Source organism: Thiocystis violacea (genome assembly GCF_016583565.1).
Taxonomy (GTDB): domain Bacteria; phylum Pseudomonadota; class Gammaproteobacteria; order Chromatiales; family Chromatiaceae; genus Thiorhodococcus; species Thiorhodococcus violaceus_A.
Map to the genome: position 1 here is coordinate 57,672 of NZ_NRRF01000003.1, position 56,298 is coordinate 113,969.

54 protein-coding genes (2 of these 54 running past the window's edge) are annotated in these 56,298 nt (G+C 65.6%); 19 read left to right on the forward strand and 35 right to left on the reverse strand.

Features of this window, described 5'->3' with window-relative positions; genetic code table 11:
- Positions 1-998 carry the 3' end of a mechanosensitive ion channel domain-containing protein gene (locus tag CKO23_RS01885; RefSeq protein WP_242482153.1) on the forward strand. 2,605 nt of this gene lie to the left of the window's left edge, so 998 of the gene's 3,603 nt are visible here — the last part of the coding sequence; its start codon lies off the left edge, out of view; it ends in the stop codon at positions 996-998.
- 134 nt (positions 999-1,132) lie between these two features.
- Here the strand turns inward: CKO23_RS01885 and CKO23_RS01890 are convergent, their stop codons facing one another.
- Positions 1,133-1,312 (reverse strand): PA3496 family putative envelope integrity protein, encoded by a 180-nt coding sequence (locus tag CKO23_RS01890; protein WP_200328049.1) that lies wholly within the window; start codon positions 1,310-1,312, stop codon positions 1,133-1,135.
- Between the two features lie 564 nt (positions 1,313-1,876).
- Between CKO23_RS01890 and CKO23_RS01895 the strand changes: the two genes are divergently transcribed.
- The 8 genes from CKO23_RS01895 (at position 1,877) to CKO23_RS01930 (ending at position 10,047) form a co-directional block, all read left to right on the forward strand.
- Positions 1,877-2,530, forward strand: coding sequence for a hypothetical protein (locus CKO23_RS01895; protein ID WP_200328050.1), 654 nt, complete (start codon positions 1,877-1,879; stop codon positions 2,528-2,530).
- Between the two features lie 124 nt (positions 2,531-2,654).
- Positions 2,655-3,401 carry a hypothetical protein gene (locus tag CKO23_RS01900; RefSeq protein ID WP_200328051.1) on the forward strand — a complete coding sequence of 249 codons (747 nt, stop codon included), beginning with the start codon at positions 2,655-2,657 and terminating at the stop codon, positions 3,399-3,401.
- Between the two features lie 97 nt (positions 3,402-3,498).
- Complete coding sequence (locus CKO23_RS01905; protein ID WP_200328052.1) at positions 3,499-4,959, forward strand: FG-GAP repeat domain-containing protein; 1,461 nt, start codon at positions 3,499-3,501, stop codon at positions 4,957-4,959.
- Positions 4,960-5,285: 326 nt separating this feature from the next.
- Entirely contained in the window at positions 5,286-7,100 is a 1,815-nt protein-coding gene (locus tag CKO23_RS01910; protein ID WP_200328053.1) for a DUF1538 domain-containing protein, read from the forward strand.
- Positions 7,097-7,489: a P-II family nitrogen regulator gene (locus CKO23_RS01915; RefSeq protein WP_200328054.1), complete on the forward strand. Its 393-nt coding sequence runs from the start codon at positions 7,097-7,099 to the stop codon at positions 7,487-7,489. Before CKO23_RS01910 ends, CKO23_RS01915 begins: the two co-directional genes overlap by 4 nt.
- A 6-nt stretch (positions 7,490-7,495) precedes the next feature.
- Positions 7,496-7,837: a hypothetical protein gene (locus CKO23_RS01920; RefSeq protein ID WP_200328055.1), complete on the forward strand. Its 342-nt coding sequence runs from the start codon at positions 7,496-7,498 to the stop codon at positions 7,835-7,837.
- An 84-nt stretch (positions 7,838-7,921) separates the two neighbouring features.
- Positions 7,922-9,442 carry an exopolyphosphatase gene (gene ppx / locus CKO23_RS01925; RefSeq protein WP_200328056.1) on the forward strand — a complete coding sequence of 507 codons (1,521 nt, stop codon included), beginning with the start codon at positions 7,922-7,924 and terminating at the stop codon, positions 9,440-9,442.
- Positions 9,443-9,627: 185 nt separating this feature from the next.
- On the forward strand, positions 9,628-10,047 hold the full coding sequence (locus tag CKO23_RS01930) for an SCP2 sterol-binding domain-containing protein (RefSeq protein WP_200328057.1): 420 nt from the start codon (positions 9,628-9,630) through the stop codon (positions 10,045-10,047).
- Positions 10,048-10,172: 125 nt separating this feature from the next.
- Here the strand turns inward: CKO23_RS01930 and CKO23_RS01935 are convergent, their stop codons facing one another.
- The 9 genes from CKO23_RS01935 to CKO23_RS01975 all read right to left on the reverse strand — a co-directional run bounded on the left by CKO23_RS01935 (position 10,173) and on the right by CKO23_RS01975 (position 16,908).
- The gene (locus CKO23_RS01935; RefSeq protein WP_200328058.1) at positions 10,173-10,934 is read right to left on the reverse strand and encodes an SDR family NAD(P)-dependent oxidoreductase; all 762 of its coding nucleotides are present in this window, start codon (positions 10,932-10,934) and stop codon (positions 10,173-10,175) included.
- Positions 10,931-11,632: an SDR family NAD(P)-dependent oxidoreductase gene (locus tag CKO23_RS01940; RefSeq protein ID WP_200328059.1), complete on the reverse strand. Its 702-nt coding sequence runs from the start codon at positions 11,630-11,632 to the stop codon at positions 10,931-10,933. Before CKO23_RS01940 ends, CKO23_RS01935 begins: the two co-directional genes overlap by 4 nt.
- The gene (locus CKO23_RS01945) at positions 11,629-12,123 is read right to left on the reverse strand and encodes a 6-pyruvoyl trahydropterin synthase family protein (protein ID WP_200328060.1); all 495 of its coding nucleotides are present in this window, start codon (positions 12,121-12,123) and stop codon (positions 11,629-11,631) included. The genes CKO23_RS01940 and CKO23_RS01945 overlap by 4 nt, the downstream gene beginning before the upstream one ends.
- Positions 12,124-12,326: 203 nt before the next feature.
- Positions 12,327-13,451, reverse strand: coding sequence for a calcium/sodium antiporter (locus CKO23_RS01950; RefSeq protein WP_200328061.1), 1,125 nt, complete (start codon positions 13,449-13,451; stop codon positions 12,327-12,329).
- Positions 13,452-13,501: 50 nt separating this feature from the next.
- Positions 13,502-14,077 carry a DUF3299 domain-containing protein gene (locus CKO23_RS01955; RefSeq protein WP_200328062.1) on the reverse strand — a complete coding sequence of 192 codons (576 nt, stop codon included), beginning with the start codon at positions 14,075-14,077 and terminating at the stop codon, positions 13,502-13,504.
- A 75-nt stretch (positions 14,078-14,152) separates the two neighbouring features.
- A complete protein-coding gene (locus CKO23_RS01960) occupies positions 14,153-14,704 on the reverse strand; it encodes a ZrgA family zinc uptake protein (RefSeq protein WP_200328063.1) in 552 nt (183 codons plus the stop codon).
- Positions 14,705-14,749: 45 nt separating this feature from the next.
- Complete coding sequence (locus CKO23_RS01965; RefSeq protein WP_200328064.1) at positions 14,750-15,202, reverse strand: Fur family transcriptional regulator; 453 nt, start codon at positions 15,200-15,202, stop codon at positions 14,750-14,752.
- Positions 15,203-15,219: 17 nt separating this feature from the next.
- On the reverse strand, positions 15,220-16,068 hold the full coding sequence (locus tag CKO23_RS01970) for a metal ABC transporter permease (protein ID WP_200328065.1): 849 nt from the start codon (positions 16,066-16,068) through the stop codon (positions 15,220-15,222).
- Positions 16,069-16,179: 111 nt separating this feature from the next.
- Positions 16,180-16,908 (reverse strand): metal ABC transporter ATP-binding protein, encoded by a 729-nt coding sequence (locus CKO23_RS01975; RefSeq protein ID WP_200328066.1) that lies wholly within the window; start codon positions 16,906-16,908, stop codon positions 16,180-16,182.
- 462 nt (positions 16,909-17,370) lie between these two features.
- Between CKO23_RS01975 and CKO23_RS01980 the strand changes: the two genes are divergently transcribed.
- Complete coding sequence (locus CKO23_RS01980; protein WP_200328067.1) at positions 17,371-18,054, forward strand: hypothetical protein; 684 nt, start codon at positions 17,371-17,373, stop codon at positions 18,052-18,054.
- 78 nt (positions 18,055-18,132) lie between these two features.
- Here CKO23_RS01980 and hybE read toward each other — a convergent pair whose 3' ends face one another.
- The 7 genes from hybE to CKO23_RS02015 all read right to left on the reverse strand — a co-directional run bounded on the left by hybE (position 18,133) and on the right by CKO23_RS02015 (position 24,259).
- Entirely contained in the window at positions 18,133-18,633 is a 501-nt protein-coding gene (gene hybE, locus CKO23_RS01985; protein ID WP_200328068.1) for a [NiFe]-hydrogenase assembly chaperone HybE, read from the reverse strand.
- Between the two features lie 18 nt (positions 18,634-18,651).
- Positions 18,652-19,509 (reverse strand): hydrogenase expression/formation protein, encoded by an 858-nt coding sequence (locus CKO23_RS01990; protein WP_200328069.1) that lies wholly within the window; start codon positions 19,507-19,509, stop codon positions 18,652-18,654.
- 96 nt (positions 19,510-19,605) lie between these two features.
- The gene (locus CKO23_RS01995; protein WP_200328070.1) at positions 19,606-19,899 is read right to left on the reverse strand and encodes a HypC/HybG/HupF family hydrogenase formation chaperone; all 294 of its coding nucleotides are present in this window, start codon (positions 19,897-19,899) and stop codon (positions 19,606-19,608) included.
- Positions 19,899-20,534: a HyaD/HybD family hydrogenase maturation endopeptidase gene (locus tag CKO23_RS02000; RefSeq protein WP_346014545.1), complete on the reverse strand. Its 636-nt coding sequence runs from the start codon at positions 20,532-20,534 to the stop codon at positions 19,899-19,901. Before CKO23_RS02000 ends, CKO23_RS01995 begins: the two co-directional genes overlap by 1 nt.
- Positions 20,531-21,223, reverse strand: a complete 693-nt coding sequence (gene cybH, locus CKO23_RS02005) for a Ni/Fe-hydrogenase, b-type cytochrome subunit (protein WP_200328071.1) — start codon at positions 21,221-21,223, stop codon at positions 20,531-20,533. The genes CKO23_RS02000 and cybH overlap by 4 nt, the downstream gene beginning before the upstream one ends.
- A gap of 151 nt (positions 21,224-21,374) precedes the next feature.
- On the reverse strand, positions 21,375-23,165 hold the full coding sequence (locus CKO23_RS02010; protein WP_200328072.1) for a nickel-dependent hydrogenase large subunit: 1,791 nt from the start codon (positions 23,163-23,165) through the stop codon (positions 21,375-21,377).
- Positions 23,162-24,259, reverse strand: a complete 1,098-nt coding sequence (locus CKO23_RS02015; RefSeq protein WP_200328073.1) for a hydrogenase small subunit — start codon at positions 24,257-24,259, stop codon at positions 23,162-23,164. The genes CKO23_RS02010 and CKO23_RS02015 overlap by 4 nt, the downstream gene beginning before the upstream one ends.
- A 659-nt stretch (positions 24,260-24,918) precedes the next feature.
- On the opposite strand from CKO23_RS02015, the gene CKO23_RS02020 reads away from it, so the two are divergent.
- From CKO23_RS02020 to CKO23_RS02040, 5 genes are all read left to right on the forward strand, one after another.
- Positions 24,919-25,467, forward strand: a complete 549-nt coding sequence (locus CKO23_RS02020) for a hypothetical protein (RefSeq protein WP_200328074.1) — start codon at positions 24,919-24,921, stop codon at positions 25,465-25,467.
- Between the two features lie 208 nt (positions 25,468-25,675).
- Positions 25,676-27,016, forward strand: coding sequence for an MFS transporter (locus CKO23_RS02025; RefSeq protein WP_200328075.1), 1,341 nt, complete (start codon positions 25,676-25,678; stop codon positions 27,014-27,016).
- 313 nt (positions 27,017-27,329) lie between these two features.
- On the forward strand, positions 27,330-27,866 hold the full coding sequence (locus CKO23_RS02030; protein ID WP_200328076.1) for a V4R domain-containing protein: 537 nt from the start codon (positions 27,330-27,332) through the stop codon (positions 27,864-27,866).
- Positions 27,863-28,750 (forward strand): GGDEF domain-containing protein, encoded by an 888-nt coding sequence (locus CKO23_RS02035; RefSeq protein ID WP_200328077.1) that lies wholly within the window; start codon positions 27,863-27,865, stop codon positions 28,748-28,750. The genes CKO23_RS02030 and CKO23_RS02035 overlap by 4 nt, the downstream gene beginning before the upstream one ends.
- A 336-nt stretch (positions 28,751-29,086) precedes the next feature.
- Positions 29,087-32,836 (forward strand): EAL domain-containing protein, encoded by a 3,750-nt coding sequence (locus CKO23_RS02040; protein ID WP_200328078.1) that lies wholly within the window; start codon positions 29,087-29,089, stop codon positions 32,834-32,836.
- Positions 32,837-32,969: 133 nt separating this feature from the next.
- Here CKO23_RS02040 and oadA read toward each other — a convergent pair whose 3' ends face one another.
- The 4 genes from oadA to CKO23_RS02060 all read right to left on the reverse strand — a co-directional run bounded on the left by oadA (position 32,970) and on the right by CKO23_RS02060 (position 40,234).
- Positions 32,970-34,793: a sodium-extruding oxaloacetate decarboxylase subunit alpha gene (gene oadA / locus CKO23_RS02045; protein ID WP_200328079.1), complete on the reverse strand. Its 1,824-nt coding sequence runs from the start codon at positions 34,791-34,793 to the stop codon at positions 32,970-32,972.
- Positions 34,794-34,941: 148 nt separating this feature from the next.
- Complete coding sequence (locus CKO23_RS02050) at positions 34,942-36,360, reverse strand: acetyl-CoA carboxylase biotin carboxylase subunit (protein WP_200328080.1); 1,419 nt, start codon at positions 36,358-36,360, stop codon at positions 34,942-34,944.
- A 136-nt stretch (positions 36,361-36,496) separates the two neighbouring features.
- Complete coding sequence (locus CKO23_RS02055) at positions 36,497-37,828, reverse strand: four-carbon acid sugar kinase family protein (protein WP_200328081.1); 1,332 nt, start codon at positions 37,826-37,828, stop codon at positions 36,497-36,499.
- A 156-nt stretch (positions 37,829-37,984) separates the two neighbouring features.
- Positions 37,985-40,234 carry a phosphoketolase gene (locus CKO23_RS02060; protein WP_200328082.1) on the reverse strand — a complete coding sequence of 750 codons (2,250 nt, stop codon included), beginning with the start codon at positions 40,232-40,234 and terminating at the stop codon, positions 37,985-37,987.
- A gap of 231 nt (positions 40,235-40,465) precedes the next feature.
- Between CKO23_RS02060 and CKO23_RS02065 the strand changes: the two genes are divergently transcribed.
- Complete coding sequence (locus CKO23_RS02065) at positions 40,466-41,251, forward strand: IclR family transcriptional regulator (RefSeq protein ID WP_200328083.1); 786 nt, start codon at positions 40,466-40,468, stop codon at positions 41,249-41,251.
- A gap of 266 nt (positions 41,252-41,517) precedes the next feature.
- On the forward strand, positions 41,518-42,123 hold the full coding sequence (locus CKO23_RS02070) for a glutathione S-transferase N-terminal domain-containing protein (RefSeq protein ID WP_200328084.1): 606 nt from the start codon (positions 41,518-41,520) through the stop codon (positions 42,121-42,123).
- 44 nt (positions 42,124-42,167) lie between these two features.
- On the opposite strand, the gene CKO23_RS02075 is transcribed toward CKO23_RS02070, so the two are convergent.
- The 13 genes from CKO23_RS02075 to CKO23_RS02135 form a co-directional block, all read right to left on the reverse strand.
- Complete coding sequence (locus tag CKO23_RS02075; protein ID WP_200328085.1) at positions 42,168-42,641, reverse strand: Na+/H+ antiporter subunit E; 474 nt, start codon at positions 42,639-42,641, stop codon at positions 42,168-42,170.
- Between the two features lie 45 nt (positions 42,642-42,686).
- Positions 42,687-43,085: a 4Fe-4S dicluster domain-containing protein gene (locus CKO23_RS02080; RefSeq protein ID WP_200328086.1), complete on the reverse strand. Its 399-nt coding sequence runs from the start codon at positions 43,083-43,085 to the stop codon at positions 42,687-42,689.
- A gap of 136 nt (positions 43,086-43,221) precedes the next feature.
- Positions 43,222-44,322, reverse strand: a complete 1,101-nt coding sequence (locus CKO23_RS02085; RefSeq protein WP_200328087.1) for an NADH-quinone oxidoreductase subunit D — start codon at positions 44,320-44,322, stop codon at positions 43,222-43,224.
- On the reverse strand, positions 44,319-44,918 hold the full coding sequence (locus CKO23_RS02090; protein WP_200328088.1) for an NADH-quinone oxidoreductase subunit C: 600 nt from the start codon (positions 44,916-44,918) through the stop codon (positions 44,319-44,321). Before CKO23_RS02090 ends, CKO23_RS02085 begins: the two co-directional genes overlap by 4 nt.
- A complete protein-coding gene (locus CKO23_RS02095; protein WP_200328089.1) occupies positions 44,918-45,565 on the reverse strand; it encodes a NuoB/complex I 20 kDa subunit family protein in 648 nt (215 codons plus the stop codon). Before CKO23_RS02095 ends, CKO23_RS02090 begins: the two co-directional genes overlap by 1 nt.
- Positions 45,565-46,476, reverse strand: coding sequence for a respiratory chain complex I subunit 1 family protein (locus CKO23_RS02100; protein ID WP_200328090.1), 912 nt, complete (start codon positions 46,474-46,476; stop codon positions 45,565-45,567). The genes CKO23_RS02095 and CKO23_RS02100 overlap by 1 nt, the downstream gene beginning before the upstream one ends.
- A complete protein-coding gene (locus CKO23_RS02105; RefSeq protein WP_200328091.1) occupies positions 46,476-48,251 on the reverse strand; it encodes a proton-conducting transporter transmembrane domain-containing protein in 1,776 nt (591 codons plus the stop codon). The genes CKO23_RS02100 and CKO23_RS02105 overlap by 1 nt, the downstream gene beginning before the upstream one ends.
- Positions 48,248-49,723 carry a complex I subunit 5 family protein gene (locus CKO23_RS02110; protein WP_200328092.1) on the reverse strand — a complete coding sequence of 492 codons (1,476 nt, stop codon included), beginning with the start codon at positions 49,721-49,723 and terminating at the stop codon, positions 48,248-48,250. The genes CKO23_RS02105 and CKO23_RS02110 overlap by 4 nt, the downstream gene beginning before the upstream one ends.
- Entirely contained in the window at positions 49,723-50,103 is a 381-nt protein-coding gene (locus tag CKO23_RS02115; protein ID WP_200328093.1) for a sodium:proton antiporter, read from the reverse strand. The genes CKO23_RS02110 and CKO23_RS02115 overlap by 1 nt, the downstream gene beginning before the upstream one ends.
- 131 nt (positions 50,104-50,234) lie before the next feature.
- The gene (mbhE, locus tag CKO23_RS02120; protein WP_200328094.1) at positions 50,235-50,999 is read right to left on the reverse strand and encodes a hydrogen gas-evolving membrane-bound hydrogenase subunit E; all 765 of its coding nucleotides are present in this window, start codon (positions 50,997-50,999) and stop codon (positions 50,235-50,237) included.
- Positions 50,996-51,250 (reverse strand): Na(+)/H(+) antiporter subunit B, encoded by a 255-nt coding sequence (locus CKO23_RS02125; RefSeq protein WP_200328095.1) that lies wholly within the window; start codon positions 51,248-51,250, stop codon positions 50,996-50,998. The genes mbhE and CKO23_RS02125 overlap by 4 nt, the downstream gene beginning before the upstream one ends.
- Positions 51,247-51,609: a monovalent cation/H(+) antiporter subunit G gene (mnhG, locus tag CKO23_RS02130; RefSeq protein WP_200328096.1), complete on the reverse strand. Its 363-nt coding sequence runs from the start codon at positions 51,607-51,609 to the stop codon at positions 51,247-51,249. Before mnhG ends, CKO23_RS02125 begins: the two co-directional genes overlap by 4 nt.
- Entirely contained in the window at positions 51,610-51,858 is a 249-nt protein-coding gene (locus tag CKO23_RS02135) for a monovalent cation/H+ antiporter complex subunit F (protein WP_200328097.1), read from the reverse strand.
- A gap of 761 nt (positions 51,859-52,619) precedes the next feature.
- Here CKO23_RS02135 and CKO23_RS02140 point away from each other — a divergent pair.
- The gene (locus CKO23_RS02140; RefSeq protein ID WP_242482154.1) at positions 52,620-53,531 is read left to right on the forward strand and encodes a SphA family protein; all 912 of its coding nucleotides are present in this window, start codon (positions 52,620-52,622) and stop codon (positions 53,529-53,531) included.
- Between the two features lie 3 nt (positions 53,532-53,534).
- On the opposite strand, the gene alr is transcribed toward CKO23_RS02140, so the two are convergent.
- Positions 53,535-54,626, reverse strand: coding sequence for an alanine racemase (gene alr / locus CKO23_RS02145; RefSeq protein WP_200328099.1), 1,092 nt, complete (start codon positions 54,624-54,626; stop codon positions 53,535-53,537).
- A gap of 422 nt (positions 54,627-55,048) precedes the next feature.
- On the opposite strand from alr, the gene CKO23_RS02150 reads away from it, so the two are divergent.
- Positions 55,049-56,298, forward strand: partial view of a bifunctional alpha/beta hydrolase/OsmC family protein gene (locus CKO23_RS02150; protein ID WP_200328100.1) — the 5' portion only. It continues 1 nt past the right edge of the window; 1,250 of the gene's 1,251 nt are visible here — the first part of the coding sequence; it begins with the start codon at positions 55,049-55,051; its stop codon straddles the right edge of the window (only 2 of its three bases are visible, at positions 56,297-56,298).

A 56,298-nucleotide genomic window follows, 5' to 3' on the forward strand; every position in this document is an offset into this window, starting at 1 on the left:
TGATCAACGCCTCCGTCTTCATCGGCGGCATCGTCGGCCTCTGGCTCACCTGGTCGGACGTACTCCCGGCCTTCACCTTCTTCGAGCGCTTCGCGCTCTGGCACTACACGGGGACCGTCGACGGCACCGAGCAGATGATCCCTGTCACCGCCGCGGACGTGGGTCTGGTGCTCGTCATCGTCTTCGTCGGGACCATCGTGGCGAAGAACCTGCCAGCCTTGCTGGAGATCGTGCTGCTGCAGAGCGCCTCCGTCTCGGCCGGCGCACGCTACGCCATCAAGACGCTCGTGAGCTATCTCATCACGGCGGTGGCCGCGCTCCTGGCGTTCAGCACCCTGGGGTTGAGCTGGGGGCAGGTTCAGTGGCTGGTCGCCGCCCTGGGCGTGGGCATCGGTTTCGGTCTGCAAGAGATCGTCGCCAACTTCATCAGCGGCATCATCATTCTTTTCGAGCGGCCGGTGCGCGTCGGCGACATCGTGACCATCGGCGACACCACGGGCGTGGTGAGCAACATCAGCATTCGCGCCACGACCATCCGCAACTGGGACAAGCAGGAGCTGCTGGTGCCGAACAAGGAGTTCATCACCGGGCGGCTACTCAACTGGACGCTGACCGACCAGCAGAACCGCCTCACCATCCCGGTCGGCATCGAGTACGGGAGCGACACCAAGAAGGCCCTGGCACTGCTCGCGCAGGTGGCGGAGCGGCACCCGCGCGTCCTCAAAGATCCGGCCCCGCTCATGAGCTTCGAGTCCTTCGGCGACAACGCCCTCACCCTGGTTCTGCGGTGTTATCTGGATTCGCTCGACGGGCGGATCGGGGTCATCACGGATCTCCACCAGGCTATCTACGACATTTACAAGGAGCACGGCATCGCGATTGCCTTCCCGCAGCGTGACGTTCGGCTCTTCACGAACCAACCGCTGGATCTGCGGCTGCACCGCGTCCAGAAGGATGCGAGCGCGATGGGCGCGGGTGCCCCAATCACGGAGGGCTGATGCAGGTGGCCGAGGTCTCAGTGACGGGAATTCGCACTCGCAGAGACGACCTCTGCGGCGACGGGACGGGGCGGACTCTTGCGAGAGGCGGGGCGGAGCGGGCGCTCCGCCGATGAGCGTGGTGCTAGCCGGGCCTAGCCCAGCTCATTGAAATCGGGATCATCGAGCAGTTCGCGCAGCCGTTTCAGCTCGCGGATTTGCTCGATGCGACGGCGAATGTCTAGGCTCGCGGCCTGGCCACGCGACTCCTGGGCCATCATGGGCGGAACACGCTCGATGCCTTCCTCGCCATAGCTCATATCGGGATCCAACATCTCCTCTTACCTCGGGGTTGAACAGGACAACGAATCGTCAAAGGACCGTCGTATATCCAAATGCAAGGCCGAGATAAAGCGATCTTTTTCGATCTTGACGATCGAATTTCGAGATCAATGACCCGGAAAGGGAGCCGAGCCGACCGCCCACCGCCTGGGCAAGACCGAGGGGGAGGGGATTGAGCGTGGCACAGGCGAGCAAAACCACGCGTCGGAACTGTGAACGCCTTCTCGAATGCCGCCGAAGGCAATCGCCCAACCGGAAGGCCTTGCAAGCGGCGGCGCCCCATCGAGCCATAATGCAGGTGGCAACCAACAGGCGCAGATCGCGTGTCGATCCCTATACCTTGCCGTTGATGCTTGTTCCGCGGGATGCCGCCTTCTTGGTCGATGTTTCGGCCTCGGTTATCGGTTGGACCGGTAGGGTGGACGAGCGAGAGCGAAGTGCACCGAACCCCGCGCCGTTGTTGGTGGACTGCGCTGCGCTTGTCCACCCGACCGAAGAAGACTGGTCCGAAGGATGATCGACGCCGATGTTTCTGTCTTTGATTCGAGGGATATTTGATGATCAAGTCCGAGCAAGCGAGCCGAACAGCGCTGCAGCAAACCGCCGAGGTCAAACGAGCGCTCGGCGCGGTCGAGCATGCGTTGCTGGAGAAGAAACCAGCGTCCGTCCTTGTCACCAGCGCCAGCGCAGACGAAGGAAAAACCCTCTGCGCGTCCGCCATCGCAGCCGCGGCAGCCTCCAGCGGGGCCTGTCGAGTCATCGCGATGGACTTCAACTGGTATCGACCAGCGATGCACCATTGTTTCGGGGAGCCCCTTCAGCATGACGCGGAGAAGATCCTCCGGGCTGACTTGTCCGAACTCGTCAGCCGACCGGGCAATCTGGAGTTAGATGTGCTCTTCGCGCCTGTCGATCACGCGACTCATGGCAATCGCGAGCAAGTGGACTTTGGGGTTGTGGAGCGACTCTTGAAACAGGCAAAGGACAGCTATGACCTCGTGATCGTCGATAGCGGCGCGATCTTTCCAACCAACCGCACCATGATGGACCCGGTCATGCTCAGCCGGGGCGTCGACGGCGTCGTCTTGGTCGTGGCAAAGGGACTCTCGCGAAAGCCGAGCGTTCGACGAGCACAAACCACGTTGGAGATTGCTGGAGCGAACATCATCGGCATACTGACGAACCAACCCGACATGTCGAGGTCTCGGTAGCGATCAAAGAAGGCCATCGCGACAAGATCCCGCGGCAACAGTCTCTCTGGCTTTTTTAGAGTCCGATCCGGCATCAAGCGCAATCAATCGTTCTCTGAGGCAGGGAACACGAGGGGTAATTGGAATGGGATTTTTGATCAAACGCTACGCGCAATCCTTCAAACATTACTGGTGGCTGCTTCTTTTAGCGTTGCTGCCCCCAGCCTTCTATCTCATCAGTCAAATCTACTTAGATAGGATTTTCATCGTTTCCCAGGATGTCTCCTATTCAGGCCAGGTGCGGGTCGCGAAGAATCCGGTGGAGTCCCTGCCACTCGAGCAAATCCTCAAGGATCCAAACCTTTTGCTTCAGGAAGACTTCGCCCTGTCCCAACTCGGCAAGAATGTCAGACTCTTTCAGCTGCTCGAAAGCTCCAGTCTTTCCGATGTCGAGCTTCGACGGCTGATAGATTCGACTCTGTCACTCTCCGAGACAACGAACTCGACTATCCTGTTTTCATACCGAGGAAAAAACGAAGGGCTTGGAAACCTGCTTGTCGACTATTTCGTGACGCGACTCACACAACGCGCCGAGGCGGCAATTGTACGCTCGCGAAACCCGGCTGCCGAAGGTGCTAGCCTGGCGACAGTAGGCCCGCGGAGTATTGCCGTGCAGCGGGCGTTATGGGATGACAGTCGCTTAGGGCCGGCGACCATGATCCTGCTGGTGTCTCTGGTTCTCGGCTTCATTGCGATTGGCTTGGCGGAGGTCTTAGACCAATCCTTCAAGTCCGACCGGCAGATCGCGCGCTATATCGGGCTACCAATCCTCGGCAGCATCCCGAACGCCGAACCTTTGACCAAGCGCATCAAGGGCAGCGGCAAAGACTGAAACACTCACCCTCGAGCACCAGGGAAGGCGCTCGTAAAGACCGCATCAGGTTGCCGTTATGACATGTCAACGTCGCTCCCTCAGTCTCGCGCTCGTCTTGGTCGCCTGCGGGCTCTCCACCGCGACTCCGGCGAGCGAGCCCGGATCTTACAGACTCGAATGGGATCCGGTCACCGACGATCGGCTCACGGGCTATCGCCTCCACTACGGAACCAGCCCGAGGCAATACGACTTCACGATCGACGTGGATCTCGGCAGCTTGCCCGAGGCCGGCAAGCAGCCCAGCTACACCGTGACCAACCTGGATGCTGGCGAGATCTACTACTTCGCTGTGACGGCGGCCGGCGCCGGCGCCAACGAGTCGAGCTACTCCAATGAGATCACCACGGGTCACTTCCGTTATGTGTTTTCGGCGAGCGATATCGCACTCACGGACACCTGGCTCGAAGTTGGGAACATGAACCGTGAGTTCGAGCAGACCGTGGCCGTGGGATCAGCCGCATTGAGCACGCTGCCGTCCGAGGCGACACGAGGAGAATCCCACATCGCCTCCGGAGACATCGATGGTGACGGTCGGGACGAGCTCGTCATCGGCTATACACATGGCGATGGCTCGACAGGCTCGTTGGGCGGGCTGTTTCGGATCCTCGATGATGATTTCTCATTTCTGCGTTGGGGCCAGCTCTCGTGGCCGGACTACAACCAAGCCAACGGCGAAACCTACCCAGCGATCGGCGATCTAGACGGCGACGGACGGGCCGAGATCGTCATTGGCCTTGGAGCCGGCGGTGACGGTTTGATAGAGGTATTTAGCTACAACGACAACGCCCTCGCCTCGATCGGCTGGACGCACGTGGACTGGCCCGAGTACACGGCGGCACTCGGCAAGGTCTTCCCCGCGCTGGGTGACCTGAACGGAGACGGGCGCGACGAGTTGGTTGTCGGTCTGGCCGCGATTTCGGGCAGTAACGGTCTGCCAGGCGGCAGCTTCTTGGTCAAGAAAGATTTCATCCTGCCGACGGCCAATACCAACACGGATTCGCCATGGTCCGAGCCAGAGTACCCCATCGTTGAGATCGAAGCCGGCGAAAACGGCGTGAAAGGTCGCTTGTTAACCGAAACCGAATCTCTCACCGGCGACCTCACCTGGGGTGACTACGCCAATGCCGTCGGCGAAACACGTCCGGCACTGGGCGACGTCGATGGCGACGGGAAGGACGAGATCGTCATCGGCTTGGGTCACTCTGGCGGTGGTTTTGTTGAGGTCTTCGATTATGAGGACAGCGCTCTGCTATCGCGAGGCTACGTCGGCGTTGATATGCCCGAGTACAACGGCATGAACGGCGAGACGCGCCCGTCCGTCGGCGACATCGATAACGATGCCCGTAGCGAAATCCTCGTTGGGCTGGGAAAAGGCAGCTACGGCGTCTTGGAGCTGATCGATGACGCCGCTCAAAATTTCTCTTTTCTGGAAAGCTTTCAAGCTCAGACAGTCGGCGAGGACCATGCCGAAGCCGGATTCTGGCCTGTCGTCAAGCGCGAGCATCGCCCTGACTAGGCCTGGATCAGTGTAGGGCCGTGTTTCACCCTCGTGTTATCTCGGGCCGGCACCCCTTTGCTCGACCCGCATGACCGGGCGTCATCGCTCGCAGGGATGGCTCCGACTTCCACGCACCAACGCCCCTGTCCTCGCGTGCGACACATCACGGCGCTCCACTGATGTTCAGGGGCTGGCCGGCCATGTTGGCGCCGATGGGCGGCCATCCCCCCATCGGCAACCCCGAGCCTGTATCATTCGACCATCAATCCCAGGACTTCGGGCCGCGACCAGGGTCCTGCCCCGACGCGCCCGATGACGGCCCAAGCCAGCAGGGATGACGAACCATGCCGACAGAGATCCGTTTCGGAGCCTTCGTCCGAGAGATCACGGTCCAGCAAGACCGCATTTCCTACAACAACATCACGCCCAAGATCTGGCGCGACGCGGACGGAAGCGAACTCCCCTACCGCGCGCCCAGGATCCGCCTGCGCCCGATCGACGCCTTTCGGCTGATCAAACCCTACGTCAGCATCCGTTTCCTGGAGCAGGTCCGCGCGGTCGTGCCGCTCGCCGTCTATCTCATGCTCTTCCAGTGGCTCATCCTCCAACAGGAGATCCTGGACGCCGGCATCATCACCGGCGGACTGGTCGCCGTCATCCTCGGGCTCATGCTCTTCATGGAGGGGCTGAAGGTCGGCCTCATGCCCTTCGGAGAGACCCTTGGCATCATCCTTCCCGCCAAGGCCCACTTGAATCTGGTGCTGCTCATCGCCTTCCTTCTGGGGATCGGCGTCACCTTCGCCGAACCGGCGATCGGGGCGCTCAAGGCGGCGGGGCAGATCGTTCAGGTGGAGTCGGCCCCCTATCTCTACGCCCTCTTGAACCAGTGGTCAGAGGTCCTGGTGCTCGGCGTCGGCCTGGGCGTCGGCGTGGCCGCCGTGCTCGGAACCCTGAGATTCCTGTACGGCTGGAGCCTCAAGCCGCTGATCTATCTCACACTCATCCCGACGCTCGGTCTGACGCTCTATCTCACGACCGATCCGCAGCTGCACAAGACGCTCGGCCTGGCCTGGGACTGCGGCGCCGTCACCACCGGCCCGGTCACGGTGCCGCTGGTACTCTCGCTCGGGATCGGCATCGCCGCCGCCGCCGGCAAGGGCCAGACCTCGCTGTCCGGCTTCGGCATCGTCACCCTCGCCTCGCTCTTCCCCATCATCGGCGTCGAGCTGCTCGCGATCTATCTGTCCTTCGTGACCAGCCCGGCTGAGATCATCGCGGCCGCCAAGGTGGCCGCCTCGGTCGCAACGCCGTCGAGCTGGTACGCCCAAACGCCATGGGTCGAGATCATCGGCGGGCTGCGCGCCATCCTGCCGCTGATCCTCTTCCTCTTCCTGGTGATGCGCTTCGTCCTCAGGGAGCGGCTTGCACACCCCGGCAACATCGCCTACGGCATCACCCTGACCGTGCTCGGGATGATCGTCTTCAATCTCGGCCTGACCTATGGGCTGGCCAAGCTCGGCGGTCAGTCGGGCGGACTGGTGCCGGCCTCCTTCACCGATATCGCCGCGGTGGACAACGACCCGCTCTTCTCGTTCGGGATCGGGCTCGCCATCGCCATCGCCTTCGCCTGGATCCTCGGCTTCGGGGCCACGCTCGCAGAGCCGGCCCTCAACGCCCTCGGCCTCACCGTGGAGAACCTCACCAACGGCGCCTTCCACAAGCAGGTCCTGATCTACGCGGTCTCCCTGGGTGTCGGATTCGGGCTAACGCTCGGTGTCGCCAAGATCGTCTTCGGCTTCTCGATCGCCTGGCTGCTCATCCCGGGCTATCTGCTGGCGATCCTGCTGACGATCTTCTCCACCGAGGAGTACGTCAACATCGCCTGGGACAGCGCTGGCGTGACGACCGGCCCTGTCACCGTCCCCCTGGTCCTGGCGATGGGGCTCGGATTCGGCGACGCCATGCAGGCCATCGAGGGCTTCGGTATCCTCTCCATGGCCTCCATCGGCCCCATCCTGTCGGTTCTCTCGACCGGGCTCTGGATCCAGTGGAAGGTGCGCCGCAAACAGCGCCGCTATGACGAATCCATGCACCTGACGCAACCGCAGCATAAGGCTCAACCGAAGCATCAGGCTCAACCGAAGGAGACTCTGGCGTGAGCAAGCAAGAGATCGTCGTCCTCACCGACGTCGCACTGATCACCGCCAGCGTCCAGCGGGGCATGGCGGACGCAATCGTCAAGGCCGCCCAAGAGGCCGGCGCCCAGGGCGCCAGCATCCATTACGCGCATGGACGCGGGGTGCGCGAGCGCCTCGGTATCTGGGGTCTGGCCGTCGAGGCCGAGAAGGAGGTCATCAACATCGTGGTGTCGAGCGACCAGGTCGATCGAGTGTTCGAAACCATGTACGTGGCCGGCAAGATGGATACGCCTGGCATGGGGTTCATGTGGGTCACGCCGCTCGAAAAGGCGGCCACCTTCGTTCCGCCCGAGATCATCGAACGGCTGGCCTCCAAACGGGAGCGCAGCCGGCGCACACCGAAAGGCTGATCCGCGATGGACATCAAGGATTCCCAGAAGATCATCACCTGCATCCTGCCCAAGGGAAGGGCCTTGCCGCTGGTCCGCATCCTGGCCAGGGACCACGGGCTCAATACCGTCGAAATCAACTATGCGCGCGGCGTGGGGCGCATCACCCCGCTGCGCCATCGCGGGATCGGCGAGACCTCGGAGCGCGAGATCCTGACCGTTGCGGTGCCCGCGAGCGAGGCGGACAGCTTCTTCGAGCTGATCTATGAGGCCGCCGAGATCAATCGCCCCCACGGCGGGCTCATGTTCCTGCATGGCACCACCATGGCCACCGGCTTCGCGCTGCCCGAGTTGCCCGAGGAGCCATAGGCCAGCCGTGCGCCGCGCCGGGGCGTCTGGCCGACTGCGTCTTCTGCTAAGATTGCACCCCCGCTCACGCGCTGGATCTCCCTCATGCCTGAAGCAGCAGACCAGGCCCTCGATGCGCCGACCCAACAGAGCGTTGCGGCCGTCGACCTCGGCTCCAACAGTTTCCATATGATCGTCGCCCGGATCGATGACGGACATGTCCAGATCATCGACCGACTCAAGGAGATGGTGCGCCTGGGCGAGGGCCTGAGGGACGACAAGTCCATCTCGCCCGAAGTCGCCGAGCGCGCGCTGGCCTGCCTGGAGCGCTTCGGCCAGCGCCTGCGTGGCTTCGAGCCGGGCACGGTGCGCGCCGTCGGCACCAACACCCTGCGCCAGGTGCCGCCCGAGACCGGCTTCATCGAGCAGGCCGAGGCCGCCCTGGGCCACCCGATCGACGTCATCGCCGGCCGGGAAGAGGCGCGTCTCATCTACCTGGGCGTCGCCTATGGCCTGGCGGCCGGCGCGGAGCGGCGGCTGGTCGTGGATATCGGCGGCGGCAGCACGGAGATCATCGTCGGGTTGGGCTTCTCGCCGCGTCTGCGTGAGAGCCTGCACATGGGCTGCGTCAGCATGTCCCAGCGCCACTTCGCGGACGGACGCATCACCGCCAAGGCCATGCAGCGCGCCGAGCTGACCGGGGCCTTGGAAGTCAGACCGGTGCGCGAGCTCTTTCGCCGCGCGCGCTGGCAGAAGGCCGTCGGCAGTTCGGGGACCATCCGGGCCATCGCCGCCGTCGTCAACGCCGAGGGCTGGTGCGAACACGGCATCTCGGCCGAGTCGCTGACCACGCTGAAGGACGCACTGGTGGACGCGGGAAAGACCTCTGCGTTGGACCTGAAAGGCCTGACCGAGGAGCGCCAACCCGTGTTCGCGGGCGGAGTGGCCGTGCTGCGGGCCGTCTTCGAGTCGCTCGGCATCCAGCACATGCAGGTCTCGGACTACGCGCTCCGCGAGGGGCTCATCTACGAAATGCTCGGCCGCGACCAGCACGGCGACGTGCGCGAGCGCACCGTCGCCAAGCTCTGCCGCCAGTTCCAGATCGATCAGGCGCACGGCCAACGCGTCCAGTCGACGGCGCAGGTGCTCTATCGCCAGCTGATCGGTCCTTGGACGCTCACCAATCCCGAGCACCCACGGATGCTCTCCTGGGCCGCCAGGCTCCACGAGATCGGCGTCATGGTCGCCCATAGCCAGTACCAGAAGCACGGCGCCTATCTGCTGCGCAACGCGGACCTGCCCGGCTTCACGCGCCAGGAGCAGATGCTGCTCTCCGCCCTGGTGCTCGGCCACCGGCGCAAATTCCCCGCTCAGGAGTTCGCCGCCCTGTCCGCGGACATGCAGGTGTGCGCGCGCCGCCTCTGCGTCATCCTGCGCCTCGCCATCCTCATGCACCGCGGGCGCTCCGCCGACAACAAACCCAATCCCAAGCTCGCCGCCGATGGCGACAAGCTGACACTCAGCTTCCCGGACGACTGGCTCGCCGCTCACCCCCTGACCCAGATCGAGCTAGAGCAGGAGGCGGAACGTCTCGCCGCCGCCGGGATCCAGCTCAGCTTCGGCTGAAGCAGCGCCCGACAGGCCCGCGGGTCGTTCACGGAACAACGCCGAGAGGCCGAAACTCTTCTCTTTATCCTGATAGAATCCAGGGTCACGTGGGCCAGTGCCCACGTTGATACGAAGAACCCATAGCGGCCGCCGCGAGCCCGTCGCGCCGGCCTTTGGCTGCTCACTCCGGAGGATCTAGAAGAATGGCCGCACTCTTTTCCGATGAGTGGATGAAACAACTCATGAACGCCTGGAACAACGAGCCCGAGGTCAAGGACAAGCTCGCCGAGATCGACTTTTATTCGGTCATCACCTGTGGCTTCAAGGACGAAGAGAATCCCCGAGGCATTTTCGTCGTCGAGAAGGGCGAATGCATCCGCGCCGGCGACTGGTCCGAGAGCGACCCGGCCCCCAACTGGGACATGCGCGCCGACAAGAAAGACTGGCTCAAGTGGGTCGAGAACGGCATCGGCATGATGGGCATGGGTACCGCCTTCGCGACCGGCAAGCTCAAGTTCAAGGTCGGCGACTACAAGGCCATCATCAAGGACCCGCGCATGGCCAACCCCTTCGTCAAGAGCTTCGGCCTCATGCAACAGCTCGATACCGACGAAGTGAAATGACGTGAAGGGAAATGAAGTGATCGGCTGAACAGCCGTCATTGCAGAGCAAAGCCCGCCATCGCGCGGGCTTTTTTCATGGCAGGCAGTTGACGGTTGGCAGGGATGAGATCATCGCCGCGCGTCCGTCAGCCGAGGGTGTAGCCGGCGTCGACCTTGATCGTCGTGCCGGTGATCAGACGGGCACGCGCGGAGGCCAGGAAGAGAACGGCCTCGGCGACGTCCGCCGGCTTGACGATCTCCTGACGCAGCACGTGGCGCCGAGCGGCGATCTCCCGCATCAGATCGGTCGCATCGCCCCACATCTCGGAGTCGACGACGCCGGGCGCAACGCCGTTGACGCGGATGCCGCGCGGCCCAAGGGCCAGGGCGAGCCGCTGGGTCAGCATGTCCAGTCCGGCCTTGCTCACGGAGTAGCTCGTGGAGGTGCAGGTCGAGAAAGGGTGCTGGGCGCAGGCGGAGGAGATGTTGATGACGACGGGTGCGGCACTGCGTTCGAGCAGATCCGCGCAGACCTGAGTCAGGGCGAAGGGGGCGATGAGATTGATCTCGAGCGTCGCGCGCCATTGCTCCAGGCTCTCGTCCACTGTCCCCGCGCCCAGGATCACGCCCGCGTTGTTGACGAGGATGTCGACTCGGCCGGCGTCTGCATCGAGCCGCTCCGCGAGGCGCGCGAGAAAGGCCGCGTTCGTCACGTCGCCTTCCAGCAGTACCAGCGCACCCCGCGCAAGGGCATCGGGCCAGCGGGCCGACAGCTTCCGCGGATCGCGGCTGAAGGTATAGACCCGGTCGCCCGACGCCAGAAAGGCATCGGCCAGGGCGGCGCCGATCCCGGAGGTGCCGCCACTGATGCAGACGACACGCCCGCCCTCTGAATCGCCCCGCGTCATCGTTCCCGCTGCCCCAGATTGGCGTGGATGACGGCCCCATTGAGCACCGGGGAATGGGCGAGAAAGGCGACCGTCTCGGCGATCTCCTCGGGCTCGATCAGCCGATCGAAGGCGCTCATCCCCGTGATGGCCGCCAGGGTTTCCGCGTTGTCACCGATCAGCCCGCGCAGCTGCTCGGTGTCCGTGAAGCCGGGGCAGATCATGCAGGTATGGATGCCGCGCCCGGCGAGATCCTGGCAGGTCGCCCGCATCATGCCGACCAGGGCGTGCTTGGCGATGACATAGCTGGCGACGCCGGGCACCGCCTTCTCGGCCAGGGTCGAGCCGATGTAGACGACGCTCGAGCCCGGCCCCATCGCGGGGATGATCAGCTGGTTCAAGGCATTGGCCGAGAGGATGTTCAGCTCCAGCACCTCCCGCAACGCCTCGGTGGCCAGCGCATCGACGCGGTCGGAGCGCATCACGGAGGCGTTGTGGACCAGGCAGACGCGACCGGCCTCCGCGAGACGCGGCGCGAGCGATGGGGCGAGCGCCGCAACCGCCCCAGGCTGCGCGAGATCGCAGAGCAGGCTCTCGACGCCAGCCTCCGGGCAGGGTCGGCGCGCAATACTCAACACGCGCCAGCCATCGACCAGGAAGCGGTTCGCGATCGCGCGACCGATGCCGGAGCTCGCGCCCGTGACGATCAAGAGGCTCATGCGTCACCCCACTGGGCGAACGCCCATTGCCCGGATCCGGAGGCGACGCCCAGCTCGATCGCGCGGATCTCCATAGCGGAGAGTTCCGGGCGATCGCGCAAGCGCGCCAGCAGCAGCGGGGCCAATTCCTCGATGGTGACGTTGCGGATCGGCAGCAGCAGGACGTCGCGCTCCAGGAAGGAGAGGCGCTCGTCGGCGAAAAACGCCGTGACTTGACCCTCTTGCCGCTCCAGGCGCAGATAGGGCGAGCGCTCGGGCAACAGAACCCGCTCGTCCAGCGCGTCGCAGATCGCCTTCAGGATCCGCTTGAGGTCGACATAGTCGAACGCCATGCCGTTGGGGCCGACCGCCGCGGTGACGCCGCAACGGACCTGGAAGTTGTGGCCGTGGAGATTCTCGCGCTCGGTCGCCGAAAAGATCGTGAAATGACCGGCGCTGAAGTTGAGGTACTCCTTGCTGATCTCGATGCGGGTCAGGGTCTGGTCAGCCAAGCTGGGTCTCCGTTCATGTCCGCTGCCAATGAAGCGAGGGTCCGTACACCTCCTCGGGACGAGCAGGCTCGTCGAGCCATGCGGGAGGAGATGTGGGCCGGGGCGGCGGATCAAACCCCGAGCCACTCCGGGAGGCCCCGAATTGCGGCAGGACCAGATGGTCACACCGACCGCTGGGCGAGAGGGCGCGCGCGGACTGACGATCAGGCATCGCCCGCGTCGGCTTGGCGGGCGCGCTCGGCCCGCTGTCGCGCTCGGCTCTGTTGGACGCTGAAAGCGAGCGCGATGAGCGTCAGCGGGATCACGAAGGCAAGCATTGCCACCTCGAAACGCGCGATGAAAGAGGCCTGGCTGGCACGCATCACCACGTAGGTGATGTAGACCAGGAAGTAGGCGAGAAAGATCGCGCCCTCCAGGCGGTCGATCCGCATCCCCGTGAAGAAGACGGGCAGACAGACCACCGCCGTGGCGATCATGATCGGCATGTCCATGCTCAGCGCGGCGCGGGACACGCTGATCCCCCCGGGCGCCAACAGGGCTGCGAGCCCCAGGACGGCGAGAATATTGAAGAGATTGCTGCCGACGACATTGCCGACGGCGATATCGCCCTTGCCGCGCCGACTGGCGATGACGGAGGTCACGACCTCGGGCAGGGATGTCCCGACGGCGACCACGGTCAGGCCGATGACCAGCTCGCTCACGCCGAAGACCCGCGCGATGTCCACCGCCGCCATGACCAGGAGACGCGCCCCCAGGGCGAGCAGCAGCAGGCCGGTCAAGAGCAGCGCGATCTGCTTGAGGAGATCAGGCGCGCGAGCCTGTCCCGCGTGCGGCGGGGTCGCGGCGAATTCCCGCTGGATCTCCCCGGCCTCCGTCTTCCCTTGTCGCACCGACCAGACGAGATAGCCGATCAGAAGCGCGAAGAGCACGAGGCCGTCGAGGCGACCGATGCGCCCGTCCAGGGACATCAGCCAGAGGCCGATGGATGCCCCGACCACCAGCGGAGCATCGATACGCACGATGCGGCTGTGCACCGCCAGCGGGGCGATGGCCGCCGAAATCCCGAGCACCAGCAGGACATTGGCGATGTTGCTGCCGACGACGTTGCCGAGGGCGAGGTCAGCGGCACCGGCCCAGGCAGACTGCAGGGTGACGGCCAGCTCGGGCGCGCTGGTGCCAAAGGCGACGACCGTCAAGCCGATCACCAGCGGGCTGATGCGCATGATGGCGGCGAGCCCCGAGGCCGAGCGCACCAGGAATTCGCCCCCGCCGATGAGTCCGGCGAAGCCGATCAGCAGAAGGCCAAGGGAAAGGATCCAGTCGGGCATGGCGTCGGCAGCTCCTGGTTCGCTCCGGCCCCGCGCCGCGATGCCGCCGGCTACTGGGCCTCGATGTCACCTTTATAGGCGTCGACACGCTCCGCGTCGAGGCGATAACCCGCAACGGCCGTGTCGGTCCTGGAGGTTTGGACCCGGATGGTACCAGTGACCCAGAGGGTATCGTAAGGCCCGCCCCGATAGGGCTCGCCGACCGGCATCACGACCAGAATCGTCTGATTCGCTGGCGGTGGCGGCACATGAACGCAGGCCCCCAGATAGGGGACCAGCAGAAAGCGCTCCATCGCCTCGCCGCCCGCGCTCAGAGGCATCACGAAACCGGACAGACGCAGCCGGCGCCCATCGAGCTGGGGGACGGTCGGCGCCTTGGCCCACTCGGCCTTGAGCGCTTCCATGAGGGCGATGGCACGCGGGTCTTCGTCGTCCATCTCATCGATCCCGGCGGCCTCCAGCGTCTTGAGGGCGTCCTCTGGCTGCCAGTCGGCAGGCATGAGGGCGTCCCAGTTCAGGAGATCCCCGTCCGCGATCGAGCCGGAGCCGCCCGCTGGTCGCGAATCGCAGCCCGCACCCGCCAGCACCAGCCCGAGCATCAGCCCGACAAAAAGCAGGGTTCTCACACCCAGCTCATCGCATGTCTTTGGCGTCCCTGAAATCCTTGAAGTCCTACCCCCCATAGCGCCACCCCAAAACCCTCAGAACGGAATGAAACCGACGACCGGATTCCCACGGGTCAGCTCGGCAGCCCCCCGCCCCTCTGCCATCTCATAGTGCACGAGCACCCGTTGCAGCGCGGGAAAACCCGTGAAGAGCCCAAGGGCGGCGGAGTCCAGCGCCCGCGGTTGCGCACAGTCGAAACGGTAGTAGGCGGAGATGTCCGCATGGGCCTGACCGCTGGACGCCTCGGGCAGGTCGGTCTCCACCCTGGCCTTGACGAGACGACAGGCGGCATCGGTGTTGAACCGGATCATGCCGTCGCCGGCCCTGAGATTCTCGCGGGCCAGCCTCAATGTCTCGGACTCCATATCCGTCTGCGGGGCATGCTCGAAGCCGACCAGTGTGACGCCGGGGGCAAAGAGTTCCACCTCCACCTCGGGGCCATCGATCGCGAGCTTGAGGTGCGCGACACCATGAACATGTGGCCGTTGTTTGCGGGCCGCGCCCGGCTGCCCCTCCTCGGCCGCCAGCCCGAGGCTCCAAAGCGAGGCGGCCACGACCAGGGCGCCGCCGACGAGTCCGATCCGCATGAGAGTGCTCCCAAGTCGCGAGCGATGGCGCTCGCGAACGCTGATTCAGTGACGCTTGTGCGCGCAGTCGGCGCAGGTTCCGATCAATTCGACCACCCGTCGCTCGGGGCGAAAACCGCTCTCCTTCGCGGCCGATTTGAGACTGCGGGCGATGGCCGCGTCCTCCAACTCGGTGACCAGCCCGCAGTCCGCGCAGATGAGGAACTGGCTGCAATGAGGGCGCTCGGGATGGTTACAGCCGACGAAGGCATGCAGGCTCTCGAGCTTGTGCACCAGCCCCTGCGCCAGCAGGAAATCCAAGGCCCGATAGACCGTCGGCGGCGCCAGCGCGCGGGCACCCTCGCGCATGGCCTCCAGGATCTCGTAGGCGCCGAGCGGCCGACCGGCCGCGCAGAGGATCTTGAGCACTTGCCGGCGCTGCGGGGTCAGCCGCGCGCCACGCTCGCGGCACAGGGCATCCGCCCGGCGCAACACCAGATCCAGAGGGTTGCCATCCATCTCCGCCACACGCCTTCTCAGCCGGCCGTCGCCTGCCGCGCCGCCCGACGCCGGGCGAAGACTTGACTCACCAGCGCCGAGCAGACATAGACCCCGCCCGCCAGGAGGATCATGGTCGGCCCGGCCGGGAGGTCGGGGCCGAACGACAGGGCCAGGCCGAAGGCCGTGAAGCAGGCCCCCAGCAGGGTCGCGATCAGCATCATGGCGCTCAGCGAGTGGACATAGTGACCCGCAATGGCCGCCGGCAGCGTCAGGAGGGCGATCACCAGGATCAGGCCCACCACCTGGATCAGCAGCACCACGGTGATCGCGACCAGGCAGAGCAGCAGCAGATAGAAGAAGGCGACCGGCACGCCGCGCAGCCGCGCCCATTCCTCGTCGAAGCTGATCGCCAGGAACTGGCGGTAGAAGAGCGACACCGTGGTCACCAGCACCAGGTCCAGGCCGGCCATGAGCCAGAGCTCCCGGGTCGGCACCAGGAGGATGTTGCCGAACAGGAAACTCATGAGATCCGAGGAATAACCGGGGGTCTTGGCGATGAAGAGGACACCGACCGCCATGCCGATGGCCCAGAGCGCCCCGATCAGGGTGTCTTCCTGCGTCTTCCAGGCCAGCCTCACGGTGCCGATCAGCAAGGCCGAGACGATGGCCGCGAGCAGTGCGCCGGCGAAGGGATCCATGCCGAAATAGAGCGCTGCCCCCATCCCGCCCAGCACCGAGTGCGCGATGCCGCCGGCCATGAAGGCGATGCGCTTGACGACCACGAAGGTGCCGATGACCCCGCAGCCGATGCTCGCCAGGAGCCCGGCCAGCAGGGCGGTCTGGAGAAACCCGTACTCGCCGAGGGCCGTGAAGAATCCGCTCATCGCGCCGCCTCCAAGTGTCGCTGTATCTCAAGGTGTCGCTGTATCTCAAGGTGTCGCTGTATCTCAAGGTGTCGCTCGCTGCCGGCCTGTCGCTCGCTGCCGGCCTGTCGCTCAGTGCGCATGCGCGACCTGGCGGACATGAGCCCCGTACAGCTGTTGGACGGTGTCACCGTCGATCTCCGTGGTGCCATGACAGGCCAGGGTGCGATTGAGGCATGCCACGCGGGTGACATAGGCCGAGATGAAGGCGATGTCGTGCGACACCAGCAGGATGGTCAGGCGCCGATTCAGCGCCGCGAGCAGATCGAAGACGTCGCTCTCGGCACGCTGATCGACATTGGCCGTGGGCTCGTCCAGGATGAGGATCTCGGGCTCGCCGACGAGCGCCCTGGCCAGCAGCACGCGCTGCAACTGGCCGCCCGAGAGGGTTCCGATCGGCCGCTGGGCCAGGTCCGACGCCTCGACCTCCGCCAGCGTCCGCGCCGCGGCAAGACGATCGACCTTGCGATAGCGTCCGAAGAGCGGCCCGAGACCCAGCCGGCCCATCAAGACGACCTCCTCGACGGAGATGGGGAAGTCGCGCGGGAAGCTCGGGAACTGGGGGACATAGCCAATGCGCCTCGCCACCTGGCGCGGCAAGCGCCCCAAGACCCGAACCTGGCCGACCTGCGGTTCGAGCAACCCCAGCACGAGCTTAAGCAGCGTGCTCTTGCCGCCCGCATTGGGTCCCACCAGGCCGACGAACTCACCCGGCTCGATCACGAGGCTCACATGCTCGAGCACCAGGGCGTTGCCATAGGAAAAGCTGACATCCGTGACCTGAATGACGGGCTCAGTCATCTCGGCCGCCTCCGTGCCGCGCAATCAAGGCCGCGGGATCAACAGCCGGATGACAGCCGGATTGGTCGGGTTGGTCGGGTTGGTCGGGTTGGGAGATCCTGTCCATCTGATGAAAGCGCGTCGATCCTGTCGGTGTGAAGCCGCGACAACTGAGAGGCGACGGGGCCGCGGCTCGATGATCCCACGCGAAATGCTTGAGACATCGGCAGAGACGCTCGGCCCGATGGACGACGGTCAAGGACGCCCGCCGAAACGCCGCTCAAGCAAGGCACAGGCGTGATTGGTACAGTATAACGTAAGCCTGTATCGCCGCCGGCGCAAAAGGTATCGCGGCGTCGGCGCGCCCCCCGGCCCTTTCGCGCGGAGCCGCCAAGCCACCACCACGGCGTTGATGAGGAAATGGGCCGGAAACCGGATTAGGATGGCGGCGAGTCCACAGACGCGCACGCGAGCCGAGACCTGATGACCATCACCACACAGCTCTACTGGGCCATTGGCCTGAGCCTTTACGTCCTCTGCATCCTTTTCGTCACCCGGATCCCCTATCAGGCCATGGTGGACCGCGGCATGGAGCCCATCCGCGCCGTTTACTACAACCGCAAGATCGTCCACATGATGGCCGGCGGTGTCGGTTCCCTCCTGGTGCCGCTGGTCTTTTCGGACCCCTGGTTTCCGCTGATCTGCGGCCTGCTGTTGACGGCCCTGACCTATCTCGCCCACGTCACCGGCCTGCGCTTCTATTGGTTCCAGGCCGACGACAATCGCAACGACGTCAAGTTCGCGCTCATGTGGAGCGTCTCCGTGTCCGTGCTCTGGTGGTTGCTGGAGAACCCCTGGCTGGCCATCCTGCCCTCCCTCTACATGGCCTTCGGCGACGGCGTCACCGGCATCGCGCGCAACGCGCTCATCCGCAAGCGCTCCAAGAGCCCCATCGGCAACGTCTTCATGCTGCTGCTGTGCGCACCCATGGGCTGGATCATCGGCGGCCTGGCGCAGCCGGCGATTCCGGTGTGGGGGCTGATCTCGGCGGTGGTGGCCACCGTCGTGGAGCGCTATGAATTCGGTCCCATCGACGACAACATCCTGATCACGCTCGCCGCCTCGGCGGTGTTGCTCATCGGGACCGCCGTGGGGCCATTAGTCTGAGAGGGGGCGCGCCTGCGCGCCTGTGCTCGCGAGCACAGGCATCCCGGCATGCAGCTTCAGCATTCGAAGACGCCGCGGTCAACCGCGCCGAAAGACACCTCGGAGCAGATCGCGACGGCTGACGCCCGCCACGGGGCGCGCGACAACCGCCGGCTTGGGCGATGCCTGCTCGGGCAGGAGCAGCGCCTCCAGGATCGCCCGAGCGGTCGCCACGGCCGCCGCCTGGTCCGCGAAATCCCCCATGGGCGAATAGAGCGAGCAGGCCGAGAAGGGGCCGATTCCCGACTCCTCCGAGCCGATCATCTCCACCCCGCCCGCCGGTAGCGCGACCATCTGCTTGATGCCGACCGGACCTGGACGGTTCGCGGACGCGGCCCCCGGCACCAGCACCAGGTTCATGCACCAGGGTGTGACGAGCACGCCGAGCCAGTCCCCGCCGAGGATGGTGCCGCCCACGACCTGAACCGCAAGGCTCGGATTGAGGATCGGCAGCCCGCTCATCCGCTCGACATGGACCCGTTGAAAGGCCGCGGCCAGGCGTTGCGCCGTGTCCTCGGCGTCCAGGTCAGGCCCCGTCACGGGAGAACCCTGCCCGACTCAACGCACCGCCTCAAGGATCTCGGCGAGACGCTCGGCACTGTCGTCGATGTCCTCCTGCGCGGCCAGCGCCGCCGAGGGTACGTCCACCACCTCGATGCTGTTGAGGATGAGCCTGTCGTCAGAGTTGAAGTGCTGCACCCACCAGCAGTGGCGCAGGCCGGTGGCCGAGATGCGGCAGTTGCCGTAGCCGCGCGAGAGGATGGTCAGCGGCCCCAGCCCGAGCTTGGCGGTGAGGTACTCCAGATCCTCGGGCGTATGCGGCAGCAGCGTCAGATTCACCACATGCGGCAGGTCGCCGAAGCGCCAGGCGGCCGCGTGCTCGTTCAGCTCGGTGAGGATGGAGCGGCCCGTCAGGACCCCCTCGGCCAGCTCCCTCTCGCCAATGGCCGCGGTGGCCGCCCCCTTGAAGGCGACGTCGCGCACGCGACTCGGGATCTCGGCGACCTCGAGCTCGTCGCGCAGGGCGCGCCCCGAGGCGTCGGACTCTTGGATCCGCCAGACCCCCGCAAGACGCGTCTCCTGGGCGCGCAAGGTGGCGTCGGTCGTCAGGCGGATGCTGACCTCGCCCTCGCCCAGGGCCTGGGTCACCAGGGCGCGGTCCTGCTCGGGCAGGGTGAGGATATCCAGAACCCGAGAGGGCTCCAGCACCCGGAAACTGCGCAGCTGGACCAACAGCCGTTCGAGCAGACGGATGCCCTCGGGGTAAGCGCCCGCCGCCTCGGGCTCCGGCAGCCGGGGCGGATTGTAGGCGCGCATGCCCTGGGGCATGGAGAGATAGGTCAGCTCGGTGCCGTCCTCATCGAGCGGCTGCGAGCCTGGGCCCAAGAGGGATCCGGTCGGTGCGAAGGGTTGCATCGGCATCTCCTGACTGGTTGTGTTGCGAAGGCGGGGTGGGAGCGCCGTCCGGCGCGACCGGCGTCCGGTCGCGGCGAGGCGCCGCTCCCACGGGGCTCAGCGGCCGCGCAAATGCTCCGGGAGCTGGGGTTCGCGGTCCAGGTCGGCGAACAGGTGATCGAAGGACTCGCCCGCCATCGCGGCCTGCATGGCGGCCAGGGCATCGCGCACGCGCAGGGCGTGCCCCTCGCCCATGGTCTCCCGCGCCGCGCCCAGGAAGACCAGGACCCAGGCGCCGGGCGGCTGCTCGCCGACCAGCTGGATGTCGACGCGCTGGCGCTCGCCGCCGTCGTCGCACCAGGCCCAGACGGGGCCGGACTCGATGACCTGCATGGGCACGCCGATGCACATCAGCCCCGCCCCCGCGCCGCGAGCACGCGCGCATCGCCGATGCGGCAGGCGGCCTCCGTGGAGGGCCGGCCAGACTCGTAGACAGCCATGCTCAAGGAGGGGTGCGGCACATCCCGCACCCGTCGCTCGACATCATCCCTGACCGGGAGCCACTGAACACCGAAGCGGTCGAGAAAGCCCCGCGCCGCCCGGATCGCGGGCTCGATCTGCGTCTTGACCGCAGGTCGCAGACTGCCGCCGAAGTCCTCCAGCTCAACCGGCTGGACGCCGACCAGCAGGAGAGATTCCGGGTAGTCGCCCAAGAGATCGGCCATGGCCAAGACCTCCTGAAAGCCCGTCTGGTGCAGACTCATCTTCTTGGCCCCCATGAACTTGGGCACCTCGTCACCCTCGACCAGTTTCAGGGCGCCCGCCGGCAGCCCGTAGTCGACGGCGTCGAAGACCACCAGGACGTCCGCCCAGCGGATGTGGTCGACCAGGTAGATGCCCTGGGTGCCGCCGTCCAGCAGCCGAACGTTAGGGCCAAAGTGATAGCGGGCGGCGATCTCCTCGATCACCCGCACGCCAAAGCCCTCGTCCGCCCAGAGGACGTTGCCGATACCCAGGATCAGGATGTTGGGCGTGTCTGACTTCACGGCCGGTCGTCCTTGAACATGCGCCAGCCGCTGATCATGGTGCTGATCAGGCTCTGGCGGGACATGATGTCCTCACGGATGGCCGTGTAGACGTGCAGCATGACGAAAACCACGATGACCCACATCCCCCAGTGGTGCCACATGCGCACGTCCTGGCTCTGACCGACGAAGGGGATGACCCAGCCGAAGAGCTCATCCTGCCAGCTGCCAAGCCCGGTCTGCTCCGAATAGAGCGCCAGCCCGGTCACGATCATGACCAGGCCGCCAACCGTGATGATGACGACCATGAACAGGTGCGCGAGCGGATTGTGGCCGACGTACTTGCGCGGCTCCTTCTCGAGGAAGGCGTACCAGCGCAACTCATGCACCAGTTCGCTCCAGAAGCTCCGGCGCCAGAAGGGCAGGGTGAAGAGCTGGTGGGAATAGGAGTTGCCGACGATCGCCCAGTAGATGCGAAAGATGAAGCCGACGATGAAGACGTAGGCCGCGGCGAAGTGGAAGAAGCGCATGTTGCCCATCAGGTAATGATCGCTGGCCTCGCCGGGGAGGGTCGGCAAGGGATTGGCGATCAGGTACCCGGTAATGGCCAGGATGGTGATCGAGAGCGCGTTGACCCAGTGCCAGATGCGCACCGGGGTCTGGTAGACATAGACGGCGGTCTGTTTGACCGTCGGGACGCCGGTTAGCATGAATTCAGCCTCCGAGTTGAGAAATCAAAGGGCGCCAGCCGCTCGTGGGAGCGGCGCCCCGCCGCGACGGCGCCGGCCTCCAGCGCTGGCGCCAATCGCGCCGGGGCGGCGCTCCCACACTGATCACTGACAACTGCCACCTGACAACTTCCTACCGCACCTTCACCCGCGCCATCTCCTCCCCATCCGGGCTCATGACATGGGTCGAGCAGGCGAGGCAGGGGTCGAAGCTGTGCAGGGTGCGCAGGATCTCCAGCGGCTCATCGGCCTTGGCCACGGGCGTGTTCAAGAGCGCGGCCTCGAAGGCACCGATGTTGCCGGCCGGATCGCGCGGCGAGCCGTTCCAGGTGGTTGGAACGACGGCCTGGTAGTTGTCGATCTTGCCCGCCTTGATCACGATCCAGTGACCCAGCGCGCCGCGCGGCGCCTCCGTGGTGCCGACACCCTTGGCCTCCTTGGGCCAGGTCTTGGGATCCCATTTCTCAATATTGGCGGTATTGCTGTCGCCGGCCTTGATGTTGGCCATCAGCTTGTCCTGGAAGTAGCGCATCTTGTGCGCCGCCCAGGAGCCTTCCAGACCGCGCGCGGCGGTGCGTCCCAGGGTCGAGAAGAGCGCCGAGACCGGCAGCTGCAGATCGGTCAGCACCTTCTCGACCGGCTCCTTGAACTCAGGGTTGCCCTGGGCGTAGCCGATGACCCAACGCGCCAGGGGACCGACCTCCATGGCGTGACCGCGCCAGCGCGGGGCCTTGATCCAGCTGTATTTGGCGCCCTCGTCGATCGCCTCGATGCGCGTCCGGGTCCCCTTGGTGTTGGGACCGAGGACGAAGTTGGGCTCGGTCACGCCGTCCCAGGGATGCAGTCCCTTGGACTCGTCGGCGTAGGTGAACCAGGAGTGGGCGACGAACTCCTGGATCTGTTCCGGGTCGCGCAGGTCGACGTCGTGCACCTCGGCGAGATTGCCGTTGATGATGGCGCCGCGCGGGAGCATCTGGTTCGCCGCCGAGCTGTCGTTCGCACGGTCGGGGATGTCGCCGTAGGACATGACCGACTGACTGCTCAAACCGCCGCCGTAGGTCCAGTCTTTATAGAAGGAGGCGATGGCCATCAGGTCCGGGATGTAGACCTTGTCGATAAACTCGATGGTCCGGTCGATGATGGACGACACCAGATTGAGGCGCTCCATGTTGACCGCGCCGACCGCACCCGTCTCATGGACGTTGATGGCGCAGGGTACACCGCCGACCAGCCAGTTGGGGTGCGGGTTCTTGCCGCCGTAGATGGTGTGGATCTTGACGATCTCCTTCTGGAAATCGAGCGCCTCCAGGTAATGGGTCACCGCCATGAGGTTGGCCTCCGGCGGCAGCTTGTAGGCCGGATTGCCCCAGTAGCCATTCATGAAGGGGCCGAGCTGACCGGACTCCACGAACCGCTTGATCCGATTCTGCACGTCCCGGAAGTAGCCGGGCGAGGACAGCGGCCAGTCGGAGATCGACTGCGCCAGCTCTGAGGTCGCCTTGGGGTCGGCCTTGAGCGCGGAGACCACATCCACCCAGTCGAGCGCGTGCAGGTGATAGAAGTGCACTAGGTGGTCATGCGCCTGGAGCGTCAGCTGCATGATGTTGCGGATGGAGTTGGCGTTCTCCGGGATCTGGATGCCGAGCGCGTCTTCCACCGCGCGCACCGACGTCAGTGCGTGCGTGCCGGTGCAGACGCCGCAGATCCTCTCCGTGAAGGCCCAGGCGTCGCGCGGATCGCGCCCGCGCAGGATGACCTCCAGGCCGCGCCACATGGTGCCGGTGGAGACGGCATTGCGAATCACATTGTTCTCGTCGAGGTTGACCTCGCAACGCATGTGCCCCTCGATGCGGGTCACGGGGTCGACCACAATGCGCTGGCCCGAGGTGTCGAGCTCGAAGCCGTTGGGTGTCTGGACGCTCATGTCTTGTCATTCTCCTCGTGATGCTCGCCCGCGCGTTGCTTGATCCGTTGAATGGCGCTCACCGCCGCGTGCGCCGTCACGGCCGCGCCAACGGTACCGGCGGCGGCGATGCCCACCTTGTCCGCGTTGGCCTCGATCCCGAAGACGTGGGTGTTGGTGACGTGATCGTAGAAGCTGCCCTTGTCCCAGAAGCCGTCCTCGGAGCAGCCGATGCAGCCATGACCGGACTGGATCGGGAAGGAGACGCCATTGTTCCAGCGCACGGTCGAGCAGGCGTTGTAGGTGGTCGGACCCTTGCAGCCCATCTTGTAGAGGCAGTAGCCCTTGCGCGCGCCCTCGTCGTCCCAGTCCTCGACGAACTGGCCGGCGTCGAAGTGCGGGCGGCGATAACATTTGTCGTGGATGCGCTGGCCGTAGAACATCTTCGGGCGGCCCTGGCGGTCCAGCTCGGGGATGCGGTCGAAGGTCAGCATGTAGGTGATGACGCCGGTCATGACCTCGGCGATCGGCGGACAGCCCGGCACCTTGATGATGGGCTTATCCGTGATGACCTCATGCACCGGCACGGCTTGCGTCGGATTCGGGTGCGCGGCCTGCACGCAGCCCCAGGAGGCGCAGGAGCCCCAGGAGATGACGGCCTTGCAGTCCGCCGCGACCTCTTTGAGCTGCTCGACGAAGGGCCGGCCGCCGATGATGCAGCTCATGCCGTCCTGGTTGAGCGGCGGGTTGCCCTCGACCGCCAGGATGTAGTTGCCTTTGTACTTCTCGCGGATCTCGGTGAGGATCGCCTCCGCCTGATGCCCGGCGGAGGCCATGATGACATCGTCGTAATCCAGCGAGATCATCGAGAGCACCACGTCCGAAGCCAGCGGATGCGCGGAGCGGATGAAGGACTCGGAGCAGCAGGTGCATTCCAGCCCGTGGAGCCAGAGCACGGGCGTGCGCGGTTTGGTCTCCATCGCCTCGGCGATCTTGCCCGCGAAGGCCGGCTCCAGCCCCAGGGCCGTGGCCGTCAAGCTGCAGAATTTCAGGAAGCTGCGACGGGTGATCCCCTGTCGGCGCATCACCTCGTAGAAGGTCTCTGTCATTGCCATGGTGCATCCCAATTGTGGAGCCAATAACCGGTGGACCCAGCGGACTGACCGACCGCCACGCGGGTCGCGATCGAAGCGCTTTAGAAGGGAAGGCAAAGAGCAGGCCAAACTAAAATAGCCACTGCAATCATTGAGTTGAAGCATGCCGCCCAAGGTCGCATCGGTCACAAGCGTAAAGCTTCCTTCCAAAACGAAACCGCATCCGCAAAGAGTGCTTGCAGTCCAGGCGAGGCCGGCCCTGACCAGGCCTGGCTCGCGCGGTATCTCCCACTCCGCGCAAGGAATAGGTAGTCGCACGGATAGCTGTGACTCCATTGATCGCCTAGGTTCTGACAGGCGAGCGACTCTGCATCAAGGCCGCTTCCGCGAGTCCCCGCCGATACAACCCAGCCTCGATCGCCTGTCCTTTCCTCTCGATCCGGCAGTGACCCGAGGGCGGAAAACAGCGCGGGTATCGCCGTCGTTGCCGGACGACGCATTCGCGGAGACGCTGAGTCGCGCGAACGTGTCGAGCTGGGCGTCGTTGCTCTAGGTGTCTTCCGCAAGTCACCAGGCCTGAGACGTGGTGGGGTCTGGCGCTTACCGGCAATGACCTGAGTCCGATGTGCCGATCAGTGAGTCTCCAGGCAGCCTGGAGAATTGACGGCCGGGAGAACCCCATGATGAATGGCCGAGACGCCGACTCGCTCGCGGTTCTATGCGCCGAATGCCAGCGCCTGCGCCAGCAGTTGAGGGAGGCGCACCGGGCGCTGGCATTCACCTCCGGGGGCGCTGACGCGACCCTGCCGGTGAACCTTGATCAGCGCGCCCATGCGCCACGCCGAGACACCGAGGCCGCGGTTACGGACCTGCATCAGCGCGTCGACCGCGGGGTGCCGCGCGCCGAGATTCAAGAGATCGATGCCATTGGTCAGTCCCTGGAGCAGGCGCGCAGCAAGGCGCGGGATCTTCTTGAGAGCGCCATCGCGGCGCACGCGCGCGCCGAGGCGATCAACGATGCGCTCCAACGCGAGATCGACAACCGCAAACGGATCGAAGCGGCCCTGCGAGACGCCGAGGAACGCTACAATCGCATGCTGCAAGCCATCGGCGACACCCAGTGGCTCTCCGCCGCGGACGGGCGAACCCTGCTCCGCATCGAATCGCCGCGGCGGGGCGCTGGCGAGCAGAAGGTTCCGCCGCTGGGCGGAGAGGATGTTTCCGGGTGAGTATCCCAAGATCCGTCGGCTGTCATCCTTCCGATAATCCCGAAGCATCCCGCCGATCCTGGCGGAATCGCAGTCACAGAGTGTGAAAGACTCCTCGTAGGAGCGAGCCCAGGTCGGACTGAGCGGCGTTTCGAGCACGTCCGTAAGGATCTCGCCATTCGATAAGGTCTGCTTCGATCGCTGCAGGCGCACCCGGAGAGCGCACGCCATGACGACACGCACACGCGCCCCGAGGCGAGAGATCCTGAGTTGGGCGATGTTCGACTTCGCGAACTCGGCCTACACCACACTCATCATCACGGTCGTCTTCGGCGACCTCTTCACGCGCGTCATCGTGGGCGATGCGCCGGACTACCGATTGGGCAACCTGCTGTGGAGCCTGGCGCTCGCGGCCAGCTACCTCCTGGTGGTGATCTGCTCGCCGGTGGTCGGGGCCGTGATCGACTACACCGCCACCAAGAAGCGCTTCCTCTTCGCCAGTTATCTGCTGACGGTGGTCACGACAGCCGCGCTCTACTGGGTCGCGCCCGGCTACGCCTGGCTTGGCGTGGCGCTGATCATCCTGTCCAATTTCGCCTTCTCGATCGGCGAATCCTTCATCGCCAGCTTCCTGCCGAGCCTCGGCCCGCCGGCCGACCTGGGCAAGATCTCGGGCTTCGGCTGGGCGCTGGGCTACGTCGGCGGCTTGGGCGCGACGCTCTTCGTCGTGCTCTTGTTGGGGGAGGTGAGCGCCGAGAACTTCGAGCGCATCCGCTGGACTGGACCCTGGACGGCCCTCTTCTTCCTGGTCGCGGCCATCCCGACCTTCATCTGGGTGCGCGAGCCTGGGCTTGCGCAGGCACTCCCGCCTGGGGTCGGCTACGCCCGGCTCGGCATCCAGCGCGTGCGACAGACGCTCGGACACCTCAAGCAGCATCGGGATCTGGCCGTGCTCCTGGTCGCCGTCTTCTTCTCCATGAGCGGCATCAGCATCATCATCGCCTACGCCTTTATCTATGGGGCGCAAGTCATTCACTGGGACGCCTCGGTGCGCACCCTGATGTTCGTCCTGGTCCAGATCACCGCCGCGGCCGGCGCCTTCGGCTTCGGCTACGTCCAGGACCGGATCGGCGCGCTGCGCACCTATCTGCTGACCCTGGCGCTCTGGATCCTCGCCATCCTGCTCATCTATCTGACGCCGGCCATCGCGCAGCTGGCGCACTCGGCGCTCGGACTGGACTGGCAGGCGCAGTACATCTTCCTCGCCGTGGGCTGTGTCGCCGGCATGAGCCTGGGCGCCTGCCAATCGACCACGCGCACCCTGGTCGGACTCTTCTCGCCGCTCTCGCGCGCGGCGGAGATGTTCGGCTTCTGGGGCCTGTCGATGAAGCTCGCCGGGGTCTTCGGCCTGGTCGCGATCGGCCTGCTGCAGGCGCAGTTCGGGCTCCATAAGGCCGTGCTCTTCTGCATCCTGCTCTTCGTCGCCGCCTTCCTGGTCGCGCGTGCCGTCGACGAGACCCGCGGGCGCACCATCGCTGCCGAGCATGACGCGGGGCTGAGGGCCTGGTGAAGGCTCAAGGGGCAAGGATGGCGGCAGGCCAACCGGCTCTCCGACTCAGTCCGAGCCGCCCCCCATCCGCCCGGAACGCGGCACATGCCCGCCGCGCCTCACCTCCTGACTGTGACCCACATCAAGCCCCAGGCGCGCCCGAGGTGCGATGATGCGCGCGTGAATCGATCAGAAGGATAGACTTCCCAGAACGAGGGAGCACATCGCCGGTCGCCAGCGCAAGGGAAGGAAGGCGCCACGCTCGACCGATGGCAGCGCGCACAGGCACGGCGATCACCACCACACCACCATGGTGATGACAGCGAGGCCCATCATGATCCCTGCTTTCGGCACAGCCTATCAGTTCCAGTGGAACGATCTCGGCGACATCGAGCTTGGTCGCCCGAATCTCGGCCAGGCGCTTCCAGTGGCCGTCTACCGCTTGGCGCAATACACCATGCGCGAGGTCCTGGCCCAACGCTACGGCGAGTCCGCGGCGAGCGAGATCCTCCGGGAATCCGGCTGGATCGCCGGGCGCGAACTCTGCATCAACACCCTGGACGTCACCCAGCCCTTCAGTGCCTTCCTGGCCGAGCTGCAGGCCAAGCTCAAGGAGCTCGGCATCGGCGTGATGCGGATCGAGCAGGCAAACCTGGACGACCTCAGTTTCATGATCACCGTCTCGGAGGATCTGGACTGCTCCGGGCTGCCGGTCTCCGGGGCCACCATCTGCGAATACGACGAAGGCTTCCTCGCCGGGATCCTGCATGCCTATACAGGCAAGTCCTTCGCGGTGAAGGAGATCGATTGCTGGGCGACGGGAGATCGCACCTGCCGCTTCGACATCAAGCCGGACACCGCCGCCGCATGAACGACAGCGACCGCCGCTACCTGGCGGCCGCGACCGCCCGGATCGAGCAGTTGCTTGGGGCTCGCGGCGCCGGCCCGTTGCGACCCGAGGGGCTCACGGGGGAGCTGCAGCACTTCGCCGAACACTTCGACGCGCTGCTGGAGACCCTGACGGCCCTGCGCCGCCTGTCCATCGCGCTCGCCAACGGCGACCTCGCGCACGAGCCACCGCCAGGCGCCCACCTCCTGGATCCGCTCAAGCAGCTGCAATCCAGTCTGCTGCATCTGACCTGGCAAACCCAGCAGGTCGCACTGGGCGATCTCGGCCAGCACGTCGACTTTCTGGGCGCCTTCTCGGACGCCTTCAATCAGATGATCCAGGCGCTTCGGGAGAAGCGCGTCGCCGAGGAGAAGATCCGCTACCTCAGCGAGCACGACGTCCTGACCGGGCTGCACAACCGCGCCTTCTTCGAGGCCGAGCTGGAGCGTCTGAGCACGGGGAGCGCCTACCCGGTCAGCTTGATCATCGCCGACCTCGACGGACTGAAGCGGATCAACGACGAGCTGGGCCATCATGTCGGCGACCTCTTGATCCAGAAGGCGGCGCAGGTGATCCAATCCGGCCTGGGTTCCGAGGGCGTTCTGGCCCGCCTCGGCGGCGACGAGTTCGCCATCATCCTGCCCGAGGCAGACCAAGTCGCGGCCGCTGAGATCATCGCGCGCATCCGCCTCAACGAGGCCAAGGTGAACCGCAAGGATACCGTCTTCACGATCGCGGTCTCGCTTGGCGCCGGGACCGCCTTCGCGTCGAGTGCATTGCAGCAGGCTCTGCGCCAAGCCGATCAGGCCATGTACGAGGACAAGGCCCGTCGCAAGGGTCTGGGTGGAATCGACGCGCGTCGCTAGCGCAGACCATGGTCCGACAGCGGCCATGTGCCGCCTGCGAGCCCAAGCCCGGCGAGCGCGACCGGCCTGCTGGGCTTCGCGACCCGATGGCTGCGCCGTGATGGACGCCAGCGGGATATCCTGCGCGGCGCCTCGCCGCTCCACGGGGAGCACCCTGACTGCGGCAACAAATGAAGCTGGATCTCCCGCCCAAAAATTACTACTTTAGTGCGAGGCCAGCCCCAGGCAGACGCACCTTGATCGACACCCCCTCCTCCTCCAACCCGCCCAAGGGCCCAGCGGCAACGGACGCCTCAGACAGAGAGGGATCTCCGGCACGCACGACGCCTGGCTGAAATGCGCAGTCCTGTCGGCATATCCCGTCTGCAACTGAAGATCTGGCTCAGCGCCGGTGTCGCCGTGCTGATCGGCTTCATCGCCGTGCAGGTGGATCACTACAGATCCGCCCGCGAGGAGATCCTCGAGTCCGCCCTCATCGAGGCAAGGACCCTAGGTGCCGTGCTGGCAGCCACGCGCAGCGTCTATGGCCAGCTGTTACTGGACAACGACCTCGCGGTCAACGCGCAGACCATCGACCTGCTTCCCATCCACGCCATGGCGCGCATCACGGAATCGATGCGGGAGCAGGATCCGGGCAGGTTGCAGATCAAGATCGCCAGTCGCGAGAGCCCCAATCGCGACAACCGGCCGAATGCCGTGGAGACCCAGGCCATCGACTACTTCGCGGCGCACCCGGATGCCGACGAGCTGCTGACGCCCTTCACGGACCCGAGCGGCCAACGCTTCTACTACTACAGCCAACCCATCTGGACCGAGTCCTACTGCCTGACCTGCCATGGCGACCCCAAGGACGTGCCAGAGGCGATTCGCTCGCAGCTCGCGCCCGCATCCGGCTATGTCGAAGGCTCCATCCGCGGCATCACGAGCATCAAGCTCCCCATGGACGCACTCGAGGCGCGTGCCAGCGCCTATTTCCTGACGAGTCTGCGCGACCATCTCCTGGTCTTCATCAGCCTCTTCGTCGTCGGCGGCGGACTGCTCCAGCATGTCGTCGTCAGCAAGGTCCGACGCATCCAGAAGGGAACCGCCGCGCTGGCGCGTGGGGACTACAGCATGCGTCTGCCGATCCAGGGTCGGGACGAGCTGACGGATCTTGCGGTCTCCTTCAACCGGATGGCCGACAGTATCGCCCTGCGCGACCAGCGGCTGCGTGACGTGCAGGCCAGCGCGCATCTGGGCTTCTGGACACTGGACGCCCAGAGCCTGAGCGGGGAATGGTCCGAGGAGGTGTACCGTATCCTGGACCTCGACCCGGGCACGCCGGCTGGTCCAGCGACCCTGGAGCGCGTGCTCCATCCGCGGGACAGGCAGGCCGCCCTGGATTCGCTGCGGAACAGCATCGAGCGCGGCGAGGCGCACGACATCGACTACCGCGTCGTGCGCCCCAACGGTGAGTCGCGCTGGGTGCACTGCAAGGCGAGGCCCATCCGCAACCTGGACGGCCGCGTGACCCGCTTGGAGGGTTATCTCCAAGACGTCACCGAGCGCAAGCGCGCCGAGCAGCGCCTCATGGATAGCGAAGAGCGCTTGCGTGTCGCCCTGGAGAGCACGCGAGACGCCTTCATCATCACCGACAGCGGGTCCGGCCGCATCACTACCTGGAACGCCGCCGCCGAGCGCATCTTCGGCTACAGCGCCGAGGAGGCCATCGGCCAGCCTCTGCACGCGCTGATCGCACCGGAGGCGTATCGCCCGGCGGCGGGCCATGGGCTCGGGCACTTCGCCAACACGGGCGCCGGATCCGCGCTCGGCAGGACGTTGGAGCTTCAGGGACTGCGCAAGGATGGCCGCCTCTTCCCCATCGAACTCTCCCTCTCCGCAATGCGGCTCGGCGAGCGCTGGATGGGGATCGGCGTCGCGCGCGACATCACCGAGCGCAAGCGGATCGAGCGCGATCGGCACCAGCGCGAGCAGCGACTCAGTGCCATCTTCCGCGCAGCCCCCATCGGGATCGGCCTGTTGCGGGGCCGCGTCATCAAAGAGGTCAACGAGACCTTCTGCACCATGCTTGGCTTCGAGCGCAAGGAACTCCTGGACCAGAACTCCCGCATCGTCTACGCAAGCGACGCGGAGTTCGAGCGGGTCGGGCGGGAGAAATACGCCCAGATGGAGAACAGGGGCACGGGCAGCATCGAGACCCAACTGAGACGGAAAGACGGCGCCATGATCGACGTGCTCCTGAGTTCAACCTTCATCGATAAGGAGGATCCGAGCGCGGGGACGACCTTCACGACTCTGGACATCACCGAGCAGAAACGCGCAAAACGTGCCGTTGAGGGCGAGCGCGCCTTCCTGCAGCACGTGATCGACGGCATCGAGGACCCCATCCTGGTGATCGGCACCGATTACAGGGTCTTGCGCATGAACCGGATCGCCAACCAGAGCGCCGCGGCGGCCGGGCTGGACACCACCTGCCTCAAGTGCCACCAAATCTCGCACGGCAGCGCGCTGCCCTGTGGCGGCGACGACCATCCCTGCCCCTTGCAAGAGGTCCTCGCCACGGGTCGACCCTTTAAAGTCATCCACAACCACGCTGGCCGCGATGGCGAGTCACGCACCGTCGAGGTCGCCGCCAGCCCCCTGCGCGACGAGCGCAACGACGTCATCGGCATCATCGAGTCCTCGCGCGACATCACCGAGCAGCTCGCGCTCCTGGAGGAGTTGCGCGAGAAGGACCTGAACTATGCCCACCTCGTCCAGCACGACTCCCTGACCGGGCTGCCCAACCGCCTGCTCTTCGCCGACCGGCTCAGCCAGGCCATTCGCCGCGCCCATCGGCGCCGGACCAAGCTGGCCGTCCTCATCATCGATCTCGACCGCTTCAAGCAGATCAACGACAGCTTCGACCACACCTATGGGGACGACGTGCTGCGCGGAGTCGCCAAACGCCTCAAGGCGATGTTCCGGGAGGACGACACCGTCGCCCGCATGGGCGGCGACGAGTTCGCGGTCATCCTCACGGAGACCAAGCACGACGCCGATGCCGCCATGGTTGCCCGCAAGGTGTTCAATCTCTTCGCCGAGCCCTTCGAGATCCAGGGCCACAGCATCTTCCTGGGGGCCTGCATCGGCCTGAGCCTCTACCCGGAGCATGGGGTCAACGTCGACGAGTTGGTCCGCAACGCCGATGCCGCCATGCATCGCGCCAAGGAAGAAGGACGCAACAGCTATCAGTACTACGCCCAGGAATTGACGACCAAAGCCTTCGAGCGCGTCCTGCTGGAGGCCAGCCTGCATCAGGCGGTCATCCGCAATGAGCTGATCCTGCACTATCAGCCGCAGATCGATCTCACCAGCGGCGCCGTCCGCGGGGTCGAGGCCCTGGTGCGCTGGCAGCACCCGCAGATGGGGCTGGTCTCGCCCGCCCGCTTCATCCCGCTCGCCGAGGAGTCGGGGATCATCCTGGGGATCGGCGAGTGGGTGCTGCGCGAGGCCGCGCGTCAGATGAAGGCCTGGCAGGACGTCGGCGTCATGGCGCCGGATGCGCTCATGAGCGTCAACCTCTCGGTCAAGCAGTTCGACCAGGAGGACATGGTGGAGATGGTCCATCTGGCGCTGGAGGACAGCGAGCTGGATTCCGAATCCCTGGAGCTGGAGATCACCGAGTCCATCATGATGCAGGCGCCCGAACTCTCCGCGAAGCGGCTCGCTCGCCTGCGCGACCTGGGCGTGCGGATCGCGGTGGACGACTTCGGCACCGGCTACTCGTCCCTGGGCTATCTCCGATCGCTGCCGCTCACCAAGCTCAAGATCGACCAGTCCTTCGTCGCCGACCTGCCGAGCGACCCGAACAATGCCGCCATTGCCAAGGCCGTGATCGGGCTGGCGCGCAGCCTCTCGCTGGAGGTCCTGGCCGAGGGGATCGAGACAGAGGCGCAGCTCGACTTCCTCGTCCGCGAGGGCTGCCAGACAGGTCAGGGCTACCTGTTCTCCCGCCCCCTGGGCCGCGAAGCGCTCGAAGACTACATGATGCGGCGCCATGACAGCGACTGGGCCGCAGGCGCGGCGAGGGAGCTGCAAGTTTAGGGGCCTGTCGGACCCGCGCTGAGCGCGTTGGAGGGTCACCGCCTACCGCGACGCGGAACGCCGAGGGCGCCTGACACCGCCGAGCGGGGTCGGGCGATGATCGCCCACCCGCTCAAAGAACCGCCGGGATCCGCTAGGGCGTAATCTCCAAGAGCACCTCATCCGGATTCACCGCCTCACCCTTGACGACATAGACCCCGGTGACGGTGCCGTCGATCGGGGCCTGGATCTCGGTCTCCATCTTCATGGCCTCGGCGACGATGACGGACTGCCCCGCCGTCACCCGGTCGCCCTCCTTGACCAAGACGTCGACGATGTTGCCCGGCATGGAGGTGACGACATGGCCGGGCTGACTGGGCTTGGGCCGCTTGCCCGCGATGGCCGTCTTGACCGCACCCTCGGTGCCGCCGGTGAGGACCAACTCGTCGAGAGTCTCGACCACGACCTCTTCCGGAATGTCGTCGATGGTGAAGTAGAAATGCCGCTCGGCCTGGCCCTTATGGCCGGCGCCCGTGACCTTGATGTGGTAGGTCTCGCCATGGACGTTGATGTTGAACTCGGTGGGCGCGGACTTGACCTCGCCGGTGGCGCTCTTCGGTGGCTCCAGGGACTCGGGGCTCAGGGTGCCCGCCGCGCGCTGCTCCAGGAAGGCGCGCCCGATCTCCGGGAACATCGCGAAGATCAGGACGTCCTCATCCGAGCCGGCCAGACCGCCGATGTCCTTGGCGAGGCGCTCCAGCTCGGGCTTGAGCAGATCGGCCGGGCGGCAATCGATCAGATCCTCCTTGCCGATCGCCTGCTGCTGCAGCGTCGGATTCACGGGCGCCGGCGCGGCGCCGTAGCGCCCCTGCAGATAGAGCTTCACCTCATTGGTGATGCTCTGGTAGCGCTTCTCGGTCAGGACATTCAGCACGGCCTGAGTGCCGACGATCTGCGAGGTGGGCGTGACCAGCGGCGGGTAGCCGAGATCCTTGCGCACCTTCGGGATCTCCTCCAGCACCGCGCTCATGCGGTCGAGCGCGTTCTGCTCCTTCAGCTGATTGGCCAGGTTGGAGATCATGCCGCCGGGGACCTGATTGGTCTGGACCCGGGTGTCGACCCCGGTAAACTCGCTCTCGAACTGGTGGTACCGCTTGCGCACCTGATAGAAGTACATGCCGACCTCCTGGATCGCCTCCAGGTCCAGGCCGGTGTCGTATTCGGTCCCGCGCAGGGCGGCAACCATGCTCTCGGTCGGCGGATGCGAGGTGCCGCCGGCCATCGAGGAGATGGCGGTATCGATGGTGTCGCAACCGTTCTCGATGGCCTTGAGATGGCACATGTCCGCCAGGCCGGAGGTCGCGTGCGAGTGCAGGTGCAGCGGGAGATCCACGCTGTCCTTGAGCGCCTTGACCAGCTCCGCGGTCACATAGGGCGTCAAGAGGCCAGCCATGTCCTTGAGGGCGATGGAGTCGCACCCCATCGCGGCAAGCTCCTTGCCCATCTTCACGAAGCCGGGCACGTCGTGGACCGGGCTGACCGTATAGCAGATGGTCCCCTGCGCATGCTTGCCGGCCGCCTTGGTGGCCTCGATCGCGGTCTCGAGGTTTCGCAGATCATTGAGCGCGTCGAAGATACGGAAAACGTCCATGCCGTTGTCGGCGGCGCGGTGCACGAAGGCACGCACCACGTCGTCCGAATAGTGGCGGTAGCCGAGCAGGTTCTGCCCGCGCAGCAGCATCTGCAGCCGGGTGTTCGGCAGCGCCTCGCGCAGCTTGCGCAGCCGCTCCCAAGGGTCTTCCTTCAGAAAGCGCACGCAGGCATCGAAGGTCGCGCCACCCCAGCACTCCAGCGACCAATAGCCGATGGCGTCCAGCTTGGGACAGATCGGCAGCATGTCCTCGGTGCGCATGCGCGTCGCGAGCAGGGATTGATGGGCGTCGCGGAGGATGACGTCGGTGATGTTGATCTTCGGCATGGTTCGCTCACATGGGAACGGTGGTCAGGGGTAGGATGGGCAAAGCCCGCGCTCGGCCGTCGGCGTCCCGTGCCGTCACCTGGCGGGCGTGCCCATCTTGCAGGCCGCAAGCGGGATGGGCACGCTGCGCTTTGCCCATCCTACAGTCTCAGAGTCCCGCGTGGGCCGACAAGGCCGCGGCAAGCGCCGCGGCGATGTCCTCGCGACGGCGCTTGGTCGAGTAGTTCAGCAACTCGGGGTGCGCCTCGAGGAAGCCCGTATCGAAGTTCCCGGCGACGAAGTCCGGGTGCCGCAGGATCTCCTGGTAGAAGGGGATGGTCGTCTTGACGCCGTAGAGCCCGGTGTCCCGCAAGGCACGGTGGCCGCGGTTGACGACGTCTTCCCAATTCAAGGCCCAGACGATGACCTTGGCCAGCATGGAGTCGTAGTAGGGCGGGATGTTGTAGCCGGTGTAGATGGCCCCGTCGGTGCGCACGCCCGGCCCGCCTGGCGCGTAGTAGCGCGAGATGCGCCCGAAGCTCGGCAGGAAGTTGTTCTGCGGATCCTCGGCGTTGACGCGGAACTGGATCGCGAAACCGCGGCGCTTGATCTGGTCCTGCCGATAGCGCAGCTGCAACCCGGCGGCGATGCGGATCTGCTCTTCCACCAGGTCCACACCCGTGATGCTCTCGGTGATGGTGTGCTCGACCTGGATGCGGGTGTTCATCTCCATGAAGTAGAAGCGCCCATCCGAATCGAGCAGGAACTCGACGGTGCCGGCATTGGTGTAGTTCACAGCGCGCGCGGCGAGCACCGCGAGTCCGCCGACGTACTGGCGCTGGGCGTCATCCAACTGGGGCGAGGGGGCGATCTCGATCAGCTTCTGGTTGCGACGCTGGATGGAGCAGTCGCGCTCGTAGAGGTGGACGCAGTGGCCGTGGTGGTCGGCGAGCACCTGGACCTCGATATGGCGCGGGTTGACCACGCATTTCTCGAGGAACACCTCGGCGCGCCCGAAGGCCTTGGTCGCCTCGGAGATGACGCGCTCGAAGTTGTTGCGCAGCGCCGCGGGGTCATCGCAGCGGCGGATGCCACGCCCGCCGCCGCCCGAGGTGGCCTTGAGCATGATCGGATAGCCGATCTGCTCGGCGAAGGCCAGGGCGTCATCCAGACTCTCCAGATTACCGGGGCTACCAGGCGTCACCGGCACGCCGGCTTTCTGCATCGCCTGGCGCGCCGCGGTCTTGTCACCCATGCGGGCGATGACCTCGGCGTTGGGGCCGATGAAGGTGATCCCGCGCCGCGCGCAGGCCAACGCCAGCTCAGGATTCTCGGACAAGAAGCCGTAACCGGGGTGGACCGCGTCGCAGCCGGTCGCCACAGCCAGGTTCACGATGTTGTGGACGTTGAGATAGCCCGCCAGCGGGTCGCTGCCCAGGCTGTAGGCCTCGTCGGCCTTCTTGACGTGGAGGGAGTGGCGGTCCGCCTCGGAATAGATGGCCGCCGAGCGGATGCCCATCTCGGCGCAGGCGCGAATGACACGCACCGCGATCTCGCCGCGGTTGGCGATCAGGATCTTACGCAGCATCGGTTTGCCTCTGGGACGACCGCATGGGCGGCCGGTGTGGCGGTATCGAGAGAACCCCGCGGCCGATGCTGCTTAGCAGCATCGGCGCCTGCGAGGATTGTACAAACGCGATGCGGGAATTGAAATCGCTGATTGGTCAATCAGCTGCATTGATGATTCGAAAGACGTCCGCCAAGGCATCATCCCCACCGACGTTGCCGGGGAAGATGACGACGGGCAGATCAGGGAAGCGCGGATGGTCGGCGGGACAGCGCACCACCGAGCAGCCGGGGTGAATCTGCCCCAAGACCCGCGCCGTGCGCAGCGCCAGGCCCTTGCTCAGGGTGTCGTTCGAGGTGATGCCGCCCTTGCTGATGAGGAAGCCGGTCTCGCGCGGGAGATGCTGGACGAGCCTCACCAGGAAGCCTGAAACGCGATCCCCGAAGGCGAGTCGGTCCGCCTTGGTGGGAAACTGCCGCTCACCCCGGCTGGTATAGAGCACGACGCTGTGCCGCTCGTGCTGAGCCGTTTCGAGACGGTCGATCAGCGCATGGAACAGCAGTTCCTCGTCTTGGGTCAGGCGGTCCAGGTCGATCTCGATTGGGACGACATTGGTCTGCTCGATCAGCGCCTCCAGCTGCCGCGTCGACTTGGCGACGTGCGAACCGACCAGGATCACGCCGGGGCGGCCGCCGCGCACATAGGCCGACATCGCCTCGGCGGCAATCGGCTGCGGCGGCAGGGCGGCGAATGAGGTGAGCAGGCTCGCCGCGCTGCGGAAGAGGAAGCGCTTGCCCGCGCTCACGGCCGCCAGGACCTGGCGCGCGAAGTTGTCGAGGTCGGATTGCTGCTCGGCGTCCACCGCGCCGCACGCATTGTCCGTCAGCCCGGCGAGCCGCGCCCCGATGTCGCCGCGCACATCGGCCAGCGAGAAGCGCTCCACCTCGGCGGACCGGATCCGCCCGGCGGTCTTCTCCTCGACATAGTCCGGCAGAAAGGCGTGTTTGAAGCCAAAGACGGAATCGCGCGCGAACTCGGTCTCGTTGACCGGCACCGGCTCGCCGTCAACCAGTAGATAGTGCACCCCATCGCGGGTGATGCGTCCGCCTTCGAAAAAGGCCGGCACCAGGAAATGGGCATCGAAGGGGCCGAGTTCCTCGGCAATGATGTCGGTCTCGACCGGATAGTGGCCCCGCAGGGTCGAATCCGATCGGCTGACGACGAGCGGCTGGATGGGTTGTCCGGATTCAGCGAGCCTCGCGAGCGCCTCGCGCAGATTGACGCAGATCTCCCGCGTCACGGCCGCGGCATCCTCCGCGCTCATCCCGCGCGTGTTGCTCAGCACGAAGAAGAGCGGCGCCGCGTCGGTCAGCGCCTCGATCAGGGTCTGCGGGTCCCAGCGCGTCAGCAGCAGACAGGAGTGAACGGTCTGGGAGCCGGTCGGGTCATCGTCGATGGCGATGATCTTGGTGATGGGTGTCTGGGTCATGGGATTCTCGCTCAGGGCGGCCGCGAATGGGCTCGCTCGGCCGTCTCATACAAGCGCCCCTCGTGGGAGCGCCGCCCCGGCGCGACCTGCTCCAAGGTCGGAGCATGCCTCGTCGCGGCGGGGCGCCGCTCCCACCTGGGCGCGATCGGCTAGTCGCTAGGCCGCGCTCTCCAGCGCTGACCCTACCCGCTCCATCAAGGTCTTGGCCCGCTGCTCCAGGCTCTCGGGGGAGATGCCGTTATAGGCCATGATCTCCGCCGGGCTCGCCGTGGTCTCGCCGCGCTGCCAACCGACCAGATCCCGCGCCACCGCCTGGCTGCGCAGCAGCACGGACTCCAGGGCGACGGTGCCGCCGCCGCTGACGCAGATGAGCGCATCGCCGTGGAAGAGTGCCTCGAAGTCGGCGTCACTCATGAAGCGGTCGTCCGACTCGGAGCTGTGCGACCAGGCGACATCATCGGGCCGATAGAGGCGACGCGGGTTGGCCACGGCCACGATGCGCACCCGATAGCCCTCCGTCTCCAGCCGATCTTTCGCCGCAAACACCGGCTGAAACACCATATCCCCCGTCACGGCGAAGACGATGGTCCCCTGCCGCCCCTGCGCCGACTCGTAGAGACAAATGGCACCCTCGTCGATCGCCTGGCGCGCCTGCTCCATGCTGGTGTGAACCGGCAGCGCCGACTTGGAGGCGACGATGCTGATGCACTTGTTGGACTGCTCCACCGCCCAGCCGTAGGCCGCCTGAATCATGTTCGCGTCCGAGGGATAGAGCAGATAGACGTTGCCGTTGCGCATCTGGCCGCCGATGTAGTTCTCGATCTCGGGCCGCTGATGGGTCCAGCCGTTGCGCCCCTGCTCCAGCGCGCCGGCCGTGAACATGGACACCACGGCTGGCGTCTTGTGCCGCAGCTCGGCCATCGCCTGCCCGACGGTCTGCACGATGGGCCAGCCGTTGATGGCGAAGCTCTCGTAGGACAACCAGAGCGAGCGTCCGCCGAAGAGCGCCAGACCGGCCGCGAAACCGGCGCAGGCGTCCTCGTTCAGGGGCTCGTAGACCTGGCCGTTGGGCGACTGGTTGTACAGCGGATCCTCGGTCGGATGGCGGATCTTCAAGGCATCGTTGATCGCCTTCATGGCGGACGCCTCGTTGCCGTCGGCGTTGGTCACCACGAAATCGGGGTCGCGCTGCCCGAGCGCCGCCACCATCTGCGCCATGGTCGTCGCGGGCACGGCCTGCTCGCCGGGGGCGAATTCCTGGGTCGGCAGCGTGCCGATGTCCGTCAGCGGACGCTCGAATTCGGTCACTACCGTCCGACCCGCCGGACCGCCGCCGGCGCGCTGCATGTTGGTCCGCACCAGCGCCCAGGCCTCGGGCGCCAAGGCGCCCCGCTCCAGCGCGGCCGCGATGTTGGGCTTCTCCGGCGTATCGCCGGGATAGAGGTTGTGCGCCTTGGCGCCGCTGGCATGCACGCCGGCACCCTTGAGCTGCTTGAGGATGACGCAGGTCAGGGTGCCGCCCAGGGCGGATTCCGCCGCCTCATGCATGGCCTCGAGCACGGCGCGGGAGAAGGCCTGTCGCGCCTCGGGGCCGAAGCGGGTGCTGTCGACGTAGGCGCCTTCCTGTCCGGCGTCATCGAACGCCTTGGCGTCGATCAGGATCACCCGCTCGAAGTCGTGCGCCCGCCAGTAGGCCTCCATCTGGGCGTTGTCCATGAGCGACACCATGGAGTGATGCTCCTGGCTGTAGCCGTTCCAGACCAGCACCGGCAGGAAGTTGGTCACCTCCGGATAGGCGGTGTGGAAGTGCTTCATGGCCGAGAGGATGTAGGGCTCGCCGAGACCGCCGTCGCCGATGGTGCAGGGGAACAACTTGTCCCGATTCAGATAGGCCCCGGCCATGGCGAAGTGTTGCCCCTGCCCGAGCGGCCCAGCCGGCGCCAGCAGCCCCGGAATGGCGCCGGAGAGATGCCCAAGCAGCCCGTCGCGCTCGCGGAACCTGGTCTGGAGATCGGTCATCGTGCGGATGCCCATGTCTTCCAGCGACCCATCCAGGAACATGGCGCTGTAGAAGCCGGGCGCATGATGGCCCACCTCGGTCACGATGTTGGTGTGCCCGAGCATGACCAGGGACGCGTAGGCGTCCGCCGAGCTGGCGAAACCGCCCGGATGACCGGACTGCTTGGAGGCGCAGAGCTGCAGGGTGAGATAGCGCAGGGCATCGGCCGTCAGCTGCGTCTGGTAGACCGCCGCGTCGTCGATCTCCCGGATGCCCGTCTGACCGTCTCGGATCGCAGCTTGGCCGCCGTGCCGCGCGAACGCCTGACCGGCCGACGCAAAGTGCAGCACGCCGTCGCAGAAGGCCGGTGTGGATTGGTTCGGATGGGTGGCAGTTGCAGTGGTCATGATCTCCCCCTCTCAGTGCGTGTGTTGGATCCGTTGCTGGCGATGCCGCCGGCGTTGAGACGAACTCTAGAGAGGCAGCGGGTATTTCGCAATAAGGAATAGATTTCACATTGTGAAATATCTGGCGAATGGCCTCGGAAACCTTGATCACAATGGCGCCAGAAAGCGCAATCAGGACAGGCTCCAGATTTTGTGCTTTCATGATGTGAAATTCGATGCTCAGGATTTCTCATGAAGCAAGAAGACATCACGACCGAAACACGCATCCAGGTCATCGACCGGGCCGCCGCCCTGCTCGACGCCATCGCCCGTTACCCGGATCCGATCAGCCTCAAGGTCCTGGCCGCCGAAACCGGACTCCACGCCTCCACCGCGCACCGCATCCTCGCCTCGCTCATCCAGAACCAGTTCGTCGAACGCGACGCCGCCGGCCACTACCGGCTCGGCCTGCGCCTGCTCCAGCTCGGTGTGCGCCTGCACGGCAACGTCGACGTGCGTGCCCTCGCCCGCCCCATCATGGAGACGCTGCGCGACCAGTTCGGGGAGACCATCAACCTGACCATTCGCGAGGGCGACGCCGTCGTCTACATCGAGAAGGCCACGCCCAACCGCATGATCCACGTGCAGCAGCTGGTGGGGGCGCGCGCGCCGCTGCACGTCACCGCCGTCGGCAAACTCATGCTCGGCGCCGCCGGCGAGGACGCCATGCGCGCCTACGCCCAGCGCACCAACCTCCCCGCCTACACCCGCAACAGCATTACCACCCTGCCCCGCCTCACCGCGGAGTGCGGGGAATCGCTCGCGCGCGGCTATGCGCTGGACAACGAGGAGGCTGAGATGGACGTCGGCTGCATCGGCGTGCTCGTTCACGACAGCACCGGCAACGTCAGCGCCGGGCTGTCGGTGTCGGCACCCATCAATCGGCGGCGTCTGGAGTGGGTCGAGGATCTGGTCGCCGCGGGGCAGACCTTGTCGGAGCGGCTCGGATATCGCTCGGGGCAAGACGCGGGACACTGATTCCCCGCCCGGCGGCTCGGAGTCAAGCATCGCGCCAGAACGGTCGGAAACCGCCCTGCGGCACGCGCAAGCCGCGACTGCACGGGGCACATGAGCGGCTGACAACAGCTTGCCGTCAGGAAAGGACGCAGGGTCGAGTCCGGCACGCTGAAACGCGGACGGAGTCACATTAGCATTCGATGAAATGCTAAAAAATGCCCGGTTCGGGACCAGGAACCGGCTAAACTCTCGGCTGCAGGTTGCAGTTCAACCACTGGAGGTACGCTATGCTGCTTCGCCACTCACCGACCTCGCCCTATGTCCGCAAGGTCATGGTGCTGTTGCACGAAACAGGTCTGCTCGATCAGATTGCCGTCGAGACGATCGACGGCTGGTCGGAGCCCGAGGTGCTGCTTGAGGAGAATCCGCTCTCCATGGTGCCGACGCTGGTGCTGGACGATGGCCAGACGCTATTCGACAGCCGGGTGATCTGCGAGTACCTCGACCGCCGCCACGTCGGCCGCCCCATGCTCCCGCCGACCGGCGACATGCACTGGTACGTCTTGCGCGATCAGGCGCTGGCGGATGGCATTCTGGACTGCGCCGTGCTCATCTTCGTGGAGCAGCAGAAGCGCCCCGAGGCGCAGCGGTGGGACTGGTGGCTGGAGCTGAAACGGCGCGCCATCGAACGCTCGCTCGACAGCCTGGAGCAGGATATCGAGGCACTGCTGGAGCGCGTGGATCTGGGCGCCATCGCGATCGCGGTGGCAATCGGCTACCTCGACCTGCGCGGCGCTGCCGGCGACTGGCGCGAGACGCGCCCGGCGCTCGCCACCTGGTACGCGGGCTTCAGCCAGCGCCCCTCGATGATCGCAACCGCGCCGCCGGTCTGATGGCCTGATCGCGACGGCATGAAGGCACGGGCGCCGGCGGCGCCTCAGATCCGCGCGATACCCGCTTCCATCTCGTCCTTGATCGCCTCCCCGGCCCGCTCCGGGTCGGTCTCCTTGACGTCGATCCAGTGGACGTACATATCCTCGCCGTCCATCTCCAGGGTGACCGTACCCGGCGTCAGGGTGATGCTGTTGGCCAGGATGAGGCGTTGGTAGGGCTCAGTGAGTCGGGTGCGAATCCGCACGATGCCGGGATTGATCGGTAAGCTGGGGCTGAGCACCCGCCGGGCGACGTCGATATTCGACAGGACCAGGTTCTTGAGAAAGACGGGCAGATAGGCCAGGAGCGGGAGCAGTCGCCAGGACCGGCCCAACTCGCCCGTCGGCTGCCGCGGAACCGCGAGCCAGACGATGGCGGCCGAGACCAGGAGACCGACGATCAGTTCCTCGGGGTCCAGGCTGTTGGTGAGTCCGAGCCAGACGATGAAGAGGATCGCCCCCCATTGAAGTCGCTGCATGGGTCTATCCCTCGATTTGCCGTGCCGGGTGCCGGAGCGGCTGGATCACTTGTCTTTCGGCATGTAGAGGAAGCTGTCGGCGTCCGGACTGACGTAGACGCAGTCGCCCTCCAGCCGCAGTGAATCCGGTCCGCAGACGTCGACGCAGAGACCGCACCAGCAGCAGCGGCCGTAGTCGATGCGCGGGACCAGCCCGCTCGCGTTCTTCGGGTTCATCGCCTCCGGCGAAAGCGGCTCGACCATGTCGATCGCCTCGTTCATGCAGATGTCCTGGCAGTTTCCGCAGCCGACACAGTCGCTGATCGTATTGACGTGAAAGCCGCGATAGCCAGTCACCTCCGCTCGCTGCTCGACCGGATAGCTGAGGGTATGGGGCTGTTTGAACCCTTGCGCGAGTGCGCTGAAGGGATGAATCAGCCCCTTGATGTCGAGATTCCAGGCCATGGTGACGCCTCCTGAGGCAAGTTTGATGGAGAAGCTCGTAGGGTGGACAAGCACAGCGCAGTCCACCACAGCTGTTCCTCGCGGCCTCCAGGTTGGGCCGAGGAACGAGGCCCAAGGACGCGCGGGGGATCGGCGTTCATCGCTCGATCTCCGGCGGGCAGATGCCCAGCGAATTCATGATGAGCGCGACATCCGAGAGCTGCGCGCCGACCAGCAGCCGCTCCAGCAGGGTGAAGGCGTGGACGATGGAGGGACCACGCACCTGCAGCCGCCGCAGGAAAGGCGTGCCGTCACCCGCCATGAAGTAACCGAAAGCCCCGCGGGCGGACTCGGACTGCACATAGGTCTCGCCGCGCGGAATCTTGAACTGACGATGACGGGGGAGCTTGCACTGGATCGGACCGTCCGGCAGCTGCTCGACGACCTGGCGCAGAATGCGGATGCTCTGGTGCATCTCCGCGCGGCGCACCAGGGCGCGCGCGTAGGCATCGCCGGCGGACTGCGTGGGGATGTCGAACTCCAGCCGGTCGTAGACCAGATAGGGTGCATCTTTGCGCACGTCGCGCGGGATGCCGCAGCCGCGAATCACGGGGCCAGAGTAGCTGTTGCGAACGCACTCTGCAGCATCCACGACACCCACACCCTGCAGCCGCTTCTTGACGGCGGCGTTGTCGAAGAAGATGCGGTCGTACTCGGGCAACCTGGACGCGAGCGTATCCAGCAGCGCGAGCAGCCGTTCCGGCAGATCTTCCGGGAGGTCGCGCTTCACGCCGCCCGGATAGATGTACATGTGATAGACGCGGCCGCCGGTGATGGCCTCGAAGAGATCCAGGATGTAGTCGCGCTCGCCAATCGCCCATTGGGGGACGATCTCGTGACCGATGGAGCCGCCCTGCCCGGCGAGCCAGAGCAGATGCGCCTGCAGGCGCGCCAGCTCGAGGATCATGACGCGGATGTATTGGGCGCGCTCGCTCACCTCCAGCCCGTACAGCTCTTCGACGCCGCGCGCGAAGTTCTCTTCGTTGGGGTCGGGCTCGGGCACGCAGATGCGGCAGACGATGGTGAAGGCCTGGATGACGGTGCGCCGCTCGATCATCTTCTCGAAGCCGCGATGCAGGTAGCCGACGTGGGTCACGGCCTTGACGATGGTCTCGCCGTCCAGATCCAGCTCCAGGCTCATGTTGCCGGTCACGCCCGGATGCTGCGGGCCGTGGAAGATCTTGATGGTCTCGCTCATGCGCTGCCGCCCTCTTCCGGCCGAGCCTTCTCGACCTGCTCCGCCGCTTTCGCCTGCAGGGCCTTCTCCGCCTTCTTGGCGTCTTTGCGTTTGCGGATGGCCTCGCGCACGTCCTGATTGTCCTCGCGGCCGGGGCGCATCTCGTAGGTGTCCTGTACGAACTTCAAGGTGTCGAACTCGCGGCGCATCGGCGGGGTATGGGTCCAGCCCTCCAGCATGAAGTCAACCAGGCTCGGGTGGCCCTCGAAGGGGATGCCATACATCTCGTGCAGCTCGCGTTCGAAGATCTCCGCTTGCGGCCACAGCGGGATGGCGCTGGCCAGTCCCTCTCCGTCGCGCGCGATCTGGGTCTGGACGCCGAGCGAGCGGTCACGTTCGGCCGTCTCCAGCAGATAGGTCAGGCGGAAGACGCCCTCCTCCAGCCAGTCCGTGCAGGCGAGCGCGTTCAAGGTCACGAAGCCTTGCTGCTGCTGGAGCTGGCCGAGCAGCGAGAAGAGCTGGGCCTTGGGCACACGCAGAAAGGCCTGATTGGGACGCCGCTGGCTCTGTTCGAGGATCTCGAAGCCCTGGAGCCTGGGCAGTAACGCATCCAGCATCAGGCGGCGCCTCCGGCGTGATACCAATCATAGGTGTAGGCCGGCGGCATCTGATCGCCGAGCACCCGGCGCTGATTGGCCTTGTACCAGTCGATATTTTCGCGGTAGCGGTGGAAACCGCCCTTCTCGCCGCGCGCGATGCGCTCCTGCAGCGCGACGAAGCCCTCGATCAGGGCCTCTGGCCTTGGCATGCAGCCGTTGATGAAGATATCCACCGGCAGATAGCGGTCGACCTGCTTCACCGTGTTGTAGGAGTCCCAGTACATGCCGCCGTTGATGGTGCAGCTGCCGAGGGCGATGACGTACTTGGGCTCCTGCATCTGCTCGTAGCTGCGAATGACACGCTTGAGGGTCTTGATCGCCAGATAGCCGCTGATGACGAGCACGTCCGCCTGGCGCGGCGTGGCGGCACCGATGATGCCGAAGCGCTCCGCGTCGAAGCGGCTGGTCATGAGCGGACGCATCTCGATCGCGCCGCAGCCCGTGCCATAGGCCAGGACGAAGAGGCTCCGCTTGCGCATCCAGGACACCAGCTGGTCGAGCACGCCTTGCCGGGCCTCGTCGACCGGGCTGCCGGTCTCCAGCAGCGCCTGCTCGCACTGGGAGCCCTCGCACTGGAATCCTTCACGTTGGGTCTTGTGATACATCATGCGCTCCAGGGTAGCCAGACGGTCAGGATCACCCCCAGGACACCCAGTCCCAGCGGCACCTTCCAGAAGAAATCCACCGCCTGCTCGGTCCGTAGCCGCGGGAAGACCATGCTGACCGCCGTCGTCAGCACGAAGAGGGCGAAGGCCTTGAGAATCAGGACCAGGATATTGGTGGCACCGCCCAGGAAGAGGTCGGTCACCAGCACCAACTTGGCGATCGACATCATCATGTTCTGGGTCATGAGCACGCCGAGCAGGCGTCCGCCGAACTCCACCCGCGGCCCCGCATAGACCTCGACCGGCGCGCCCACAACGTCGAAGGGCGAGCCGTTCTGGCTGGCGATGAAGGGCAGCAGGATGACGCAGAAGGCGATGGGGTTGGTGACGATGCCCCAATGCGCCAGCCCGTCCTGTGCCGCCATGATGGCATGCACCGAGGTTGTCTCGTGCTGCAGCATCACCAGGCCCAGCCCCAGGAAGAAGGGGACTTCAAGCCCCATGAGCCGGGTCAGCCCGCGGGTCACGCCCATGACGCCGAAGGGGTTGCCGCTCGAACCCACCGCCAGCGCGTTGCCCAGGGGGCCAACCACTAACAGGTAGATGATGAGGATGAGGTTGCCGTACTGAGAATAGCCCTGGAGCCAATTCGAGTCCTTCAGGAAGGGGACGAAGAGCACCGTGGTGAAGGCCCCGGCCATGATGATCATCGGCCCAAAGAAGAACATGGGGCCGTGGACCAGGGTTTCCGACTTGAAGAAGAACTTCATGTTATCGAAGAAGTTCTGCCAGATGCTCGGCCCCCAGCGGCGTTGAACGCGGGCGTTGAGCTGGCGGTAGAAGCCGTAGAAGAGGAAGCCCATGATGTAGCTGACGCCAATCATGGCCAGCGAATCGAGGATGGCGTGCATCAAATCCCTCCTGTCACGGCTTGAAGGCCGAGAACCACGGCGAAGACCACAACCGCGAGCAGGATCCAGGTCTGGGGATTGCCGGCATAGAACCCGCCCAGCAGGCCCGCCGCGGCACGCATCTGGCGCGTCAGTCCGAGATAGAAGCCCTGGCTGCTGTGACGCAGGATCCAGCCGACCAGCGGGATGCGGCGCAGCTCGCGCCCCATGCCGGCACCATAGTGCAGCGGCGTTTCCTCGGTTGGGACCTCGCCCGCATAACTCAAATCGTAGGGGCTGCCGGCCCGGCGCATCCGCCCGCGCAGCAGCAGGAAGAGCCCCGTCACCAGCACGAAGGCGGTCACGAAGACCGACATGAGGACGACGCCGTCATAGCCGCCATAGGCCGTGGTCAGCACCGCCCAGGATGATCCGCCGAGCGGGGCCATCCGGAGGGCCGTCAGCACGGGGTCGATCAACACCTCAATGGCGAATCCGGGGAAGACTCCAAGCCCGAACAGCAGCGCCATGAGGATGACCTGCGGCACCAGATAGGGCCAGGGGGCCTCCTTCGCCTCCCGCGCACCAGCCGAGTTGGCGTGCCCGAGGAAGGGCGCGTAGATCAGCTTGTAGCAGTAGATGAAGGCCGCCGTGCTGGACAGGATCATGGCCGCGAGCAGCAGCAGCCAGCGCGCGTCGACGAGCGAGACGAACACCAGGTACTTGGCCGCGAAGCCCGGCAGGGGCGGCATGCCGGCCAGGCCGATGATGCCGATGAGCACGCCGAAGAAGGAGATGGGCATGCGCTCGATGAGCCGCCCCAGGTCGTTGAACCGGCGCTGCCCGGTCTGCAAGACGATCCCGGCGACGCTGATGAAGAGCAGCAGCTTGACCAGGGTGTGCACCAGGGCGAGATAGAGTGCGCCGCCGAGGGCCAGGGAGCTGCCGACACCGACCGCCGTGGTGATGTAGCCGACCTGCGCGATGGAGGAATAGGCCAGCAGACGTTTCATGTCCTCCTGCGAGATGGCCTTGTAGGTCGCGACGATGGCGGTGATGACACCCACCCAGGCCAGCAGGTAGCCGGCCGCGGGGCCGTTGAGCAGCCGACCGTAGAGCCCCGTCAGCGCCTCCGGAAAGAGCGTCAGCAGCAGGATCATGCCGTAGACGCCCATCTTGGAGATCGCAGCCGAGAGAAAGGCGCTGAAGATGTCCGGCGCCTCGTCGTAGCTGCGTGGAACCCAGATATGCAGCGGCAGGGTTCCGACCTTGATCAGAAAGGCCAGCCCGAACAGAAGGGCGAGCGCCAGCTGCTGTGGCTGGGTCGGCCCGACGAGCGGGCGGATGTCGAAGCTGCCCGTGAGGCCATAGAACACCATGATGCCGGCCAGCAGGAGAAAGGCCGATGCCAGATTGAACAGGATGTAGGACTGTGAGGTCGCCATCTCGGTGCGCGGCGAGCGCAGCAGGAGCAGATAGCTGCTCCAGGTCATGATCTCCCAGCCGATGAAGAAGCTCACGAAGTCGCCCGCGAGCAACAGCAGCTGCATCCCCGCCAGCAGCGCGGCGTAGAGCGCCAGCGACGGCCAGTCTGCCGGCCGCCTCAGCATCGGCAGGGCCACCAGGGGTGCGGCCAGGGCCAGGAGCAGCAGGAAGAAGGCCGCGAGCGGCGTCAAGGTCAGGCTGAGGCCAACCCCATCGAGCAAGGTCCAGGTCAGGTGCCCGTCCCAGCCCATCAGCAGCGCGGTGGGGCTCAGAGAGACGGCAAAGAAAAACAACTTGAGAATCAAGCTCATGACCCAGCCCCCAGCACGGCAACCAGGGTCGCGGTGCGATCCAGCAGCGACCGTGCGCCCTCGATGAAGAGATCGTCGACCAGGAAGGGTGCAACTCCGAGCAAGACGATGAGCCCGGCGACAACGCCGATGGGCAGATAGGCCCAGCGTCCCTCGGAGGGTTCGATAGCAACCTCTGTGCGCGGCTCGTAGAGCACCTTGATCCAGCGGAAGTAGTAGCCGGCCTCGATCAGGGCGGCCAGCAGGATGAGCGCGACGGGCCAGAAGACGCCGGCCTCGGCGAAGCCCTTGAGGATCCAGAGTTTGCTCGCGAAGCCGCTCAGCGGCGGCAGCCCCATGACCGCCAGCGCGCCCAGCACGAAGAGGGCGCCGGCCAGGGGCCTCGCGCGGCCGGCCCCGGCGAAGTCGGCGATCCGCGCCGAGACGAAGCTCCGCAGCAGAATCGCCGCGGTCAGGAAGAGCAGCAGCTTGACCAGGGTATGGTTGACCATGTGGAAGAGACCGCCGGCGGTGGTCGACTCGACCCCGAAGCCCAGCGCCAGCGTGATGAGCCCGATCTGCCCCAGGGAGGAGTAGGCCAGCATCCGCCTCAGATCCTCCTGACGCAGCGCGACGGTCTCGGCCACCAGCATCGTGATGGCGCCCAGGCCCATGAGCCAGGCACCCGCGACGCCGGGGTCTGCCAGGAACAGGAAGACCAGGTGGAAGAGCACGAAGAGAAAGGCCTTGACCAGGATGCCGGAATAGAGCGACGCAACGGCCGGATGGCTGCCCTGGTAGATGTCCGGGACCCAGAAATTGAAGGGAAAGAGCTCGGTCTTGATGCCGAGACCAATGAGCATCAGCAGGCCGATGAGCATCTGCATCGGCCCCGGGATCTCGCTGAACCCGCGTGCCACGGCGGCCAGACTCAGATTGCCGGTCTGCAGGTAGATGAGCACCACCGCGAAGAGGAAGAAGATGGCGGCGACCGAGCCGATGATGAGGTACTTGAGTCCAGCCTCCAATGCCGGGGCGTCTCGCCGCAGGGCGCTCAACGCATAGGCGCTCACCCCGGCGATCTCCAGGAAGACGTAGAGATTGAAGAGATCCCCGGTCAGCACCATGCCGTTGCAGCCGGCGATCAGCAGCAGGATGAGGATGAAGGCCCGCCGCTCGCGCAGATAGGGCTCCGTCTCGCCCAGCCAGAGAAAGGCGCCGACCACGACACCGGCAAAGTTGATGAGCGCAACCAGGAGCCAGGAGGCGCTGTCGAGCTGCAGATGGATACCCAACGGCGGCGCGATGACGATGGTCTCCAGCAGCGGCGCGGTCCGCACCGCCGGGAGGAGCCCGAGGGCCAGCGCCAAGAGCGCGGCCGGCGTGCCGACCAGCAGCGGCATGAGCAGGCGTAGCCGGACCCACAACGGCGAGGCGAAGGCCAGCAGCAGCGGAAGCGCGATGAACCAGACGGGCGTGAGCGGCATGGTCATCAGACGTCCTTCAACTCGGTCAAGCCGGCCACGTCGGCCTTGCCGGTGAGGCGGTGATACTGGACAGCCAGACTGATTCCCAGGCCGAGCACCGCCAGGCCGATCACGATGGCCGTCAGGGTCAGCGCCTGGGGAACCGGATCCGCCATGCCGACGAAGCCCTGGAGGCCATCGGAGAGGATCGGCGCCGTCTCGCCCGGCGAGGTGGCAAGCCCGATGAAGAGCAGATAGACCGCCAGCTCCATCACCGCGATGCTGATGAGGATCTTCAACAGGTGCCGTTTGGCCAGCAGGCCGTAGAGCCCGATGAAGAATAGAGTCAGACTCCCCAGTACATAGATGCCATGCAGCACCCGGGGCTCATCCAAGAACGACAACATTCCCTACAACTCCTTACTACAACGTCAGTGAGGCGGAGCCTCGGACCGATGTGATGTCTCGGGCCAGCCAGCAACCCCGCGCGCGACTTGCCGATCAGAAGACCGGACGCACAGGCTTCCGCGGGATTTAGTCAGGATGTCTCGGCGTCGGGCGGATGGCTGCTGCCACGCTCCAGCATATCGCCGAAGATGGCGGCGACTTCGGCGCCGACCTTGACGCCGACCAGGCAATAGACGACGGGGATGACGCCCGCGGACAGCAGCCGGCCCATGTCCGCGACCGGGTGAGGCAGGAAGTTGCCGAGGAAGGTCGCCGTGCCGAGCAGTATCAAACCCAGGAGTCCGACAAGGACGAAGCCGCTGCCGGAGAGCGCTTCGAGCAACCCGATCAGACTGTGATTCAGAACGAAGGTGCGATCCGCCAGCATGCGCAGGAAGAAGGCGGTCGCGATGATGACGCCGCCCTGGAATCCGCCGCCGGGCGAGAGATGGCCGTGCACCACCACATAGACGCCCAGCAGGACGAGGACCGGGAAGAGCAGGCGCACCCCCGTCATCAGCATCTCGTTCGGGTCACTGATCGGCGTCTCCGCCCCCTCGGCCCCGGCACGCTGCCGCGCGCCGAAGAGGAGCCCGATGCCGGTGGCCGCCAGGAAGAGCACGGTCACCTCGCCCAGGGTGTCGAAGCCGCGGTAGCTGACCACCACGGAGGTCACGGCATTGGCCGAGGCGGTCTCCGCATTGCGTGCGAGCAGGGCGTCGCCGACGCTGGCCGTCTGCCCATCCAGCCCGTACTGAAACAGGATGCCGAGGTGCGCGGCAAACAGCCAGCCACAGAGCAGGACCAGCATCAGGGTCTTGGCTCTGACCCTCTTGCGCAATGGAACATCGCTCATTTCAGCCCCTTGTCTTCAGAACGCCCAAGCTGGCGGACACCCATGAGCAGCACGAAGCTGCCGGCGGCCGCGCCGATCGCCGCCTCGGTCAGGGCCACGTCGGGGGCCTGCAGCAGGAAGAACTGGCCCACGGCACCCAGACTGACCAGAGAGAAGCCCACCACGGACTGCAGCAGGTCGTCCTGGACGATGGCCATCCAGGCCCCCGCGATCATCCAGACGAAGAGCAGGGAGACGAGCAGCCCGGTCATGACGTGACCTCCTCGACCGCGCGCCCATCGCCGGACTCTTCCGCCGCGGACCTGCGCTCCGCATAGGCATCGTGGACCAAGATCGTCCCCAGTGTGCCACTGCGATAGGCCGCGCGCGCCAGGACGGACGAGCTGAGCGGATTGGTCAGCAGGATGAAGAGGGCGAGCAGCAGCAGCCGCGGCGCCCAGGCCGGCTCCACGCAGGCCGCGCCCAGCAGCATGAGCAAGGAGCCCATGGTGGTCGCCTTGGCGCCGGCATGCATCCGGGTGAAGACATCCGGCATGCGAATCAGGCCAAGCCCGCTGACCCAGAAGAAGAAGGCCCCACCCGCCATCAGCACATACCCCAGGATCTCCATTCAGACCCCCTTCTCAAGAAAGCGCCCGAAGAGCACGACGCCGGCGAAACCGACCAATGCAAATACGAAGGCAACATCGAGATAGATGCTCCGGCCCTCATGGATCGCCAGCAGTGTGAGCAGGGAGATGAAGAGAACGCTCAGCGTATCCAGGGCCAGGATGCGGTTGGGGGCATCCGGTCCTTTCAGGAAGCGCCAGAGGATCATGGCAATCGGAGGCAGGAGCAGCAGAATCAGCAATTCGAACATAGAGCGCCCCTTGGCTTGATTGAAACGACGACAAGCCCTGAAAGCGCGACACGCGTCAGACTCTCATGACAACTCAGATTCGGCGCGGAGTGTAACACCCCGAGGTGACGACCCATCACGCCTTGCCAAGTTCGCTGTCGGAACTCTGACGATAGGGTTGGGGGAGATCCGATGTTGAACCAGAGCAGGGCCGGCTCTCGCGAGCCGCGTGTGTTATGCCAGATCTCTCGCCGAATTGCGCTGATGCTTATCAATGCTGATGCTTATCAATGCTGATGCTTATCAATGCTGATGCTTATCAAGTGACTTCGCTGGCTGCCTCGGCACCGGCGAGATCCCCGAGCCGAGCGATTCACGGTGAGCCGCGACTGGGGCACGGCAGCCACCAGCCGCCCCGAAACACCGGCTCCACGCTGACCCCGTGCCGGATCACTGATCCTGGTCAAGATTTCGGGAGCGTCGGCCGAATCCCGCGCGTCCCGCCTGTGCTACGTTGGCGCCCGGTTTCAACCGATCCATCATGCGATTGCCGGAAAAAACCCTGCCCGATGGGCCGGATGTTGGTCCGTCTTCAAGGAGCATTCACCAGAGCATCGAGCGACGATTTGACGCTCAGTGTGACACGGAAGGCAGGCCACTCAACCCGTCAACGGGCATGGTCTTCGACACGAATCGCCGAAGAAGAAGGTGCCATTATGAGACGTACCCCCATAAGACGTGCCCCATTGAGAGTCCTCGCCACTGCAGCGGGTCTTGCCGCCATGCAGACGGTCTGCGCCTACGACCTGCCGGCCGTGAATCTCGGCTTCACCAGCTTCCTGGACGGCGCGCCGCCGGCCGGCCCCGGCTGGTATGTCCAGCAGTATGTCCAACTCTATCGCAATGGCCGGCTGAAGGACGGCGACGGCCACGACATGCGCCTGCCGACCCCGCGCGGGCTGGAGAAGGCGCAAGTCGACGCAAACATCAGTCTGACCCAACTGGTCTACCAATCGGATCAGGAGCTGGCCTTCGGCGGCAAGTGGGGCATGAACCTCATGCTCCCGGCCGTCGGCTTCGACCTGGATCCGAAGGACAACCTGGCCCTCTCCGCCAACAGCGCCAACCTCGGCGATCTGCTGGTCGGCCCTTACCTGCAGTGGGATCCCATCATGGGCGCGAACGGCCCCAAGCTGGTGCAGCGCGTCGAGTTCCAGATGCTGCTCCCGACCGGGGCCTATGACGCGGACCACGCGCTCAATCCGGGCAGCAACGTCTTCTCCTTCAACCCCTACTGGGCGGCCACCGCCTTCCTGGCGCCGAAGTGGACCCTGTCCTGGCGCCTGCACTATCTCTGGAACGCGGAGAACTCAGACCCCTACACCCCGCTCGAAGCCAAGGACGCGCAGGCCGGCCAGGCCATTCACATCAACTTCGCAAGCGCCTACGAGGTGCTCCCGAACCGGCTGCGGATCGGCATCAACGGCTACTATCTGAAGCAGATCACCGAGAACAAGCTGGACGGGCACGACCTGTCCGATTCCAAGGAGCAGGTGCTCGGCATCGGCCCAGGTCTCGTCTACCACTTCTCGAAGCACGATCACCTCTTCGCCAACGTTTACTGGGAGACCTGGGCGGAGAACCGGACCGAAGGATCCAGAGTCAACCTGCGCTATGTGCACCACTTCCAGTGAGCGTCAGAGCCCTTCGTAGACCAGGGGGACACGCCGGCTGACGCTGGTGAAGAGTTGATAGGCGATGGTGTCGCTCGCGTGGGCGACATCCGTCGCCGAGACCGTCCGCCCCCAGAGCTCGACCGGATCACCCAGACGCACGTCCTCCATGCCGGTCAGGTCCAGGGTGATCATGTCCATGGAGACGCGGCCGATCACCCGCGTGATGCGCCCCTTGACGGCAACCGGTGAGCCATCCCTGGCGTGACGGGGATAGCCGTCCGCATAGCCGACGGCCGCCACGCCGACCCGGGTCGGGCGGTCACAGACGAAGCGCCCGCCGTAGCCGATGGGATCGCCCGGCCGGAGATCCCGAATGGCGATCAGCGCCGATTCCAGGGTCATGGCCGGGCGCAGATCGCGGGCACGCGCATCCTCGCTGGCGAAGGGCGAGGCGCCGTAGAGCATGATGCCGGGGCGCGTCCAGTCACGATGCGCCCGCGGCCAGGCAAGGATGGCGGCCGAATTGGCCAGGCTGCACGGCAGCGGCGCGCCCTGAAGGGCCTGGTCGAAGACCTCCAGCTGGGTGTGCGTATAGGGGTGCTCGGGTTCGTCCGCGCGCGCGAAGTGCGTCATGGCGCATCGCTGACCGACATGCGGGCAAGCCCGCAGGCGGGCATGGACCTCGGCGAACGCCTCCGGGGCAAAGCCGACCCGATGCATGCCGGAGTCGATCTTGATCCAGCATGGCAGCGGCCGCGAGGGACGCGCCGCCAGCACCCAGTCGAGCTGCTCCCGACAGTGGACCACCAGCGCCAGATCGGCCCGGTCCGCCACGGCGATCTCGTCCGGCGAAAAGGCGCCCTCCAAGAGCAGAATGGGATTGCGGATCCCCGATTCGCGCAGCTCCAGCGCCTCCCCGAGACAGGCCACCGCGAAGCCGTCGGCCTGGGGCGCCAGCATCCGCCCGACCTGGACCGCGCCGTGACCATAGGCATTGGCCTTGATGACGGCCAGGGCGCGCGCCTTGGACGCAGCCCCTTTGGCGAGACGATAGTTGTGCAGGATGGCATCCAGATGGATGCGGGCTCTGAGCGGACGGGACGAGGGAATCATGAGGTCACTTTGCCATGGGCTCGACGCCTTGTCTCGCGCTCGGTCCGCGCGCGGATGCGGCGGCAGGCGCGGGGGCCTCGCCTCCAACAGGCGCATCGGACAGGGGCGGACAGAGTCTCACCTGAGAATATAATTCAATGATTATATGCGAGTTTCTCGCGCGCCGGTGTCGCTTGAACGAACGACTCGCGGTATATTGCAGCGCAGCATCGCGGCTGAATCGGCTCACGCACGCTGCCGCCGCGCCCTCTCTTCAACGGGGCCGTGTGCCCCGCTTGATTCCAGCCACCGCGGTCGCAACCCGATAGTGATCGCAAGCACCGACCGATCCCGAACCCCGACTGATCCCGAACCGACTGATCCCGAACATCGATTCGATCCTCATCACACCTCGGACGCACATCTGACTGGATAGCCTTGGAATGTCACGTATCAAGCTCGAGTTCCCGAACGCCGATGGCCAGACCCTGGTCGGTTTGCTGGAGACGCCGCCGGAGCGGGTTCCAGTCGCCCGCTATGCCCTCTTCGCCCACTGCTTCACCTGCAGCAAGGACGTGGCCGCCGCCAGCCGCATCAGCCGCGCGCTCGCCGCGCGCGGGATCGCCTCCCTCAGGTTCGACTTCACCGGACTGGGGAACAGCGACGGCGACTTCGCCAACACCAACTTCTCATCTAATGTGCAGGATCTGCTCGCCGCGGCGCGCAAGCTCGAGCAGGACTTCGAGGCGCCGGCGCTGCTCATCGGCCACAGTCTGGGCGGGGCCGCCGTGCTGGCCGCCGCGCCTCAGCTCCCCTCCGTGGAGGCGGTCGTGACCATCGCGGCACCCGCCACGGCCTCGCATGTCCAGCACCTGCTCAGCGGGGCGCGCGGTCAGCTCGAGGACGAGGGCGAGGCGGAGATCAAGATCGGTCTGCGCCGCTTCCGCATCAAGAAACAGCTGCTCGACGACCTGGCCCGCTATGGCGACGCGGATCACATTCGACACCTGAACCGCGCCCTTCTGGTCTTCCATTCGCCGCTCGACACCATCGTCGATATCGCGGAGGCCGCCAAGATCTACCAGGCCGCGCGACACCCCAAGAGCTTCATCTCGCTCGACAACGCCGATCATATGCTCAGCAACCGCGAGGACGCCGAATACGTCGCGGAGACCCTGGTCGCTTGGGCGAGCCGCTATCTGGGGCTCGGCAGGCACGCCTTCGAGCCCAGCACGGGCACCGCGCCCAAGGTCGCGTCGGGCGAGGTCATGGTCACGGAGATCGACACCAACTTCCTGCGTGGTCTCTATACGGAGCACCACCAATGGCTGGCCGACGAGCCCGCCGCCGTCGGCGGCTCGGACCTCGGCCCCTCGCCCTACGACCTGCTCCTCATGGCGCTGGGGGCCTGCACCTCCATGACGTTGCGCCAGTATGCCAAGCGCAAGGGCATCGACCTGGACGACGTGGAGGTGATGCTGCGCCATGAGCGCAACTATGCGAACGACTGCGGGGACTGCGAGGCGAAGCTCACCAAGGTCGATCGGATCGTCCAGCGCATCAACATCCACGGCAATCTCAGCGTCGCCGAACGCGCACGCTTGCTGGAGATCGCCGAGCGCTGCCCGGTGCATCGCACGCTGGATGCCATGCCCTTGATCGAGACGCGCTACGTCGAGGACGACTCGCACTG

What these genes read in the sequence shown, in the direction of transcription:
- CKO23_RS01890 (WP_200328049.1), bottom strand. Translation starts at nt 1,312, where the DNA reads ATGTTGGATCCCGATATGAGCTATGGCGAGGAAGGCATCGAGCGTGTT.
- CKO23_RS01895 (WP_200328050.1), top strand. Translation starts at nt 1,877, where the DNA reads ATGATCAAGTCCGAGCAAGCGAGCCGAACAGCGCTGCAGCAAACCGCC.
- CKO23_RS01900 (WP_200328051.1), top strand. Translation starts at nt 2,655, where the DNA reads ATGGGATTTTTGATCAAACGCTACGCGCAATCCTTCAAACATTACTGG.
- CKO23_RS01910 (WP_200328053.1), top strand. Translation starts at nt 5,286, where the DNA reads ATGCCGACAGAGATCCGTTTCGGAGCCTTCGTCCGAGAGATCACGGTC.
- CKO23_RS01920 (WP_200328055.1), top strand. Translation starts at nt 7,496, where the DNA reads ATGGACATCAAGGATTCCCAGAAGATCATCACCTGCATCCTGCCCAAG.
- ppx (WP_200328056.1), top strand. Translation starts at nt 7,922, where the DNA reads ATGCCTGAAGCAGCAGACCAGGCCCTCGATGCGCCGACCCAACAGAGC.
- CKO23_RS01930 (WP_200328057.1), top strand. Translation starts at nt 9,628, where the DNA reads ATGGCCGCACTCTTTTCCGATGAGTGGATGAAACAACTCATGAACGCC.
- CKO23_RS01935 (WP_200328058.1), bottom strand. Translation starts at nt 10,934, where the DNA reads ATGACGCGGGGCGATTCAGAGGGCGGGCGTGTCGTCTGCATCAGTGGC.
- CKO23_RS01940 (WP_200328059.1), bottom strand. Translation starts at nt 11,632, where the DNA reads ATGAGCCTCTTGATCGTCACGGGCGCGAGCTCCGGCATCGGTCGCGCG.
- CKO23_RS01950 (WP_200328061.1), bottom strand. Translation starts at nt 13,451, where the DNA reads ATGCCCGACTGGATCCTTTCCCTTGGCCTTCTGCTGATCGGCTTCGCC.
- CKO23_RS01960 (WP_200328063.1), bottom strand. Translation starts at nt 14,704, where the DNA reads ATGCGGATCGGACTCGTCGGCGGCGCCCTGGTCGTGGCCGCCTCGCTT.
- CKO23_RS01965 (WP_200328064.1), bottom strand. Translation starts at nt 15,202, where the DNA reads ATGGATGGCAACCCTCTGGATCTGGTGTTGCGCCGGGCGGATGCCCTG.
- CKO23_RS01970 (WP_200328065.1), bottom strand. Translation starts at nt 16,068, where the DNA reads ATGAGCGGATTCTTCACGGCCCTCGGCGAGTACGGGTTTCTCCAGACC.
- CKO23_RS01975 (WP_200328066.1), bottom strand. Translation starts at nt 16,908, where the DNA reads ATGACTGAGCCCGTCATTCAGGTCACGGATGTCAGCTTTTCCTATGGC.
- CKO23_RS01980 (WP_200328067.1), top strand. Translation starts at nt 17,371, where the DNA reads ATGACCATCACCACACAGCTCTACTGGGCCATTGGCCTGAGCCTTTAC.
- CKO23_RS01990 (WP_200328069.1), bottom strand. Translation starts at nt 19,509, where the DNA reads ATGCAACCCTTCGCACCGACCGGATCCCTCTTGGGCCCAGGCTCGCAG.
- CKO23_RS01995 (WP_200328070.1), bottom strand. Translation starts at nt 19,899, where the DNA reads ATGTGCATCGGCGTGCCCATGCAGGTCATCGAGTCCGGCCCCGTCTGG.
- cybH (WP_200328071.1), bottom strand. Translation starts at nt 21,223, where the DNA reads ATGCTAACCGGCGTCCCGACGGTCAAACAGACCGCCGTCTATGTCTAC.
- CKO23_RS02010 (WP_200328072.1), bottom strand. Translation starts at nt 23,165, where the DNA reads ATGAGCGTCCAGACACCCAACGGCTTCGAGCTCGACACCTCGGGCCAG.
- CKO23_RS02015 (WP_200328073.1), bottom strand. Translation starts at nt 24,259, where the DNA reads ATGGCAATGACAGAGACCTTCTACGAGGTGATGCGCCGACAGGGGATC.
- CKO23_RS02020 (WP_200328074.1), top strand. Translation starts at nt 24,919, where the DNA reads ATGATGAATGGCCGAGACGCCGACTCGCTCGCGGTTCTATGCGCCGAA.
- CKO23_RS02025 (WP_200328075.1), top strand. Translation starts at nt 25,676, where the DNA reads ATGACGACACGCACACGCGCCCCGAGGCGAGAGATCCTGAGTTGGGCG.
- CKO23_RS02030 (WP_200328076.1), top strand. Translation starts at nt 27,330, where the DNA reads ATGATCCCTGCTTTCGGCACAGCCTATCAGTTCCAGTGGAACGATCTC.
- CKO23_RS02035 (WP_200328077.1), top strand. Translation starts at nt 27,863, where the DNA reads ATGAACGACAGCGACCGCCGCTACCTGGCGGCCGCGACCGCCCGGATC.
- CKO23_RS02040 (WP_200328078.1), top strand. Translation starts at nt 29,087, where the DNA reads ATGCGCAGTCCTGTCGGCATATCCCGTCTGCAACTGAAGATCTGGCTC.
- oadA (WP_200328079.1), bottom strand. Translation starts at nt 34,793, where the DNA reads ATGCCGAAGATCAACATCACCGACGTCATCCTCCGCGACGCCCATCAA.
- CKO23_RS02050 (WP_200328080.1), bottom strand. Translation starts at nt 36,360, where the DNA reads ATGCTGCGTAAGATCCTGATCGCCAACCGCGGCGAGATCGCGGTGCGT.
- CKO23_RS02055 (WP_200328081.1), bottom strand. Translation starts at nt 37,828, where the DNA reads ATGACCCAGACACCCATCACCAAGATCATCGCCATCGACGATGACCCG.
- CKO23_RS02060 (WP_200328082.1), bottom strand. Translation starts at nt 40,234, where the DNA reads ATGACCACTGCAACTGCCACCCATCCGAACCAATCCACACCGGCCTTC.
- CKO23_RS02065 (WP_200328083.1), top strand. Translation starts at nt 40,466, where the DNA reads ATGAAGCAAGAAGACATCACGACCGAAACACGCATCCAGGTCATCGAC.
- CKO23_RS02070 (WP_200328084.1), top strand. Translation starts at nt 41,518, where the DNA reads ATGCTGCTTCGCCACTCACCGACCTCGCCCTATGTCCGCAAGGTCATG.
- CKO23_RS02075 (WP_200328085.1), bottom strand. Translation starts at nt 42,641, where the DNA reads ATGCAGCGACTTCAATGGGGGGCGATCCTCTTCATCGTCTGGCTCGGA.
- CKO23_RS02080 (WP_200328086.1), bottom strand. Translation starts at nt 43,085, where the DNA reads ATGGCCTGGAATCTCGACATCAAGGGGCTGATTCATCCCTTCAGCGCA.
- CKO23_RS02085 (WP_200328087.1), bottom strand. Translation starts at nt 44,322, where the DNA reads ATGAGCGAGACCATCAAGATCTTCCACGGCCCGCAGCATCCGGGCGTG.
- CKO23_RS02090 (WP_200328088.1), bottom strand. Translation starts at nt 44,918, where the DNA reads ATGCTGGATGCGTTACTGCCCAGGCTCCAGGGCTTCGAGATCCTCGAA.
- CKO23_RS02095 (WP_200328089.1), bottom strand. Translation starts at nt 45,565, where the DNA reads ATGTATCACAAGACCCAACGTGAAGGATTCCAGTGCGAGGGCTCCCAG.
- CKO23_RS02100 (WP_200328090.1), bottom strand. Translation starts at nt 46,476, where the DNA reads ATGCACGCCATCCTCGATTCGCTGGCCATGATTGGCGTCAGCTACATC.
- CKO23_RS02105 (WP_200328091.1), bottom strand. Translation starts at nt 48,251, where the DNA reads ATGAGCTTGATTCTCAAGTTGTTTTTCTTTGCCGTCTCTCTGAGCCCC.
- CKO23_RS02110 (WP_200328092.1), bottom strand. Translation starts at nt 49,723, where the DNA reads ATGACCATGCCGCTCACGCCCGTCTGGTTCATCGCGCTTCCGCTGCTG.
- CKO23_RS02115 (WP_200328093.1), bottom strand. Translation starts at nt 50,103, where the DNA reads ATGTTGTCGTTCTTGGATGAGCCCCGGGTGCTGCATGGCATCTATGTA.
- mbhE (WP_200328094.1), bottom strand. Translation starts at nt 50,999, where the DNA reads ATGAGCGATGTTCCATTGCGCAAGAGGGTCAGAGCCAAGACCCTGATG.
- CKO23_RS02125 (WP_200328095.1), bottom strand. Translation starts at nt 51,250, where the DNA reads ATGACCGGGCTGCTCGTCTCCCTGCTCTTCGTCTGGATGATCGCGGGG.
- mnhG (WP_200328096.1), bottom strand. Translation starts at nt 51,609, where the DNA reads ATGGAGATCCTGGGGTATGTGCTGATGGCGGGTGGGGCCTTCTTCTTC.
- CKO23_RS02135 (WP_200328097.1), bottom strand. Translation starts at nt 51,858, where the DNA reads ATGTTCGAATTGCTGATTCTGCTGCTCCTGCCTCCGATTGCCATGATC.
- CKO23_RS02140 (WP_242482154.1), top strand. Translation starts at nt 52,620, where the DNA reads ATGCAGACGGTCTGCGCCTACGACCTGCCGGCCGTGAATCTCGGCTTC.
- alr (WP_200328099.1), bottom strand. Translation starts at nt 54,626, where the DNA reads ATGATTCCCTCGTCCCGTCCGCTCAGAGCCCGCATCCATCTGGATGCC.